This window comes from Corynebacterium sp. HMSC06G04 (genome assembly GCF_001807365.1).
GTDB classification, from domain to species: Bacteria; Actinomycetota; Actinomycetes; order Mycobacteriales; family Mycobacteriaceae; genus Corynebacterium; species Corynebacterium simulans.
The window spans coordinates 146,850-193,757 of the sequence record NZ_KV788627.1 but is presented as its reverse complement, the minus strand read 5'-3'; the positions used below and the strand labels follow the sequence as shown (position 1 = coordinate 193,757).

Sequence of the window (46,908 nt, the reverse complement as noted above, 5' to 3'; positions counted from 1 at the left end):
GATATCAGGTGTCTACCAAACAGGGGTCAGGTCCTTGTTCCACCGCTGCTGCTGGGGCCGATTGGCATCATCGTCTCCATCGTCGCATTGCTAAAAGGCAAGAAGCGACCAAAAGAGCTACGCCGCGCCTGGATGTCCATCGCCGGCTTGATTACCTCAATTATCGCATTAATCTTGTCCGTTGCTTTCTCGGTTTACTTGTATACGCACATTGGTTGGACGATGACGCCTGACCCTGAAATGTGCATGACCATCGATGACCCAGTGCAAAAGCAAGCCTGCATGGAAGATTCTTTGAATGGCGCTACTTAAAACTAGGTTGCCAGTGATTTCACAGGTTCCGTCAGTAACGTGGCCGGAAGCGATTACAAACGCATAAGCTATTTAACGCACATATTCGATAAAGAGCACGCTATTAGGGCTGCCCCAAGGAGGCCAATCACATGACTGCCCCGAACAACCCAGAGAACCCGTACAACGCAGAGAACCCGGACAACGCAAAGAGCCCATTTAGCAGCGACAGCACCAGCAAGCTGCCCTCCTACGGCGAGGCAACCTCCAAGGCTAACGAGGAGCGCGCTCACGACGCTGCACACGATATCGACTCTGCTAACAGCCACGGCGCCGTAAACGACCACACCGCGCACGACGCATACGCCACGGACGCTAACGCAACCGCCGCTGGCACCGGCTACCCGGCCTACGCCGGTGCCGACAGCCAGCCGGCAAAGAAGAACGCCGTTGCTATCTGGGCGATGGTCATTGGCATCATCGCGCTGCTGTCCCTGCTGCTGATTGTTCCGCCGCTGCTGCTTGGCCCAATCGGCATCATCGTCTCCATCATCGCGCTGGTCGTTGGCGGCAAGCGCCCGAAGGAGCTGCGACGCACCTGGATGTCCATCGTCGGCCTGATTACTTCCATTCTGGCTCTCGGTGGCACCATCGCCGTCATGGCCCTCGGCGTGAAGGTCCTCGGCGACACTGGCGCCGACAAGTGCCTGGAGCTGCAGGACCCTGCCCAGCAGCAGGCCTGCATGGAGGATACCCTGGGCACCGCAGCGCAGCAGTAAGGGAAATACCCACACACTGCACTAAGTAACCCCCACGAGCCCCGACCACAAACGTGGTTGGAAGGCACGTGGGGGTTCTTAATGTCTCGTGGAAGTCGCAGTCGCACCGTCACTTGGCGTCGGTAAGTGCGTTTCCGAGCGGAACTAGGAGAGGGGATTAACCCTGTTTCGATAAATATTGAACGGTGTTCAAGATGCTGGGCTACGATACCTGCATGGCAGAAACCTCGACTGTGCTGATGAGTATCAAGATGCGTGCAAGCCTTGAAGGTAGGCATATCTCGGGTGCAGAACGCATCGTAGAACCGCACCTTGTTCCTCGCGTGAGCTCAGAGCTTGCCACTCGTGCGTTGCGGCACGAGAAGGGCGTGCCGGATTCCATCAACATTGCTACGAAGGCGGTTGCAGCAAGCGACATTGCTCATGTCAGTGCCTTGAAGGTTTGTACACGGGACTGCGAGAACCCGGAGTCTGCACAAACAGCGATGATAGCCGTGCTCGCTAAGGACAACCGAGTTTCCGAGAGCGCAGCCCGCCGAGGTATCGAGCTTCTGTACCGCACCCGCGATATGCGTGGTGCGAGCATCGTCTGTGCTGAAACCGGTGAGCGTCTAGACACTCATGGGCAACGTGGTGTTCGGGTGGGAACATTTGATTGGGCTGATTTCCTTTGTGCCGAGTCGAAGAACCATCGGGCTGATGCCGTTGCTTTAGCGTCCAAGGCTCTTGCTGCGCCGGGCATAGTCGCGGAAGTCTGTATTTCCGATGACCCGAGCTACACCACGGGTTATGTAGCGGTCGAAGGTTCCTATACGGCTTTGCACAACGTCAAGGCTGAAGGCGGGAAGCAAGGTGGACGTGTCTTGTTCTATTCAGGCGCACTTAGTGCGCTTCCGGCGACAGAGCAGTGGCTGCGTGAAAAGCCTGTCCTTGTGGAAGGTTCTTGGCAATGAGCCTGGAAGACTGGGCATTTAGTTCCAATGCTTCGTGGTGTGAGCGTGGTCTGGAAAGAACCGAAAAGGTCATTAGCGGTAGTCAAAGTCCGCGCACCGTGGTCGATGGGCGTGAAACGCTGCTTGCGGGATCGTCTGATTACCTGGGACTCGGGGCGAATCGCGCGCTTGCCGACGCGGCCTACGAAGCTACGCTGCGCGCCGGGGTGGGGTCAGGAGGATCGCGACTGACTACGGGTACGAGTGACTATCACGTCGCGCTCGAGCGTGATCTGGCTGGGTTTGTCGGTGCGCCGGCAGCGCTCGTGTTTGGTTCGGGTTACCACGCCAACATGGGAGTAATCCCTGCGCTTGCTGCAGCTGCGCGAGATTGTGGCGAGAGACTTTCTATTTTCTCTGACGCTGATAATCATGCGAGCATCATCGACGGCATCCGGCTGGCCAAGTCGAGCTACCAAGGGGTCCGGTCATCTGTTTATCCGCACCTCGACGTGAAAACCTTAGAAGAGCAGCTTGCTGCCGATGCATCGGAGCGCCGATTGATTGTCAGTGACAGCGTATTTTCCATGTCCGGCGAGCTTGCGAATCTCCATGCGCTTCAGGAACTTGCTCAGGATTACAACGCCTGGCTGATGATCGATGACGCGCACGGGATCGGCACACTTGGCAGAAATGGACGCGGCGTTTGTGAGCATTTCGATTTACCTTTGCCGGATATCTATATCGGTACCGCTAGCAAAGCCCTAGGTGTGGCGGGCGCTTTCGTCGTGGGCAGTGAGCCACTTATCGAGCTATGCCGCCAACGCTGCCGCAGCTATATCTTCTCAACGTCCATGCCGCCATCGCAGGCAGCCACCATCAGCGCGGCGTTAGCTCTCGTTCCTTCGCATGTGCCACGGCTTGCCCGCGTCGTGCACAACCTTCGGCAGCGTCTGCGGGCGAACGGATGGAAAGTGGCGGACTCGCCCGCACCTATTATCGTCTTGCCAGTAGGCGCTGAGGACGCAGCTATGGAGTGTGCGGCACAGGCGGCTGAAAGGGGAGTAATTGTTTCTCCGATCCGCTATCCGTCGGTACCGCTCGGACAAGCTTTGCTAAGACTTACAGCTCATGCCGACTACTCCGAGGAAGATATTGCGCTCATTGTCGATGCAGTAGGCCCCGCGCCTCAATAACGAGACCGCGACGCTCACCACAAAGTAACCATCACGATGAGCGCCGAAACCACAACGAGCGGCATCTCCCACATTCCGATGCGCTTGGCAGTCCAAGTCTGGCCATGGGCGGCGGTGAAGGGAATCCACCAGGCACGAAGCGAGGCCACGATGAGAGTTAGTTCCATCAGTGCTGCCTGCCAGATGATGTGATTGCCGTTAGCGCTAAAACCTGTGGCGCTAAAGATGTTGAGAAACTCTTTGGTTAGCAGCGCTACGACTATTGCGGCAAAAGCGATGGCGCAGGCGGCGTGGAAGAGGATGGAGAACTGCGTGAAACCTGGCGTCTTGCGCTCACGCACCATGGATTTCACGAGCGGGACGGTGCCCGAAAAGTACAACGCTAGGAACGCAAAGCTGAGCCAGGCCCTGTTATCGATGTCGCTGAAACGGGTTGCATAAGTCGCCATCGTGATGACGGGAACTAGAAGAGCGGAGGCCACCGTCGTGGCAATGCCACTCGCCATTGAACGCGGCCGGCCATGGAAGGTCTCCCAGAGTGCGATGGTCATAAGCGGCGTAAAGAACAGCGCCCAAACAACCAAGGCTGGCTGTAGGAAGAGTGCGGCCAGCATTGCCAGGCCGGCGATTGGCCCATAAACATAAAGCGGCTTGGTGTAGCCGCGACGCCGCTGAGGTGTGCGGGCCTTGGCCACTAGGGACAGCGCAAAGAAACAGAAGTATCCGAAGAACCATGCAATGAGGATTGCGAATACGGTCAGCGCCGCACGCCAGCCTGGACTGGGCGAAGAGCTGAGCGTGGAGCCGAAGGAAGAAGCGGAAGCTGCGTTAGCGAAGTGGTGCAGCGCTGGCACGGTTACTGCCACGGCTGGTGCGATGAGCATCGCCCACGCACCATGTTGGTTGGGACGCCACGGAGTAATGCCGTGCTTTGGGGACACAGGAACCCTTTCGTCATATCAAACTTTTGGATGATAAGGCGAATATAGCACTACTGCGTGTACTGGCGGTCCCTGCCGTGAAGTCAGTCGTCGAAGGTGCGCACGGCGAGAAGTCCTATCACCACGCCGGTAACTGGTGCGATGCCCGCGAGTAATTGGGTGGCGTGGTCTGGCGTCGCAACACTAATGGGGAGGTCTTCAATAATAAAGACAATGAAGGAGGTGAGTGGGAGTCCCAGAAGTAGAGTGATGAGTCGGTTGACTTTTATACCCTTTATGCTTTCTCCTCTTTGCTTTAGTCTTCGGTGTCTGAGTCAAGCCGAGTTGCGTATTGGCCATTCCTTACCTTGGGGCCCAAGCTTCGAGATTTCTAGCGCTAATAGGGGGGCGCTATTTAACTATTGTCACCGCCCATTCTTGCTCAGCTTTCTACTGCTTCTGGTTATTTAACTGCGCCTATTCATAACGGATGCCGCGGCCTGTGGGATGTAGTAGCATTTCCCACAATTGTCTAAAAATGTGACATTGAAACTAGCCTGCGCCAATGAAGGAGCTGGCTAAAACCGTGACTATCTAAGGAGTAGAAAGTGGTGGCAAATCATTCAATCGTTATCGGCGCGGGCATGGTGGGTTTGTCCACCGCCTGGTTCCTGCGTAAAGCCGGACACGAGGTCACGGTCATTGACCGCGACGGTGTGGCAGCCGGCTCCTCGTGGGGCAACGCCGGTTGGTTGAGCCCGGGCAAGACCATCCCGCTGGCAAACCGTGAGCTGTGGCGCTACACCCCTCAGGCATTCCTCGACCCGGACGCAGCACTGCACGTGCCGCTGGTTCCGGACCCCAAGGTCGTGGACTTCGGTGTGCGGTTCATGGCGAACGCGAACCAGCGCGCCTGGGACCGCACCATGAAGGCGCTTACTCCCATCAACCTGAAGGCGCTGGGCGCATACGACGAGCTCGTTGAGGGCGGCGTGGAATCGTGGACCAAGGACAGTCCATTTATCATCGCCTTCAAGAATGAGGCAGAGGCCGCCGGCTTCATCGAAGAGGTCGAAGGCGCCGTACGCCACGGCCAGGAAGTGCCTTTCGAGGAAATTTCCAATCCTCGCGACTTTGTCCCGCACCTGTCTGACTCGGTGAACCTCGTATTCAAGCTGGGCAATCAGCGCTACTTTGAGCCGGGTCCCTTCTGCCACAAGCTTGCCGACGCCCTCCGCTCCCGCGGCGTCGAAATTCGCACCGGCGCTTCCGTGGTGGATGTCCAGTCCACCCGCAAGCCAGTAGTTGAGCTCTCCACGGGTGAGCGCCTGCAGGCGGACAACGTGGTTATCGCAACCGGTGCATGGCTGCCGAAGCTCGCTCGCCGCCTTGGCGTGCGTACCCGCGTACAAGCAGGCCGCGGCTATTCCTTCAGCGTCGACACCGGCGAGAATTCCATCGACTATCCGGTCTACCTGCCAGCCCAGCGTCTTGCCTGCACCCCGTACCAGGGGCGTTTCCGCATCGCCGGAACCATGGAGTTCCGCGACGCGGATGCGCCATTCGACCCCAAGCGCGTGCAGTCCATGATCAAGCACGCGAGTGAGATGTTCACTGGCATTAACTTCGATGACCGCCAGGACGAATGGGTGGGCAGTCGCCCAGTCACCCCTGACGGCCTGCCCCTCATCGGCGCAACCAAGGCGCCGAACGTTTACGTCGCAGGCGGCCACGGCATGTGGGGCGTTGTCCTCGGCCCAGCTTCCGGCCGCGCACTGGCACACCTCATTGAGACAGGGGAGACGCTGCCGGAGATAAGGGATTTTGATCCGTTGCGTTAGCCAATGGGGATAGTGAAGTGCCCCAGGTTTTGTTCCGTTTGAGTAGATGGGAAACCTTCGAACATGCCGAGAAAACTTGATCAAGATGCGAAGGGCCGTGTGGTCCGCCTTGTGGGAGAGCGTGCATAGCGATCTCGGGGCGCGGTGATCCGAACGAACTGCGCCAAGTCACCGTTAATACCGGCACACACCGCTACGACATCCCATCCGACATCAACGAAGAAACCACGAACCTCATCTCCACAATCCTTGAAGACTAAGCCGAAACTCGCGGACTAAAACCAAATTGTGAAAATCAGGTCCGAGGAGCAGATCGCCACGTGGGCGCACGATAACGGCAAGGACGCGACGCTCTACGCCAAGCGCACCGGCCACGTCGTCCTGCACGAGACGGCGCGCACGCTCGAGGCTGCCGATGCCCTCGATACCGGGGACTTCGACACCTTCCGGCGTTTCATGGCCGATAGCCATGCGTCGCTGCGCGATGACCTCGAGGTCACCACGCCGGAGCTCGACTCCGCCGCGGAGGTCGCCGGCACCCTCGGCGCACGCATGACCGGCGGCGGCTTTGGCGGCGCCGTCATCGCGCTCGTCGCGAAGGCTCGCGTCGCCGACACCGTCGCTGCCATCGCAGGCGCCGCGGAGGAGAAGGGCTTTGCGGAACCCACGTTCTTCATCGCGACGCCGGGTGACGGCGCGCGGCGGCTCGTCTAGTTCAGCCGAACACGAAAGGCCGAGGGGTTCTCCCTCGGCCTTTCATTTATGACAGGTCGACGATTACTTCAGCTCTGCAAGCAACATGTCGAGCGTTGCAATAGAACCCTTCTCATGGAGCAATCGCAGCACGCGGGCGTATTCCTTGGTGAATTCGGGGGAGTCGACGAGGTCGCCAAAGACCTCACGGTCGCGCAGGAAGGCGAGGATGTCCTCGTGGTTGTGCGCGGCGGCCTCCTTCAAACGGTCGGCCATGCGGTCGTTGATGGCGATGGGATCACCCTGTTCGTCGATGCCCTCGGCGTAGCGGGCCCAAGAAGCGACGATGGCTGCGGACAAGGTGACGGGGGCGTTGCCGGAAGCGAGGTTTTCGCGGACGACAGGCAGCAGCCACTTCGGAATGCGGTCTGAGGACTCAGCGCATAGGCGTGGGACGGTGTCCTTGACGGCGACGTTGCCGAAGCGAGCGATGAGTTCCTTGCGGTAGGCATCCAGGTCCACTCCCGGTAGCGGCCGCAAGGATGGGGTTCCTTCGCGTTCCATGTAGGCCAGCAGGAAGTCGGCGAAACGCTGATCCGCCATGACATCGTGGACGAGGCGGTGGCCGGCCAGGTAGCCGAAGTAGCACAGGCCCTGGTGAGAGGCGTTGAGCAGGCGCAGCTTCATCAACTCGTACGGAACGACGTCCTCGACGACCTGGACGCCGACGTCCTCGTAGCGCGGGCGGCCATTGACGAAGTTCTCTTCGAGCACCCACTGGGTGAAGTCCTCACACACGACCGGCCACTCGTCGACGTAGCCGTGCTTGTCCGTGATGTCCTTGCGGTCATCATCGGTGGTTTCTGGTGTGATGCGGTCAACCATGGAGTTGGGGAAGGAGACGTTCGCTTCGATCCACTCGGCAAGCTGCGGGTCGATGGCACCTGCGAAGGCAAGGAACATCTTGTGGGCCATTTCGCCGTTGCCTTGGATGTTATCGCAGGACATCACAGTAAACGGCGTGGTCCCTGCCTCGCGACGAGCAAGCAATCCGGCCGTGATAAGACCGTAGAATGTACGCAGGGCATCGGTCTTGCCGGCCTTGAGAACCTCAATGTCGGCGGAGACGTGCGGGCTGGTGAGATCGAACTCGCCCTTGACGTGGTCGAAGTTGTAACCGCCCTCCGTCACAGTGAGCGAGACAATCTTGATCTCAGGAGAAGCGAGAACCTCGACGGCGTGCGCGGGGTCATCGGGAGCGAAGATGTAATCAATGATGGATCCCACGACGCGGGCGTTCTCGGAGCCGTCAGGAGACTTCTCCGTGAGTGTGTAGAGGCAATCCTGGGAGTGTAGTGCGTCACGCATACGGGCATCGGAAGGCATAACGCCCATGCCCACGATGCCGAAGTCGAGTGCCTTGCCCCGGCGCATGAGCTTATCCAGGTAGAGCGCCTGGTGGGCGCGGTGGAAGCCGCCCACACCGAAGTGGATGATGCCCGGGGTGATCGCGGAGCGGTCATACTCCGGAACCGCGACGGAGGTAGTTGCGGCAATCTGGGGTAGAGCGTCGTTGGACAGATGAAGGGCGGACATGGAATTTTCCTTTGCGTGGGATTAGTGAGGTTTAGCGAGATTCGGTGAGCGGCTCAGATAGCGCGGGCGTGGTCTCAGCTTTGCGGGGCACACCGTCGAAGCCTGGCTGCGTGCCGTAGAGCGAGCGGTTCATGAGCATGGCGAGTGCAAACAAGCCGACGAAGATGAGGACGAGACCAGTAGCGCCCACGAGCGGGTAGAAGATGGCGACGAGCGCGGGGCCTGCGGCAACCGCGCCGCCGACGCCTAGGTTGTAGGCCGCCATGGCCGCGCCGGGACGCTCCGGATTGAGCGAGACTGCGATGGGGGACAGCGGGACGAAGCCGGCGAGCGAGACACCGAAGAGCGCGCCGCAGACAAGAGTCAGGGCGAAGCCGAGGCCGTCGGGGAGTCCGAGGTCGACGCTGATCATGGGCACGAAGTACACGAGCAACAGCGTGACACCACAGGAGATGCAGCCGGCCCACTTAACGGTGCGTGCCCAACCGGCTTTATCGCCGACGCGACCGTAGAGGAGGTTGAATGGCAGGTTGACCGCGTAAATGACGGTGGTGAGGATAAGGAACCAACCTAGCGGCCAGTCGAGGCGCTCCGTGAAGTACGCGGGGAAGAAGACGGCCATCGCATATGTAGGGATGGAGTTGATCGTGCGGATGTAGGAGACAAATCGTGCGCGGCGGTCGTGGAGGAGATGTTTGAAGGATGCCGAGAGGGTCTCGGCGACATCGTCTGCATTGGCCACGAGCGGTGCACGACCGATGCGTTCTTTGACGCCGATAAGGGCGCAGGCCGCTCCGATGAGGACCAGGGTGAGCGAGACCCATAGGGTTTGGTAGAAGTCCAGGTTGAATACGGACATCGAGATCGTCGCGGTGAGTGCACCAAGCGTGGGCAGACCTGCGGAAAAGCCGACATAGAACCAGCCCGTGCCCGTACCAAGCTTCTCAGCAGGGGAGACAGCTGTAATCCAGACCAAGAAACCGTAGGCGAAAAGCGGGTAGCCAAAGCCACGCAGGCCGTAGGAGATGAAGATGAGCGCAGTGTTGCTGGTGGTCAGAGCGAGCAACAGGAAGATGAGCTCGAACACGACCCAGATTCCGGCACCGAGCATCATCACCTTGCGCGGGCCCCAGAGATCCGAAAGCGCAGCAGCGAAGAACGCGGCGATGGCAACGGCCACGCCGTAAATGGTGACGAGGGTGCCAGCCGTCGAAACGGTGAAGCCGTGTTCCGAGGATAAGAAAGGTTCCAGGATATTCGTTTCGACGCCGTCGCCAATCATGAAGATGGCGAGACCGATGAAACCCCAGAGCAGTGGACGGGGGATCCCCAGCTTGTCTGCGAGGGATGTCTCTTGGACTTTAGATTCCATAGAGAACTCCATTTCGTGTCAGCACTCCATCCGCCTTCGACGCAGAATGTTCGTTGTGAGGTGTTTGGAGCATGAAAACTTGTGTGAGCTATGTTTCATAAAATAACACCCCTATGTTAGAAGTCAACAAATCCTGTTAAAAAATGTGAAATACTGTGAAACTTTTCATCATTTAGGGGTGGATGGCGGTCATAGTGTGGTAAATCTGTTAAAAAGTCATGTAATGAAACACCGAAAGTGTGAAAACTTCGGTGTGGACCGTGAGAATGCCCGCTGACTGTGTGAAAAGGCCACGCTAGGAAGGACTGATGCGTTGTTGTCGCAATCTGAAATGCGCTGGGGCGTGGAGTCCCGCCGTTCGGAGATCCTGGAGAAAGTCCGCCTCGAGCGTCAGGTGCGCACCGAGGACCTTGCTGAGTTCTTCGGCGTAAGCGTCATGACCATCCACCGGGATCTGGACTTCCTCGCAGGAATTGGCAAGGTGGAGAAGTTCCGCGGCGGCGCTCGCGCCAATGACGGCGGCTTCGGGGAGCGCGATGTCTCCGTGCGCCGTGCAACGAACACCGCAATCAAGCGCGCACTTGCCGGCGAAGTGGGTACCCTTATCCGCCATGGGGACGTTGTCGCGCTTGATGACTCGACGACGGTCGAGGCGTGTCTCGGCGACGTTATCGGGGCCGGTGCTGCGGGCATCATCACGCATTCCCTGCCGTTGATGACCCAAATCAGCAAGTCCGCACCTCATATTGCGCTGACTGGAGTAGGCGGGCGTTACGTTGCCGCCACGGATTCGTTCCTGGGCTCTGCCACGTGCCGCGCCGTGAACAAGCTCTTCGCTTCGGTCTCGGTTGTCTCTACCACGTGCATTACTGCGGGCGCCATCTATCACCCAGATGAAGATGCCGCTATTACCAAGGCGTCGTTTACCAAGCTGGGGGAGCGCCGCGTCCTGGTCGCGGACTCATCCAAGTTCGACAACGTCGGCATGCACTTCGTGGCACATCTCAAAGACTTTGATGACATCATCATCGACTCCAATCTCACCGAAGAACAGCGCGCGATGTTGGAGGACTCCGGTGCTAGCCTGCACCTCGTCGACACCACAGAACCTGAACCTACCCACCCGACTCCGTCAGTTCTCAAGTAGCTTGGTCCACTGGAAACACCACTAGAAAAGGCACCACCATGACATATGTCCTCGGAATCGACTCGTCTACGCAATCGTGTAAAGCTCTGCTCGTCGACGCCCACACCGGTCGCGTAGTGGACGAGGGGCGCAGCACCCATCCTTCCGGAACCCAGGTCGATCCCCAGGCATGGGTAAAAGCCATGGAGCATGCCACTGCCGGGTTGCTTGAGCATGCCGATGCCGTCTCAGTCGCCGGCCAGCAGCACGGCATGGTGGCCTTGGACAAGGCCGGAGACGTGGTGCGCCCCGCGATGCTGTGGAACGACACGTCCTCGGCGCCGCAGGCCGAAGCCCTCGTCAAGGAACTCGGCGGCCCGGCTGAAAGCGCGAGCCTCACCGGCTCCGTCCTAGTTGCTTCGTTTACCGGCACCAAGCTGCGGTGGCTGCGCGACAATGAGCCGGACAACGCCGCGCGCGTCGCCTCCGTCGCCCTGCCGCACGACTACCTGACTTGGCACCTAGGCGGGCGCAAGGAGCTGACCACCGACCACGGCGATGCCTCCGGCACCGGTTACTACTCCACGTGGCAGCGAAAATTCGTCCCCGACCTGGCAGAGCGCTACCTCGGCCACGCCGTAACTCTTCCGCGCATTGCAGCCCCGAATGAGATCGTGGGCACGACCGCGACCGGCGCCGCCATTGCCGCTGGCACCGGCGACAACATGGCCGCCGCGTTGGGGCTCAACCTTCAGCCGGGTGACGTGTGCGTGTCCATCGGTACATCCGGCGTTGCCAGCGCTGTGAGCGACCGCAGCGTCCACGATCCCTCAGGCCTCGTTACCGGCTTTGCCGATGCCACCGGCAACTACCTTCCACTTGCCTGCACCCTCAACGGCGCCAAGATCCTTGACTTTGCCGCCATGCTCCTCGGCGTTGACCACTCGGGCCTTTCGGAACTGGCCCTTGCCGGCGCACCCGGCGCCCACGGCGTGACCCTCTTGCCCTACTTCGATGGCGAGCGCACCCCCAACCGCCCCTCGGCGACAGGCCTGTTTTCTGGCATTCGCACGACCACCACTCGCGAAGACATCGCCCGCGCCGTCGTCGAGGGGCTGCTGTGTTCCATGCTCGATGCCGTCGAGGCCGTCGAAAACGCCATGGAGTCGCGCGCTCGCCGCGTCCTCATGATCGGCGGCGGCGCCCGCAGTGAGGCCATGCGCGTCATTGCCCCGCAGATCTTCGAGGTCAACGTAGCCGTGCCGGACCCCAGCGAATACGTCGCCCTCGGCGCCGCACGCCAAGCCGCCTGGGCGCTGAGCGGCGCCGACACCCCACCGCAGTGGGACATGGCTGGCACCACCACTTACACCGGCGACCACGACGCTGAAACCGTCGCCCGCTACAAGAAGATCCGGGATTTGACCGAGGAGTTCTAGACGAGTTGTTGGGAATTGCTTGATTCGGCTACTTCCGAACTGAGCCGAAGACGTATTTTTCGACTCGAAGCATGTCGATCAAACTGATGCATTTCACACCGAGGAATTCTGCCGCATCCGGGATTTTTACTCTTGTAATTTTTCTTGGGCTAGGTGTCTCATTAGTGAGAATAGTCATTGCATGTTCCCGTGCATGTGCAACGAGCCAGGGGTCTGCATTCGTTCGCCGGGCAAAATCGCGAAGTGCTGATTCTTCGAAAGCAGGGGTCCGTCTCTCGGCCCACTGCATCGCGCTTACGTAGTATGGCGTGGTGGTGGGCTGGACATTGATGATTGAAGCACGAGGAAAAATACGGTGGACCCACCGCGATGCGTCATCGTCTCGGCCGTCGATTTCGTCGAAGGCAGCACGGCACAGATGCAAGCGTTGTGCTTTCTGCAGCGCCTCGAGCGCATCCCAGTAGCCAGGAAATACGTCTCGTGGATAAGTTTTGATTCCGTTGATGATGATGTTCGAGTCAATGAGATAGCGAACCGACATTTACACTCCCTGCGGATGAAGACCGAGAGCATTCTCGAGGGAGTCGACTTTCTTGTAGCCAGTAAAACGCGCAGCATCGCGGTAGGATATTGCGCCGCTTTCGTATGCTTCGGCAATTGCGGAAAGAAAGTTAGTCCCTAACTTTGCTCGAGCGTTGATATGCGGCGGTAGGCCACCAGTGTTCTTGCGGTCCTTGTCATTGTTGTGGTGAATGATTGCGTTCCATTCTCTGATGAGTGCTCCTGCTTGCGCACGCTCGAGCATGCCTGTATCGGTAAGCCGCCACGCCATCATTTCAACGCTGACTCCGAACTTTGCAGCTAGCCCGCGCACAGTATCGAGAGCGACTGCATGGTCAGCTGGCATCAGCTTAATGAGCAGTTCCTGAGGTACAAGGAATTGTGCGGCGAAAGTATTGCACCAGCGCTCTACCGAATTGTGCTCTTCGGAGGAACTTACTCCTTGCTTTCCCAACAACACATGGCCGAATTCGTGAGCAAGGCTAAAAAGATTGGCGGTGGCTGTTTCACGAGTATTGATAAAAATCAGCGCAAATCCTGCCTTGATTAAGGTGAATCCGCTGAACTCGGCAGAATCGAGACGTGCGTTAGTTCTGTTCCCAACATAGGAACTCTTCATTACAAGTACACCGCAGTCCTCAAGTGCGTCAGCGAGAACATTAATATGTGTTCGCGTTCCGACCGGTCTGCCTGGCTCCCATCCAACCGTCGCCCGCATTATGTCTGCGAGTTCTCTCGGAGTGTTGCCGGTCGTGGCAGAGGCTACATCCTTAAAACCAGGGGCTCCAAACTCTGCCACATTGTCGATGTACCAATCGAGGCGTTCCTGACAAAGCGCGATTTGCTCTTCAAGCTCGGGGGAAACGTTTTTGATTCGAGAATTCTTGCGGGTGCGAAAATCGGGGAGATCCGGAGTCGTGTCGACAGGAGCCGGGAGGACCAGATATCCGAAAGGGATACCTGCTTTCTTCGCAAGAGTATCGGCCTGATTCAGCGTCGGCTGAGTCGTTCCATCAAGCCATTCCTCAATCTTTCGAAGATCAGAGACCTCTGCGAGTTCTTTGAGAGACTTTTGGGTGCGCTGGATGGCCCATACGAGGACATCATGAGAGACAGGAACTCGAACGGTTGTCATGTGCGCACCTCCTTGTATGAAGCGGCGGTCGATGTGCCTATTAGCTTAGCTAAAACCGTCGATTCAGCGGTAGACCAACTTTTACGTCGATCGCCGATCCATATACGTGGGTCTCCGCTGTCGGGTGCGAAGGCGGCGGAGCCCGTTGCGTCTACGTGTTGTCATAAGCGTTGACTTCCTTGAGACTCAACCCGAAACCCGAAATCAAGTTCCCGAGGAGATTTCGTCTTCATCGTCGCTTTCAAGTCGCTTGAGGAGGCTGACCAAGTCATCAGTTCTAAGCCGCTGTTCCTGTACAGCACGACCTCGAACGTCGAAATGAATTCCATCCTGTTTGAGGGCTTCATCTGGGGTAAGAGTAGTTTCTTCGTCGAGCCAGCGGAAGCTATTTGAGACCTCCCCGGACGATCGCAACACACGGTAGGCGTTGGGAACAGGGTTCGCTGCAAGGAAGTTGCCTACTGGCTGCGCTGCCGTGCCGATCGCAGCGGCGAGGTCGCCGTAGGACGTCCAACTTCCATAGGGAAGAATGGATAATACAGCGCGCAATCTCCGCCACGTAGGGGAAATGTTGGTATCTCTGTCCTGTGAATCTGGCCCCGGCCACTCTCGGATGATGACATCAGCGAGCATATTGCCTCGTTCCTCGATCTCGTTTGGCCCCCAAGTCTCGTGTTGGGTAATTGATTGGCTGAGGCGTAATCCCGAACGCGACATTTCCTCCCGCTTCCAGCTGAAGGACTTGTTACTGAGTTGGGCGTTGTAACCAGTGAGCGTGAGATTTCCAAGTGTGTGGACAGTAGCGGTATAGCGCTCAGCGTAGTCTTCGTCTTGCTCACGGAGCTGTGATTCCCAATCTGGAGATAGCGTTTGCGGCATGACATGTTCGATCGTGAGACTTGAGGTATCGATCGGTTCACGGGAGTTGAAAGTTTCCTCCAACCATTCCAAAAAGGTTCGACGTTGAGTCGCACGACCGACCTGGTAGTAGGCACTGTGCAGGATTGCCGTGCGGAGTGAGTCATCATCGATGAACTTGCGGTTTGTCGAGAGCCATCGTTGTACTTCAATATCTATTGGTTCCTCGGCTTTGACCGCCCCGACTAAAGACCGGAATGAGCGATTGAGACCAGTTGTTGGGATCGCGCTGAGGAAGCGACGGACAACGTAGGACTCGATGATATGAAGCGCATCGGCGAGTTCATCGTCCGTGGCTTTGCTTTGGTCACGAACTTCCAAGAGCCTCAGCATGATGGGGTGGGTTACGCGCATTCCCCATTGATTGAGCCGCAGGAGGCGTTTACGCACTTTCTCAGACCGTTCTGATTCAGGGCGCAAAATGAGGTCATAAAGGCGTGCACTTGCTACGAGACGATTGAGTTCGCTGAGGATGTCCTCTTCGGTCTGTAGCTGCGAAAGCTCTCGTTGCTGGACGAGGTAGGTGTCGGTGAGTTTAGTTTCTGGGTGAGATCGAGCCGTGTCGATCCAAAAGAGTTGCTCGATCTCTTCATTGCTTAGGGTGTTTTGTAGTGGGCGCCAGTAGTGCTCGTACGCATATTCGCTCTTGTTTGGCAGCCGCATGAAAATGTAGTTTCTAAGTAGGTCACCCTGGGTGAGCTTAAGCCCTGTGTTGTTTAGCGACTGGAATATTCTGTGCACGTTATCGTCTGGTCCAGTACTAATCGAGACTAGCGCCAACCCGTTAATGACAGCGTCGAGAAGGCCACCCAATGTAGTCTGCTCGTGCTTGTCGAGTAGATTCAGCTTTCCACGGAAGAACTTGTACGTCGACTCGATCTGCCCCGCTGAAGGTTCATGAGGTAAGCGTTCGATGACGGTGTTATAGGCATCCCGGTCAGACTGCGTCGGGACCAGCTTGATGTGGTCCTTGCCCTTTTTGTACTGATTGACGAGGTAAGAATTGTGAAGCTCTTCAGGTGAGGCTTCCTCTTCGCTGGTCTCGCCGAGTGAATCTCGAATTGCAGCAAGAAGTAGAGATAGCGTCGTGAGGCGCTGCTGTCCGTCAACAACAAGATATTGCGTCACCGTTCCTGCAACTTGCTGTGGTGGCGGAACAAGGACGACGGAACCGATGAAATGCGTTGTGGGCGTTCCGTCGCTACGAATTTCGGCGAGCTCAAGGAGATCAGACCAGAGTTGCTTGAGCTGTTTGTCACCCCACTGGTAGGGGCGCTGATAAAGAGGAACGAGATATTGTTTGTTTCCTTCAAGTAGCTCGCGGAGCGTTGTTTCACCAGCAGCAACCATTTTGACTTCCTAGGTATTGGGGCTATGTTCTGCGGTAATAATAACAACTTGTTGTTATATGGGCCTTAAATTTAGACCATGGATGTGTATTGCTGCAGCCGAGGTGAGAGTGTCGGAAGCTTTGTGTATGAGGTTTAATCCTCAATCACGAAGGAGAGTGCGCAACAATGACTGTTGTGTCCCCGAAGAAACATGGTCGGTTTTCATCACAGCCTTTGGCTGTGAGTATATATCCAGAGCAAAGGTTCCACCCCGCCAGCAAGAGCCCTCGGGCTTTACCACCAACGTGGCCAGGCGGGGCGGTCGTTCTTAATCCTCTTCTCGAATCCCCTCAACAATCCTCACCGTCTCCACCGCCACACGCGTGATCTTCGCAATGAGCTCCACGATGTACCGCGGATTCCCCACCTCGTCGGCCCAATCGTTGGGGTCGTTGACGATTCCCGATGCCTTGTCCTTCTTTACCTGGTACCGGTCAATAATCCACGCCAGCGCGGACCGCGAGCCGAGCATGTACTCGTCCGCCTCCGCCGGGATATCGCGTATGGTCACGGACTTGTTGTAGACGAGAGTCGTAACGTCGTTGACGTTCTTACCCGTCTCCGAGTCCTTCTTCTTCGCCCACTTCATCTTTTGCACGCGCCACGTCTCGCGGTCGTTCTCGTCCGCCGATGCCTTCACATCCACCGTGACCGGCCACGGCTCCACGTCCTCGTAGTTCACGTGCAGGTCCATCAGCTCTCGGCCGGCGGCAGCCAGCTGGTCGAACCGCGTCTGCGACGTAGGCGTCTCGATATGCGGCAACATCTTCTTCAGGTCCGCGGCGTACTTCTCCCGGTATCCGGGGTCGTGCAGCTGCCCGTAGACGAAGTAGAAGATGTCATCCTTCGTCACATCCGAGCCCAGCGCCTCGCGGTAAATCCCAAGAATCTCGTCCGTGATGTTGTCCACGCGCCGGTACCCATCGAGGATTTCTCCTTCGGTACCAGGCTTCGAGCCTTCCGATGCCCCCATCCCAAAGGCCAGCTCACCCTCCGGCGCCTTGACCGTTTCCCAAGTCCAGCGGGGGAAGAATTGGCCGGCATTCGAGCCCCACATAGCAAGATCCGGGATTAGATCTGTAGCAATTGATGCGAACGGCTTTGCACTACCAGGATTTACGACGTAATACCCGAAGTTGGCATGTAATGGGGTGGGGAACATGCGGGGTAATTGGCTTCGTTCGTGGTTAAGGTAGCTGTCGAAATATACGCGTTGTTTGTTAAATGGTCTGTACAAACCAGTCGTGAATCCATCGCTGTGGATTACTGCGGGCTCGCCTTTTGCAACATGTTGACGGAGACTGCGTGACCATTTAATGAAATGAGGGTCGGAGAGCTCGGGATACTCTGTGAGGAACTGAGCCACAGTTGACTCGTTGGCCTTAGTTATCTTTGTATTCGTGGCCCACTTATTCCAGCTCTCGGTAGCCACCGCAACGTTACTGGTAAGTGTTTCAATCAGACTGCCAAGTTCGTTTTTGCTCGAAGAATATACCCACGAATCGCGGTTGGTCTGCAGCCCAGCACCGAAGGCGTTAAATATTTTGGCGCTAGCGGTTTTCTTTTTGTCGCCGATAGCTGGCCAACTTTCAAAATCTTCGTCTCTCTGGTCAAGCCAGTCACCGTAAATATTGGGGTCAATAATTTGCCACTCGACATTATCGAGCGTGGAGCGATCAACAATCGCAAGTTTTTCGTCTGCACTGAGGAAGTCGCCAATATCGCGGTAGTGGATACAGACATCGTCTGGGATTTCGCGTTTTACGGCGATGATGATGGCTATTGTGGATTGACTACCACCGCCGAAAACTTGCCCGCCTTCTCGTTTCCAGTCTGCTTTGCGCATGTTGCCTTTGAGATTAAAGACGTAAATGTCGCTGAGTTCATCGTCTAGCGAAAGACGCACGCCGTCGGCGGTGTTGCCATCGATCCATCCGCCGTTGGATACAAAAGCCATGACACCGTGGGTACCGAGTCGGTCTATGGACCAGCGGAATGCACGAAGATAGGAGTCGTAGAGGGAGTTCTTGTTTGTGGCGGACGAGTTGGCGACGAAGGTTTCCTCGATGCGCTTGTCGAGCGTCGGGTACTTCAGGTTCGCGTTGTTGTCGTTCGCGCTCGTCTGCCCCACGGAATAGGGCGGGTTACCGATGATGATATTGATAGGAGCGTCGATTTGCCGTTGGATGGCGGCGTTGTTTTCTTTGAAGACCTTGAGGTCGAGGATGTCGCCTTCTTCGTGGATCTGGAAAGTGTCCGCGAGTGCGATGCCGTCGAAGGGGACGTAGTCGGGTTCAGGCTCATTGTTGCGCTGGGCGCGCTCTGCTTGGAGTGCGTTATACGTCGTTTCGATGTTGACTGCGGCGACGTAGTAGGCGAGCAGCATGATCTCGGTGGCGTGGAGCTCGGTCGCGTACTTGCGCGCGAGGTCGTCGGGCTCGATGAGACCGGACTGGAGGAGTCGGACCATGAACGTGCCGGTGCCCGTAAACGGATCGAGAATGTGGACGCCTTCGTCGGTAAGGCCCTTGCCGAAGTGCCAGCGGGAGATTTGGTCCGCGGAGCGCAGGATGAAGTCGACGATCTCAACCGGGGTGTAAACGATGCCGAGGGCCTCGGACTGCTTCTTGAAGGCTTTGCGGAAGAAGCGCTCGTAGAGGTCTTTGATCACTTGCTGCTTGCCGGAAGCGGAGGAGACCTCGGAGGCGCGGATGCGGACCGACTCGTAGAACTTCGTCAGAGACTCGGTCTCCGACTCGAGCTTGGCGTCGGACAATGCGTCGACCATGCGCTGCATGACGCGGGCGACCGGGTTGTGTGCGGCAAAGTCATGCTCGGTGAAGAGAGCGTTGAAGACCGGGGCAGTGATCAGGTGCTGCGAGAGCATGCTGATGGCTTCGTCCTCGGTAATCGAGTCGTTGAGGTTCCCGCGAAGGCCCTCGATGAAAACCTCGAATTCCTTGCGGATCGTGTCATCCGCGGCATTGATGAGCGCCTTGATGCGGGCGATCTGTGCTTCGGCGATCGTGGCGACATCGTCAGCCCAGTCTTCCCAATAAGTACGCGTACCGACCTTGTCGACCAGCTTGACGTACATGGCCTCTTGCCAGGCTTCGAGGGAGAACAGAGTCATCTGCTCCGCGGTGAGTTCTTGCTCGCCGGAAGCTTCGGACTGGCCGGTTGGGGAGGCATCGGAAGCATTGAGTTTTGTCTGCGCGTCCTTGGCCTTCTCTTCGAGGCTCTGCTCCTCGTCTCGCTTTGTCCTCTTCACGCGCTCGATGTCGATGGGAAGCTCGACCTTCTCGTTGAGCGCAATCGAGTTGACCTTCGCGTTGAAGCGGTCATCGTGGGCGCGCAGGGCGTTGAGAATCTGCCAGACCACGCGGAAGCGCGTGTTGTCGTTGAGCGCCTGGGACGGGGATACTCCCGGCGGGATAGCGACGGGCAGGATGATATAGCCGTAGTCCTTGCCCTCGGCTTTGCGCATGACGCGGCCGACGGACTGGACGACGTCGACCATGGAATTGCGCGGGTGGAAGAAGATGACGCTATCGAGGGCAGGGACGTCCACGCCCTCGGACAGACAGCGGGCGTTGGTGAGGATGCGGGTTTCATCTTCGGGGATGGAGGACTCGAGCCAAGAGATTTTATTGCCGCGCTCTAGGGCGTTCATGGTGCCATCGACGTGCTCGACGGCGACCTGGAGATCGATGTTGAGCAGGCTGACGTCGTTGGTGGCGGCGTGGTCCTTGAGCTGCTCTTGGTACTGGCGGATGAGCGTGGGGAAGGTCTCTTGGATGGTCTTGGAGGCCTTGATGTCCTTGGCGAAGGCAACGGTGCGGCGCATCGGTTGTGCATTGGCCTCGAAGCCGGACTTCGTGTCCTGCTCGGCACCCGAACGCTTCGCGAGTCCGTTCCACGCGCCGATCATGGCGGAGGCAGTGGTGAGGTTGATTTCGTTGGTGGGGTTGGCGGCGAGGACGTCGGCAGCGATATCTTCCTCGACGGTCATGACGAGAACCTTGTAGTCGGTGAGTAGACCCTTGTCCACAGCCTCACCGAAGCCGAGGCGGTAGAACTCGGGGCCATAGATGGCCTCGTCATCCATGGAGGCAAGCTCCGCGGAATGTTCCTCGGCTTTGCCCTTTACGTTGTCATCGAACAGGCGGGGAGTAGCGGTCATGTAGAGACGCTTGCTGGCCTTGATGTATTTTTCGTCGTGAATCTTCACGAAGTTGGAGGCGTCCTCCCCGGCGAGGGTGACGCCGGTGGTGCGGTGGGCCTCGTCGCAGATCACGAGATCGAAGTCGTCCATGCCGAGTTCCTGGGCCTCGTGGATGGCCTCGATGGACTGGTAGGTGGAGAAGATGACGTTGAGACCCTGGCGGCGCTTGCCTTGCTCCGTACGACGCTTGATGTCGTGTCCGTCGGTGGAGACGGGGACATCGAGATCATAGGAAGCGATGTCTTCGGCCTTTTTGGAAACCTTGATATCTGAGCACACTGCATATGGCTTGAGCGGCAGGTGCTGCTGGGACTGGGCGGTCCACTCTTTGAGTGTTTGGGAGAGCAGCGAGATGGAGGGAACGAGGAAGAGGACGCGGGCCTTGTTGCCGTTGAGCTCCGCGAAGCGCTCCGCCAGACGCAGGGCGGTAAACGTCTTTCCCGTACCGCACGCCATGATGAGCTTTCCACGGTCGTGTGTTTCAAAGCCTGCGATAGCCTTCGAGATCGCTTCTTGCTGGTGCGGGCGCGGGGAGAAAACCTCGCGCCGGGTGAGGTTAATTTCGATCTCAGAACCCGGGAAGGTCACATCCCAGTCGATAGGGGATTCTGCAATCGCTGCCGTGCCGATACGGTTGGTTGGGATGAGCTGGTGCTTCAGCATCTCCTCAGCATTCTTTGACCATCGCTCCGACGTGGAGATGATGATCCGCTGTGCGAAGGATTCTGTGCCCTTGTCTGTAGTAAACGAGTGTCCGGATGCCTCAAAGAAGGAATCAAGGTGACGCTTCTGGATATAGGTATCCGGCTTGTAGAACTTGCACTGGATGGCAACCCACGCGTCGTCATCGGCGCGCCGGGCAACGAGGTCGATGCCGGTGTCTTGCTTACCGCCGTTGAACTCCCAATCGCTCCAACGGCTGACTTCCGAGAACTGCTCCTGGAGGACGGGATCGGTTCGGAAGTAGTTGACCATTAACTTTTCGAACTTAATGCCGTACGAGCCTTGAGGCTGATTTTCACGGAGCTGGGCTAGGACTTCACCGAAAGCAGACATGGTGTCCATTATGGACTACACATGAGTTCTCCACTTCCAAATGGTGGCGATGTTGTGCAGCCGGGGTGGATGACTTGAGCCATTAGTCCGGGGTGGATGACTTGAGCCATTAGTAGAGCCCTGCATTCCTCATCATGCTCTGTCGTGTTTGAGAGATGAGGTAGCCGCTCAAGGGGCGGCCGGAGTGGATGGCGGCATCGTAAAGATAGTTGTGGAGGGTATCGGCACGCGAGCGGGGGCTGGTGCGTAAATCGAAGTCACGTTGGATCTGGGCGACTACGAATGGCACGGCGTTGATCTCGGAGACCGCGATTAGAAGTGCGGCGACGCTGCGCTCCACTGTGGCGTTGGTCGAGCTAAATTGCTTCGGCTTGTCGTGGGCTAGGGCGCTCAGGAGCCGGCGAGTGGATGTTAGCAGTTCCGGATCGATCTCTGGGTGATCGTTAAACCACTCGGTGATAAGTGCGTCCCATTGCTTTACACCAGCGATAACGTCTGGGGCTAGGGCGCTGAGTTTGGTGTCCTCGGAGGGGAGAGGGGAATCGTCGAGCTGTGCGTCGAAGCGGGAGGTCTCGGGGTCGGGCATGCCAGGGCCGAGGCCGATGGCATCTGGGCCGTAGCCATAGGAACCGAAGTCGGATTGTGCTTGGAGTTCCCTGCGGAAGCGCTTTCCTTCTTCCTTTAGTGCTGAGTCGAGCTGCCTTTGGATGTGGGCGGGGCGTCCTGCGACTTCGCCGGTCCAGGTGACGAACTTGGTGAGGACGCGTGGGAAGCACCGGAGGAACGAGTCACGGGCTATGACTTTGCGGGCTACGAGGGTCAGAGCTATTTCCACACGTAGTGGGGACCAGTGGTAGAGGTCGGCCATGGTGTAATTGGCTGTGATGCTGAGTAGCGTCTCGGTAGCATCGGCCTCCTCCTTCTTAAGCGGAACGGCATCCAGGAAGGCGGCCAATGTTTCTTCAGTTTCGGAATTATCGCCTTCTTCAAGACGAATACGGCGGCCGATGATACCGGGACTGGAGACAGTAGCAGGGACATTATCTAGTAGCGAGAGCACCCAGCGCAGCAGCGGACGGGTGGTAGGCCAGCTTTCACCAGGGCCGTCGTCGACTGTGATCTCATCTAGCCAGATGGCGTTGCTGAGGAAATCGGCCAGGCCCTCCTGGCTCGTAGGGCCGAAGCTCTCCATGGACTCATCCTTGGACATGATCTCCATAACCTGCTGTGCATTGGCCTCGGTGAGGAAACAGTCATAAATCGAGCCATTGCCGCCTGCTAGGTCAATGGAGACATTCACCGTCAGGGGCGCAGAGTGCGGGACGGATAGCTCGAGAGTGTAGTAATGGACATCCCCGTAGTACTGCGTAGCCTCGATGACGTTGACTACGCTGGCTTGCTCAAGGTGAGCAAGCCAGGTCGGTTCCTGCGGTAAGTCATCGCGCCGGGCGAGCTCAGCGCGATGGAGCTTTACGCGCTCTTTATCTTCATCCAGCAGGGCGGCGGCCCAGAGTACCGCGGTCGTCTCTGGGGCGGGGTTATCCCACATGGCTTCAAAGAACTCGGCAGGCTTTTGCGAGAAATCGTCATCCAGGGACAGGATCGCAGAGACCCACTGAAGCAGATCGATGGGGCTTGAACTGTCCAGGAAGGCCGCAAGGGCGGGCGTGAAGGCATTCATGACACCAGAGTCTATCCATGCATCCGCGGCAGCGGGGCTGTGTACTCTCGAGTGTTATGTCGAAATTCGACGTAGTGAGCTGGGAATATTTTTTGATTTGTAGACGGGTATTTTCGGCGTCTCCATTTTCTTAAATCTGCGTTCATCTATGCGGATCCGCGTGTAGGCTCGGCACTGTTATAACCAGTGAAATTGGGTTAATTCGACATCCCAAGGAGATACGTGATGAAAAAGCTCATCAACTCACCGGAGAACGTAGTGGCGGAGTCTGTGGAGGGCTTCGCGCTGGCACACGGAGACATCGTCAAGCGCTTTACTGAGCCGCTGTTTGTGGCGCGTGCGCAGAAGAAGGACCAGGGCAAGGTTGCGATTGTCTCTGGTGGTGGCTCGGGTCATGAGCCGCTCCACGCCGGCTTCGTGGGCCACGGCATGTTGGATGCGGCGGTGCCGGGCGCGATGTTTACGTCGCCGACGCCGGATGCGATCCAGGCGGCGACCGATGAGGTAAATGCTGGCGCTGGTGTGCTTTACATCGTGAAGAACTACACCGGCGATGTTCTTAACTTCGATACTGCCGCTGAGCTGGCTGAGTTTGACGACATCGAGGTCAGCCAGGTCATCGTTGATGATGACGTGGCGGTGGAGGATTCCACCTACACTGCGGGCCGTCGCGGTGTGGCAGGTACGCTGCTCGTGGAGAAGCTGGCAGGTGCAGCCGCTGAGCGCGGTGATGATCTAGCTGCTGTCACGGCAGTGGCGAAGAAGGTCGTGGAGAACACCGCGACCATGGGCGCAGCACTGAGCGCTTGCACCGTGCCGCACGTGGGCAAGCCTTCCTTTGACCTCGCAGATGATGAGGTGGAGCTCGGCGTCGGTATCCACGGCGAGCCGGGCCGCAAGGAGATCCCGTTGGTCTCCGCGGACGATGTCACTGATCATCTCATGGAGCCGATTCTTGCCGACCTGAAGTTGGCAGAAGGCGAGCGAACCATCGTCGTCGTCAATGGCATGGGTGCCACCCCGGCATCGGAGCTCTACGTGGTCTACCGCCGAGTAGCTCAGCGCCTAGAAGAAGCGGGCGTGAGCATTGAACGCTCCCTCGTAGGTAACTTCGTCACCAGCCTCGACATGGCGGGCTGCTCTGTCACGGTCATGCGCGCCGACGATGAAGACATCGAGCTGTTCGACGCACCATGCCATACCGCCGCACTACGCCAAGGAGAATAAAGTGACTTCTGTTGAAACTTTGAACACCGAATGGGCCCTGGCTTGGATGAAAGGTTGTGCCGAACAAGCCCACGAGCACCGGGAGGAGCTTATTGAGCTCGACCGCGTCATCGGCGATAGTGACCATGGTGAAAACGTGGACCGTGGTTTCCGTGCGGTCGTGGAAAAGCTCGAAGCAGATGCCTCGGAAAGCATCGTGGATGTGCTGAAGCTGACGGCCAAGACCTTGATGTCCACCGTCGGCGGCGCATCTGGTCCGCTTTTGGGAACTGCATTCCTGCGCGCTGCTAAGTCAGTCGGCGGTGAAGCGCTTGATGGCGCTGGCGCGGCCGCGCTCATTGAGGCGGCACTCGAGGGCATCACCACCCGTGGTAAGGCCGCCGATGGGGAGAAGACCATGGTTGATGCGTGGGCGCCGGCGGCGCGTGCTGCCCGCGAGCAGGCTGATGCCGGGGCGGGAGTTGCCGACGTTCTGCGCGCGGCAGCCGATGCCGCAGCCGAAGGCGCCGAGGCAACCATTCCACTCGTTGCTACCAAGGGCCGTGCTTCCTACTTGGGTGAGCGCTCTGTTGGCCATAAGGATCCAGGTGCTGCTTCGACCGCGCTGTTTATTGCTGCAGCTGCTGACGCTGCTTCTGCTGTAAAGGAGGGTTAGGGCATGGCAGAACCGAAAGTGGGCTTGGTCCTAGTTTCGCACTCAGCCAAGCTGGCCGAAGGCCTTGCTGAGCTGGCTGGGCAGATGGCCGCTGACGTGCGTATCGCAGCCGCGGGTGGTCTGGAGTCCGGTGAAATCGGAACCTCGTATGACCTCATCGAGTCGGCTATTAATGACCTGCTCGGGGAAGGCCTCGCAGTTGTTGTTCTCACCGACTTGGGCTCGGCAACAATGACCGTTGAGTCGGTGCTGGAGTTCCTTGACGATGAGCCGGTGAAGTTCGTGGACGCACCGCTCGTGGAGGCTGCTATCGCTGCGGCTACTGCGGCGCAGCAAGGTGATGACCTTGACGAAGTTGCTGTTGCTGCCGAGCGCGCCATCGAGGTGTTCGTGCCAAAGAAAGTGGCGGAACGCAAGGCAGACGTCGCAGACGGCGATGCATACTCACGGTCGGCAACCGTGGCTGATGCTGCTGGTCTCCATGCACGCCCTGCAGCGAAGGTGGCTGAGATGGCCGCGGAGGCAAGTGGCGACATTGTCATTGCATTCGATGACGACCGAGCTGATGCCGATTCCGCCATGATGCTGATGTCCTTGGGCGCCGCGCAAGGCGACACCGTGACGATCATCGGTGATTCAGCGGATAAGCCGATTGTCGACAAAATCGCTGATGCTATTGCGGATGGTCTCGATAACTAGGTTGACAGCACCTGGTAGATGACCTTGGCTACGCGGTCGGGCACCATGTTGCGGGCTACGCGGGCTGCCTTGTCTTGGGCGCCGACGCCCCAGTGGAGGCGGCCTTTGTCCCAGCGGTTCTTGGGGTTGGCGGCGCGCCAGATGGCTTGCGCGACGTCGTCTGGCGTGAGGTTTACGCCGAGGCGTGTGACCGTCTTGGACTTGACGTCGGAGATGGGCGTCTTTGCCCATAGGGGGTTGATGTCGAGCACGCGGATCTTGTCGCGTCGCCACTCGAGGTCGAGGGTTTCGGTCATGGACTGGACGTAGGCCTTGGTGGCGGCGTAGACGCCGACGTCGGGAATGCCGTAGCAGCCGGCGATGGAGGCGATGTTGATCAGCTGTGAGCCGGGGGTCTTCTTCAGATAGGGGTAAGCAGCGCGTGCGCCGAGGGTGACGCCTAGTGCGTTGACGTCGATGACGGCGCAGATGCGGTTGGGGTCGCTTTCCGCGATGGTGGCGGAGTCGATGATGCCGGCGTTGTTGTCGAGGATGTCGAGCCTGCCGCCGGTGAGTTTGGTGAACTCGGAAAGGGCAGCGTCCCAGGACTACGGTTTGGTTACGTCAAGCTCGTAGAAGGTGATGCCGTCACCGAGGAACGAATCGTCGGCTGGTGGACGGAGATCGCCCAGTCCAACGATGTAGCCTTCATTGCGGAAAATACGGGCTACGGCGAGACCGAAGCCGCCGCAGCCGCCGGAGATAAAAATCGACTTCATTCCGCAATGCTAACTGTTTCCTAAGTCACAAGAAAGAGTTTTATAGGCCGATGTCTTTGTTTTCTTTTGTGGCTTTGGCTCGCTAGAAGGCGAATACTAGCATCATGATTGTGATGGCCACCAGCATGATGATTGCGGCGGGGTTTCCGCTGAAGTTCTCGACGAGGACTGGCCAGCCGATGGCAGCGGTCATGATGGGGAAGGCGGCGAAGGAGGTCTATTTAGGCCCGGCCTAGGAAAGAAATGACCGACGGAATCGTACTCAGGCATGACTACTTAACTCGTCTAACCGGATAGCGTAGAGGCGTGGAAGTCTTTTCTGATAGGCGAATGATTCGTGACCTTGCGGCGTCGCTTTTGTGCGGAGCGGCGTCTCTCATCGGTAGGGACCTGATGTCTCGGCCGCTCTTTGACTACCTGATTATCGCCTTGGTCGTGCTAGTGCCAATTACTGGCAGGCGGTGGCCGCGCCTAGTGGTCTTCGTTGCATCAGTGGTGCTCTTCGCCAGCCTGTTCCAAGTGGAACTCACCGTAGGCATCATAATCCTTGCGGGGCAGGTCGCCTACATTATTCGCCGCAGGCTGGAAGAGCCCCTACGTCGAATAATGACTATTGGGATGCTTGCTGCGGACTTTATCGGCGTATTTTGGGTGAGCCAAACGGTACAGGAAGCAGCACAGGATATTGCGCGGAGCCTTTTCGTCGTGGGCTGGAGCCTACTGGTCCTTGCGGTATGCATGCTTGTGGGTGAACTGCGTAGGAGAGCAGAGGAAGAACGCACACGGGAGATTTCGCGTGCTCTAGAGAAACAACGCCTGGAATTCGAGAAAAGCTCGACGGAACAACGGGCGTTCATCGCACGTGAGATCCATGACGTCGTCACGCACTCGCTATCGGTCATAGTTGCCCAGGCCGATGGGGCGCTCTACACCAAAGACACGGAAGCGCAAGAAGAAGCTTTGAAGTCTATTTCCCGCGTGGGAAGGACCTCTTTGCGGGAGATGCGGGGAGTCGTGGGCTTGCTGCGCACAGGGGAAAAGCGCGGCACTCAACCGATGGCGGGATTCGGTGATCTTTCAGAACTCATTAACAGCGTTAGAAGCGCTGGCATTGCTGTGGGATATCGCTGCACAGGAACGCCACCTGAAGAGCTTTCCGCCGCGACGTCGCTAAGTCTGTACCGAATTGTCCAAGAGGCTTTGACCAATGCGAACAAACATGGTGGCGGGCAAGCAGACGTACTAGTCGAATGGCTTGAAGGTATCGTCCGCCTTGAGGTGCGCAATGGATATATGGGTGATGCCCGAGGCGAGGGACATGGCATTGCTGGCATGAAGGAACGAGCGGAATTGGTTGGAGGCACCTTCCAACAGCGCAGTGACGCTGGCACATGGATAGTAGAAACAGAGTTGCCCACCGTAGGAGGAAGTAAGCAATGAAAGTCGGATTGGTAGATGACCAGATTCTCTTCCTGCACGGGATTGCCCAGATCATTGGCTCGCAGCCAGACATGGATGTTATCTGGCAAGCAAACGATGGCGAAGATGCGCTGACCCAATGCGCGGCCACGCCTGCTGATGTGGTGCTCATGGATGTACAGATGCCTGTCCGCGATGGAATTAGCGCCACTGCTGAAATCGCATCCACTTTTCCGGAGACGAAGGTCATCATTCTGACAACCTTCGATGACGAAGACTACGTAGTAGCTGGGCTGCGAGCAGGAGCGAGTGGCTTCGTGCTCAAGGACGCAGAGCCAGAGGAGCTACTAAGCGCGTTGCGCACTGTCTATCGCGGAGACGCGGTAATCTCACCCCGCGCCACTAAGCGCCTTGTCCACAGTATGAGGGATGATTCCACGGACACGCTGAGTATTAGCGGCGTAGACCGTCGGGTACTTGAGTCGCTGACTGCCCGTGAACAAGAAATCCTTGAAGCAATCGGGATGGGATGGTCCAACACAGAGATATGTGAGCGGATGTTCATCTCTATGCCGACCGTCAAGACGCACGTTGGACGAGTACTCGCCAAGACGAGTTCTAGGGACCGTGTACACGCAGCCCTTTTCGCCTATCGCACAGGAGTTGTCTCCCGTGCTGACCTGCTTAGCTCCTAATACCCCGGTATGACTCGCAAAATCGTGCCTCGCGGCGATGTGCGGCGTAGGCGCGCCGGGCAACGATTGAGTTATGAGCACAGAATATGTTGTCGAAACTCAGGGTTTGACCAAGGAATATAAGGGATTCAAGGCCGTCGACGGCCTTGATATGGCAATCGGCCACGGTGTCGTTCACGGATTGTTGGGGCCAAATGGTTCGGGCAAGTCCACGACCATGAAAATGCTTTTGGGTCTGGCAAAGCCGACCGAGGGAAGCATCAGCTTGTTCGGTGAGCCTTTCGGGCCTAAGACGCGCAGCCGGGCCTTGGCCCGCACCGGCTCGCTCATCGAGCAGCCTTCGGCCTATTTGCACCTCACCGGGCGAGAGAACCTGCGCATCGCTGCGCGGCTTCTACGCGCTGAAGCAGAAGACGTGGATCGCGCAGTGCACCTCGTGCGGCTGGAAAAGCAGCTGGACAAGCAAGTAGCGAACTATTCCTTGGGCATGAAGCAGCGCCTCGGCATCGCAATGGCTATGATTCGTAACCCGCAGCTTCTGATCCTTGATGAACCAACGAACGGTCTTGACCCTGCCGGTATCGAAGAGATTCGCAATCTCATCGTCAGCCTCGCTGCCGATGAGGGGCGAACGGTATTGGTTTCGAGCCACCTTCTCTCGGAAATCGAAAAGATGGCTAGTGAGCTGACCATTATTAATCGCGGGCAGTTGCTCTTCCAAGGTACAAAGCAGGAGCTTTTCCATTCCCAGCCGCCTGAAGTCTTTATTGAAACTCCGAACCCCAAGGAAGCGGCGCAAGCACTCGCGGGTATCTCAGTGCGCTTTGTAGAAGGTGGCATTCGGGTTCCGAACTTAAGCGAGCGCGACGTCGCGGGGGCTTGCGCGCAGCTCGTCAACCATGGCGTGCCCATCTACCAGGTGCTAAGAACGCACCGCAGTCTCGAAGAGATCTTCATTTCGATTACGGGACGAGGTGGCTTGCAATGATGCTGCAGAATGAATATGCCAAGATGCGGCATACCCGGATGCTGCCGCTTGCCCTTGCTGTCACGCTCGCCATCGTTGCTTTTTCCAGTATGAATCTGGTGGGTGAGCACACCGCCGAACAATTTCAGCAAGATCCGCATAGTCAATGGGGCGGGCATCTCCTTGGCTACATCATGGCGACGGCCTTCCTCACTCCGGTGCAGGTGGCATTGTTAGCCAGCCGCGCAGCCGATGTAGAGCATCTCCACGGCGGCTGGCGGCTCAATTCCATCGCCGGGTACCGCCGCGGTGGTCTGCTCCGCGCGAAGTTCGCAGCTTTAGCCCTTGTCCTAGCCGCAGTAAAGGTAGTTGAATTGCTCGCGGTCTTGACCACTCCATTCCTCTTTGGCGCACAGTCGATTGATTCACTCGGCACATGGGTTCTCACAGCAGCTGGTCTATATGGAACCTCGTGCGCACTGATGGCGATTTTCTTGTGGCAGGCAGCACGCGTGGAATCCCAGCTCGTGGTGCTCAGCACTGGGGTAGTAGGCGGCTTCCTCGGTGTGGCAGGAATGCTTTCCCCAACCGCGGTCACGCTCATTAATCCCTTCGGCTACTACGCAGTCTTATCCCCATTTACCTTCCGCCCCGAAGGCCTAGCGAGCATCGAACCACTGTGGATTCCATGGGCACTTTTCATCGCCGTTGTAACCGTCATCTTCACCGTGCTTTGTCGCACGCTTGATTCCCAGGAGGAATAAGTTCATGTTTGCTATCGACCTGCTGAAATTTCGACGCTCTTACGTATGGGCTGTCACCTTCCTCGTGCCGTGTATAGCAGTCGGCATTGGTGCCGCGAATTATCACGCCAACTTGGCGCTACTTAATGCCGGATGGGCAAGCTATCTTTCCCAAGCAACGCTGTTCTACGGCCTAATCTTTATGACTGTGGGAGTGGCCATCATCGCTGCAGCTGCCTGGCGCCTGGAACACCGCAATCACAATTGGAACACTATTTTGACCTCACCGCGCTCGGCGGGAGAAGTAGTCGCGTCCAAGTTTTTCTCCATCATGGTCCTCATCGCGCTAATGCAGGCGGTGTTTATTGCGCTGGCATTAGGCATTGGACGCGGCTTAGGAATACAGGGAGAGATTTCGCCGCTCAACGTGAGCGCGCTGTTCTTAGCAATCATCCCGGCGTTCGCAGTCGGGGCCTGGCAATCCTTCTTCTCGATGATCTTTCGCAGCTTTGCCACGCCCGTGGCGATTTCACTTGTGGGCGCGATTGCCTCAGTTGGAATTCTCTACAGCGGTATTCGGCTCATCCCGATGCTGCTGCCACCGGCTATGGTTACGTCGACGATTTCGCTCGGCAGTACTGCCTTCAGCGCAGATGACACTCCTGATGTGTACGGTATCGCGTTCAGGATGGCTGTTTCTATCTGTTTCGTCATCGGAGCTTGGATTGCATCTGTTGTCTGGCTGCGAACCCATGATGTTGAGGCTTAGAACTCATCCCTAGGACTCATCCTTGGGACTCTTGCTTGTGCCACAGATGCAAAATGCCCTCGCGTCCCTCCGCAGCTTAGTGCTAACGGGGGGAGGAGAGGGCGGCGTCGGCAAGCGTGTGCGTCTTGTTGCTTGCCTTGGCTAGCTTGGTCTCTTAGTCGAGGTAATCGCGCAGCACCTGAGAGCGCGATGGGTGGCGCAGCTTGGACATGGTCTTGGACTCGATCTGGCGGATGCGCTCGCGGGTGACGCCGTAGACTTGGCCGATTTCGTCTAAAGTGCGCGGCATGCCGTCGGTCAGGCCGAAGCGCAGGCGGACAACGCCGGCCTCACGCTCAGACAGGGTGGTGAGCACGTCCTGGAGCTGGTCCTGCAGCAAGGTGAAGGATACGGCGTCGACAGCGATGACTGCCTCGGAATCCTCGATGAAGTCACCCAGCTGGGAATCGCCCTCATCACCAATGGTCTGGTCCAGGGAAATAGGCTCACGAGCATACTGCTGGATCTCCAGCACCTTTTCCTCGGTGATATCCATTTCCTTCGCCAGTTCCTGCGGGGTGGGCTCGCGGCCCAGATCCTGCAGCAGCTCACGCTGGATGCGGCCCAGCTTGTTGATGACCTCAACCATGTGGACCGGGATACGAATGGTGCGGGCCTGGTCCGCCATAGCGCGGGTAATGGCCTGGCGGATCCACCACGTGGCGTAGGTGGAGAACTTGTAGCCCTTGGTGTAGTCGAACTTCTCAACCGCACGGATAAGGCCCAGGTTGCCTTCCTGGATGAGGTCCAAGAAAGCCATGCCGCGGCCGGTGTAGCGTTTCGCAAGCGAAACGACGAGTCGGAGGTTCGCCTCCAGCAGATGGTTCTTTGCCTTGCGGCCATCACGGGCGATGGAACGCAGGTCGCGCTTTTCCATAGGGGAGAGCTTGGCGGCCTTATCGCCCTCAGCGCGTGCCTTTTCCATCTCATCCATGCGGTACTGCGCGTAGAGGCCAGCCTCAATGCGCTTTGCCAGGGAGACCTCCTGCTCAGCGTTAAGGAGGGCGACCTTACCGATCTGCTTGAGGTAAGCGCGGACGGAGTCAGCAGAAGCGGTCAGCTGTGCATCCTTGCGCGCCTGGCGCAGGGTAGCGGACTCTTCCTCGTCCCAGACAGAGGAAGAATCCTCTTCGTCGTCTTCATCGTCCTCATCCGCATCGAGTTCGTCATCAGAATCGCCGAACTCGTCATCGTCCATGTCCGCGTTATCTGGATCGAAGTCAGCGTCATCCTGGTCCGCGTCATCTACCAGCTCGTCCTCGAGCTCGTCAGAAGCGGTCTCGAGCTGTTCCTGCTTCTCCTCAGGAGCGGCCGCGGCCTTCTGCGCAGACTTGCGGACGGTCTTTTTAGCAGATTTCTTCGCAGTCTTGCGAGTAGTCTTCTTGGCCGTCTTCTTAGCAGTCTTTTTGGCCGTTTTCTTCGCGGTCTTTTTGGCGGTCTTCTTCGCGGCCTTCTTTGCGGTTTTCTTGGCCGTCTTTTTGGCGGTCTTCTTGACAGGGGCAGATGCCTCGGCGGCATCAGTGCCCTCGCCGAGAACCTGGTCTGAAGAATCAGTGGCTGCCACGTACGCCCTTTCGACTTGCTTGTGATTGAAAACAGCAAGGTTAGACAAGGTCCAACCTTTGGGGCCATGCTACGAGCTCGCCACATCAGGGCGGGTTAGGCACGCCGCGTGCTGTTTAGATTAAGGATCGACGGCCCAGTATAGATGATCTTGCCTTTAAGGCGGTTAACTGGGGCCGATTAGCTATGTGATTGCTGTTACGGCTTAAGGCCCTGCTGGGCTGCCATAGCCGCACCCACGATGCCCGCACGATTGCGTAACTGCGCTGGGGCAACGGGAGTAGAAGTGGTGAGTTTATCGCCCCACTTTTCCCACTTGCGGGAAATGCCGCCGCCAATGATGAAAGCGTGGGGATTGAAAAGCTTTTTGTATTCTTCCAATACTCGGTCAAGGCGCTTGACCCATTCCTTGTACTTCAGTCCCTCGCGCTCCTTTACAGCAGAGGACGCCTGGTGCTCAGCCTCGGCATCGCCGACCATCATGTGGCCCAACTCCGTATTAGGGAAGAGCTTGCCGTCCAGCAGGAACGCGGAGCCGATACCAGTGCCGAGGGTCAGGAAGATGACCGAGCCCGTGCGCGCCACCGCGTCGCCGTAGGCAACCTCGGCGAGGCCGGCAGCGTCGGCGTCGTTAAGCACCACGAAAGGCTGATCCAGGTACTGGGCGAAAAGCTCCTGCGCATCCACGCCAATCCAGGACTTGTCGATGTTGGCGGCACTGAGCACCTTCTGATCTTTCACCACGGAAGGCAGAGTGATACCCACCGGGCCCTCCCAGTTCTTTTCCGCCACAATCTGCGCGACGATCGTCGCCACGGCCTCCGGGGTGGACTTTTCCGGGGTAGCAATCTTTAGACGCTCGCCCACGAACTCGCCGTTTGCTAGGTCTACTTCCGCGCCCTTGATGCCGGAACCTCCGATGTCGATGCCAAAAGAGTGCTCGGCCTGGGCTGGGGCGGCGTGCTTTTCGGTGCTGGTTTCAGCTGTAGTGCCAGTCATAGGCATCAAGTCTAGGCAAATGCATAATTGTTGGCATGGCTAGCTTTGATAGGGATGTAATTAGCGTCGAAGAGCTGCGCGATTTTGCCGCGGCTACTGCCCGTGCCGCCGCCGAACGTATTCGCGCGCAAAGAGCGGCGCTTATCGACGCCGACGGTCTTGCCGCGCACACGCAGACGAAGTCGAGTGCGGTGGACCCCGTCACCGAGGTGGATCAAGCAACTGAGCATTTCATCACCGAGCAGATCGTCTCCGCGCGTCCTGGCGACGGCATCTTGGGTGAGGAAGGCGCGGACGTTTTAGGTAGCACCGGCATTACCTGGATTGTCGATCCCATCGATGGCACCGTGAACTTCCTCTATGGCCTCAATGAGTATGCGGTGTCCATCGGCGCCGCCGTGGATGGCGAGATCGTCGCTGGCGCCGTCATCAACGTGGTGCGCGGCGATCTCTACTCGGCGGCCCTGGGGCACGGCGCCACGTTAGAAACGTCCGATGGCACTGTACGAAAGCTTCACTGCCGCACCGAAACCGATCCTGCGCTAGCCCTGGTGGCAACGGGCTTCGGGTACGCAGCGGGGCGTCGCCAAGCGCAGGCGGAATTGCTCACCCGTCTGCTTCCGCAGGTACGTGATATTCGTCGCATGGGCGCGGCCGCGCTCGACCTGTGCCGCGTGGCGGAGGGAAGCGTCGACGCCTACTACGAGCACGGAATTAACGCCTGGGACTGCGCCGCCGGTGCCATCATCGCAGCTGAAGCCGGAGCTGTAGTTAATCGCCCAGGATTGAATAAAGGCGCAAAAGACGGCGAATTAACCTGGGCCTGCGGGGGTAGCCTGGCCTCGGCATTTTCCCAGCTTCTCGAAGAAAATGGTGCCCTAGAGCCACTGCGGGGGTAGGAATCTGACGCGCCTGCGGCGGGGCGAGTATGACATCGCAGCAAATGTGTTTTAGGATGCGCACGATAAATACCTATCCCAACCACATGACTAATAGGGGCGTACACTATGGCCACCGATTATGACGCACCGCGTCGCCGTGTAGAAGACGAGCTGGAAGCCGACTCTCTCGAAGGTCTGAAGGCTGCCGAAACCGACAACAACGGCATGGACGACGATGGAGAAATCGTCGAGGCTTTCCAGCCACCGACAGTGGATCTCACCGGTGAGGAACTCAACGTCACCGTCATCCCGCGTCAGGAAGACGAGTTCACCTGCTCTTCCTGCTTCCTGGTGCAATCCAACAAGCGCTTGTCCCACGAGGAAGATGGTCAGCCGATCTGCCTCGACTGCGCATAGGCGAGAAATCAAATTCCCCTCTGCGGGCGACTTACCCTTTGGAGCAATAGTTCCTTTCGGAGCAATAACTTGGGTAAGCGGCGCAGAAGGGAATTTTTATGTCTTGCTGCCTTTAGGGAGCTTGCGGCTCTTAAGTGTTAGGGCGATCTGCCGGATCTAAGAAGGCATTTAGCACCTGCTGTGGGTTCTTGGTGGCAACGAGCCAGTACGGAGTTGGATCCTCTGGATCATCCAGAACCAGCATCACGTGCTCATCGATCCAGCCATGCGTGACCAGGAAGGCGGCTGGGTCGAACTGCGGTCCAAGGGCGCTGCGGCGCGCCGACTTTGGCACCACCATGGAGCGCTGCACGACATCGTGGGGAAGCTGCGCGTCTTTGACCACGAGCCAGCGGGTGCCATCAGCATCCTTTTCCACGCGCAGGACGGTGCCGGACCAAGAAACCATGACCCAAATTGCGATGGCGCTTAAGACCACGGCCGGGATGATGATCCACCAAATATTGCGGTTCAGGCTGACCGTCGCGGTGGTAATCGCCACGACGAAGGCTGCCATGAACCAGAAATACCACGGCACCCATTGGCGCTCGCTGTAGAGGACCTCCGGCGCGGGGCTGCCTGCTACGTCGGCTGCGGTTTGGGAAGCGGAAGCAGAATTCTTAGACACGGGAAGTAAGTGTAGTCACTTAGGCCCTGCTTTAGCGAAGCCGTTGTGGCGCCACGGTAGGCTAGTGCGGGTGAATGAGACGAACCCATTAATCGATCCTGCAAGCCCATTTGGCCCTGTCAAGGTACGCCGTCTGGATAAGGAGCTGCCGCTGCCGCAACGCGCACACCGTGGCGACGCCGGCGCTGACCTCTGCGCGGCAGAATCGGTCGACATCGCCCCGGGCGAGCGCGTCCTCGTGGGAACCGGCATCGCGGTCGCACTTCCGCTGGGCACCGTTGGCCTTGTCCACCCGCGCTCCGGCCTGGGCGCCAAGCACGGTGTTTCGGTGATCAACACGCCGGGCACCATCGACGCCGACTACCGCGGCGAAATTAAGGTCTGCTTGATTAACCACGACCTGCACGAGACTTTCCACGTGGAGCGCGGCATGCGCATCGCGCAGCTGCTCATCCAGCGCGTGGAGCTGGTCGATTTCGAGGAAGTCGAAGAACTCGACGAGACCGTGCGCGGCACCGGCGGCTATGGCTCCACTGGTGTTTAGGTAGCGCGCGAGAAAAGTTTGGAGAACAATTATGCCTATGTGGCCTTTTTCTAAGAAGAAATCTGACTCCCAAAGCGATGAAGCCCAGGACCTTGAAACCCGTAATAAGGCCGAGGATCTCAGCGCGGCCGATGAAACTTCGGCGGCAGATGATGCTGCGCAAAGTGACGCTTCAGCTGCGCTTAGCGACGCCCCGTCCGGCCCAGAGGGCTTCAAAGCCTACAGCGTCGAGCACGACGCCGTGGGCGGCGAGATGGGTCCTTTTGACGGCGACCAAGTAAATATCCAGGACTTCGACTTCGAGGACTTCTCGGTAGGCCTTTTGGATTTGGGCTCCATGCGCATCCCGCTGCCAAAGGGCACCCAGGTCCAGGTGGAGATGGGCGAGCAGGGCCCGAAGATGCTCCACATCGTTAGCCAACATGGCCGCATGACGCCGGTTGCTTTTGCGGCGCCGCGAAAGCCGGGTCAGTGGGCTGAATCCGCGACGGACATCATTAATGGTCTCACCCGCGATGGCTTTGAGGCCCACGGCGAGGATGGCCCATGGGGCACCGAGATCGTCGGCACCAACCCGAATGGTGAAATCCGCATCATCGGCGTCGACGGCCCGCGCTGGATGTACCGCCTGACCCTTGCCGCACCGGCGGGCAAGCAGGAACAACTCGCAGAGCTTGGCCGTGAGGTCTTCGCCCGTACCTTTATCTATCGCGGCGAGGATCCGATCCTGGCTGGCAACTCTTTGCCGGTGACCTTGCCACAGCAGCTGGCCGAGCAGGTGCAGCAGGCAATGAAGCAGCGTGCCGAGGGCACCAGCGCCGATGGCGCAGACGCCCAGCGCACTGATTCTGCAGCAGCTGAAGCGGAGGCTGAGGCCAAGGCACAGCTGGATGAGTTGAACAAAGAAGAAAGCTAACGTGACGAAACCCGATAGTTCTAACGGCGCATCCGCGTCCAACGCGTCCAACGACGGAACCGCAACTACTGAGCAAGAGCCCACCCTTCTGGAGCAGATGGGCGGGCTTTCCGGTCTGGTATCTGCGACACTGCCCGTGGTGGTTCTCATTCCGGTCAACAACGTGTGGGGCTTGGGTCCTGCCTTGTTGGCCGCGCTTGGTGTTGCCCTCCTTATCGCCGTCTGGCGCATTGCCCGCAAGGAAACCCTGCAGCCTGCTATCTCCGGCCTGGTGGGCGTGGGCATTTGCGCCGCCATCGCGTGGTTCACGGGCGATGCAAAGGGCTACTTCCTCTACGGCATCTGGATGTCGCTGCTGTTTTTCATCGTGGCTGCCATCTCAATCGTGGTGCGCTGGCCGCTGGTCGGCGTCATCTGGAAAGGCATTAACGGCGAGGACATGCGCTGGCGCACCGTGGCGCCAGCCCGCCGCGCCTACGCCATCGCAACTGCCGGCTGGGCAGTGATCTTCCTGGCGCGTTTTATCGTGCAAAACGCCATTTACAACGCCGACAACACCACCGCGCTCGGCGTCGTGCGCATCCTGATGGGCTGGCCTCTTGCGGGCCTGGTTACCTTGTTGACCATCTGGATGGTCCGCCGTGCCAACGCCGCTGTCGAGGAAGCAACTGCTGAGGAGGCTATTCGTGACTAGCCCGGAGGTAACGATTACTAAGGGCGAGACTTTCGATGTCACCGTCGAGCGCATGGCACACGGTGGCGTGGGTATCGCGCATGCTCCCGACGGCCGCATCGTCTTCGTCCACGGCGCATTCCCCGGCGACGCCGTGAGCGTTATCGCACGTAAGGTCAAGAAGTCCTTCATTGAGGCTGACCTCGTGGACGTGAATACCGCTGGCTCCCTGCGCGTGGAGTCCGCCTGCCCGGCGGCTGCACAGGGTGCTGGCTGCTGTGATTTTCACGAGCTGGATCCGAATAAGGAATCAGAGATCAAGACCGAAGTCTTGACTGAGCAGCTGCGCCGCGTGGCCAAGCTGGAAGCAGATGAGCTCGAGCGCCTCAACATTGAGACCCGCGAGCTTGCCCCACAGCGCGGCTGGCGCACGCGCGTGCGGCTCGGCGTGGACCAGGAGGGCCGTGCTGGCTTGCGCAAGCGTGGCTCCACTGAGCTTGTCACCGATGTTGCCTGCACCCAGCTGGTGCCGGGCCTCGTCGACGGAATCGTAGGGGAGAACGCCCGTCGGTTCACCCCGGGTGCTGAAGTCATCGTCGTGATGGACAGCGAGGGAAACCGCCACGTCGTGGAATCCCGCCGTGCCCCGCGCGGGCGCCGCGTCGAAACCGTCCGCGAAGTTATTGAAGGCACCGGCACCGTGGTCGAGCGAGTAGGCGAGCACGCCTTTACCTTCCCGGCTACCGCCTTCTGGCAAGCTCACCGCGCCGCACCCGAGGCCTATACCTCGCTCGTGCGCGAGTGGCTCTCTGCTTCGTCAGCACCGGCGGATTCTTCTGGAGAATCCGCTGTGGCCTGGGACCTCTATGGAGGCGTGGGCCTTTTCGTGCCCGCGCTGCACGACGCCCTGGTAAGCAGCGGAGCGGCCGAGAAACCTGTAGACTTTGCCTCCCCGCAAATTTACTCCGTGGACTACTCGCCGGCAGCAGCTGCCACTAAGCAGGATTGCCTGGCGCCGTACTCCGTGGAGTTCCGCAGCGCCAAGGTGGAATCATCTGCGGCGCAGCTGCCCGCACCGCGCTTCGTGGTCCTTGACCCACCGCGCACCGGTGCTGGAGACGACGTCGTAAGTTCCGTCGCTAGCGCCGCACCGCGCAGCGTCGTCCATGTGGGCTGCGATCCAGCAACCTTCGCTCGCGACATCAAGGCGTGGAAGCAGGCCGGCTATGAACTCAAACGCTTGACCATGCTCAACGCCTTCCCCGGAACGCATCATTTCGAGACAATGGCGTTGCTACAGCCGCATAAATAGCCCTGTCCCCGCCGCCGCGGCTAACACCCAAGCTAATTCGAGGATTGCCGCCCTTAGCGCAGGAACGGGTACGGTAGAAAAGAAAAAGAACTGACAAGAAGGAGAAGAAGGCCGCTCCATGACCATTCTGGATACCATTGCGTCGCCTCGCGATTTGAAGGCTCTCTCCCCAGCACAACTGCGCCAGTTGGCTGATGAAATTCGTCAACGTCTGATTGAGAAGGTCTCCGTCACCGGCGGCCACCTAGGGCCTAACCTGGGCGTCGTGGAGCTGACCGTGGCCATCCACCGCGTGTTTGACTCCCCGCGGGATGCCATCGTTTTCGATACCTCCCACCAGTCCTACGTGCACAAGATGTTAACGGGGCGCACCGATCAGTTCGATACCCTGCGCCAGAAGGACGGCCTTTCCGGTTACACCGACCGCAGCGAGTCTGAGCATGACTGGACCGAGTCCTCCCACGCTTCTGCCGCGCTTTCTACCGTCGATGGTTTGTCCAAGGCCTTCAAGATCAAGGGTGAGAACCACCGCAACGCCGTGGCCGTCGTGGGCGATGGCGCGTTGACCGGTGGCATGTGCTGGGAAGCGCTCAACAACATCTCGGCCGATAAAGAACGCAACGCCGTCATCATCGTCAACGACAACGGCCGTTCCTATTCGCCGACCATCGGCGGTCTATCCGAGAACCTGGGTCGTATCCGTGCCCAGCATGGCTACGATGAGATCATGGAACAGGGCAAGAAGCGCCTGAAGTCCATGGGCTGGGTAGGCGAGCGCACCTTCGATGCGCTGCATGCCATCAAGGACGGCGTGAAGTCCACCGTCATGCCTACCGAGATGTTCCCAGAGCTTGGCATTAAGTATGTTGGCCCCATTAACGGCCACGACATCGACGCCGTGGTGCGCGCGCTTTCCTACGCCCGCGACTACGACGGCCCAATCATCGTCCACACCGTAACGGAAAAGGGCCACGGCTTTGCCCCAGCCGTCAACGAGCCGAAGGATCAGATGCACTCCACCGGTGCCATCGACCCAGTCACCGGCGTGCCAAAGGGCCAGAAGCAGCCGGGTTGGACCGCAGCTTTTTCCGAGGAGCTCATTAAGGCGGCAGAGAACCGCAAGGACATCGTGGCGATTACCGCTGCCATGGCAGGTCCTACCGGCCTCGCGCCTTTTGAGGAGCGCTTCCCAGAGCGCTTCTTCGACGTCGGCATCGCAGAGCAGCACGCCATGGCTTCGGCCTCTGGCTTGGCGCTAGCCGGCATGCACCCGGTGGTTGCTATCTACTCGACCTTCCTGAACCGTGCCGTGGACCAGGTCATCATGGACATCGCGTTGCTGAAGCTGCCGGTGACCATCGTCCTGGACCGCGCTGGTGTCACCGGCTCCGACGGCCCTTCCCACAACGGTGTGTGGGATATGGCCCTGATGAGCATCGTCCCAGGCATGCGCATTGCCGCTCCTCGCGACGGCGCCCGCCTGCGCGAGCTGTTCAACGAGGCCCTCGAGGTCAACGACGGGCCAACCGTCGTGCGTTTCCCCAAGGGCAACCTGCTTGATGACATCGAAGCAGTGGACCAGCTTTCCGACGGCGTGGACATCATCTACTACAACGATGCTGAGGAAGCTGCTTCCGATGTCCCAGACATCCTGCTCGTTGCCATCGGCGCGATGAGCACCCGTTCCCGCAACGCCGCGAAGCTGCTCGAAGAGCGCGGCTACAACGTCACCGTCGCCGACCCGCGCTGGGCGGTTCCGGTACCGCAGTCCCTGGTTGGCCTCGCGGCAGACCACGACCTCGTGGTCACCGTCGAGGACGGCATCATCCGTGGCGGCATTGGCTCCATGATCGCAGAGGCGCTGAATGCCGCTGAGGTGGATACGCCGCTGCGCCGCATGGGCGTGGCCAACTACTTCCCACGCCACGCAAGCCGCGGCGAAGTGCTGGAGGAAAACAGCCTCACCCCGGAGGAAATCGCCGCAGCCGTCGAGGACTGGCTGGGTACCATCACCGAAGGCTAGGGCCTAGCTGCCGGAATAATCGAGCCCTTCTTCCAGAATCGGTTGAAGGAGCTCGATTTGCCATTCTCTGGTTCCTTCATCCCGTAGGAAAGGCGCGATATCGCTTTCGTCTGTGACGAGTCCGCCCACGGAACCCTCGCGTCGTGCCTGCGGCGGGCAGCCAGCGGCCCACACCACCGCACGCAACGTGGCGGGCTTGATGATGATTTCCCACGGCATGCCCAATTCCTCACCGAGCTCTTCGCAATCGGTGCGCAGGTCCTGGAACACTCGCCACAGATGCGGGTGGTCCTTGTTCCACACCGTCTTGGAAGGAACGCGGGAAGGCTCCCGCTTCTTGCTCGGCCACTCGCGCCGATCTATCTCGTGCGCCTGTTGGACTACCGCCAGCCACTGCAGGCCCGCCCCGTGGCGCTTGCGCGGCACGCCCTTGATGCGGGCAAAATCGCGGGGAGAATCGGGCAGCTGGCGTGCGATGTCCACGAGCACGCGGTGCGGCAAGACGCGGTTTGGTGCGGTGTCAGTCTCACGGGCAATCTTCTCCCGCTTGGTCCACAGCAGCTTCGCCACGATGAGCTGTTCCGACTTGTGAAGGGCCTTGAGCCCCTTGAGCCCGCGCCAGGTACGTGGCGCCGGCTCCTTGATGCCGGCATGCTCGGCCACGATTGCCGCGAATTCTTCATAGGCCCAGTCGAGTTTGTCTTGCTCAGCCAAGATATCGCGCAAGGCCTCCGCGAGCTCTAAGAGCAACTCGACGTCGAGGGCCGCATAGGCACGCAAGTCCAGGCTCAAGTTCGGCTCAGACCAGTCAGCATCGCCGTAGCCTTTTTCTAGCTCGACGTCGAAAAGCTCTGCAACCATGGAGCCTAAATTCGCATGCTCAAACCCTGCCATGCGGGCGGCGAGTTCAGTATCAAAAAGAGTGCCTGGATATAGCCCCAACCAGGCCAGGCACGGCAAATCTGAGGGCGCGGCGTGGACTACCCACGCGGAATCATTAAGCACCGGCGCAAGCGCTGCCGTGAGCTGTTTGCGTTTACCCTCCGGTGCAAAGAGGAAGGTTCCGGCGCCTTTGCGGCGCACCTGAACCAAAAATGCGCGGTCATCATATCGATACGAGGACGCACGCTCAGTATCGATAGCGAAAGGGCCCTCGCCAGCTGCCAGCGCACTAGCCGCGGCTTTAAACTCCGCCGCGGTGCGCAAAACCTCTGGAGTGCCTTCCGCTGGTCTGGTCCGCAATTCAGTCATAGTAGCCAGCCTACAAGTCTGGTGTGACACGGAGCGGTAGTTAACGTCCGAGCTCTGTAACGCCCTCCGGTGGCAGGCCGGCGACGTTCGCGAGAACCTGGGCAAAGGCCTCAACGTGCGGGGTTAGGTTCAGATCCGCAGCAGTCCAGGAGGCGCGCATCTCCAACTGGTAGGCGCGCGGCGGGCCGCCGATCTCGCCGTAACGGACAGAGGCGGTCGAGGTAACCGTGCCGCCCAAGTTGGTGTGCGTTGCGCCGTTGGCCTCCATGGCCTCGTTGAGCCACTGCCAAGCGACGTCGGGAAGCAGCGGGTCACCCGCGACCGCATCGTCCATATCTGCCTGGATATAGGCCACCAGACGCATAGCACCTTCCCATGCCTCTTCGGCGCCGGGATCGTGCAGGAGGATAAGGCGGCCGAAGGCATCGCCCTCGGCGTCCGTTGGAACCACGTCGGTGCCTTCCGCGGGGTCGCCAATTTCCAGGCCAACAGCGTGGCTATACGGCGCCAGGCGCTGCGGCGGGCGAATGGTGCCCCAAGTGATTTCGGGGCGCAGCTGTGCCGCGTGCATGGAATCTACAGCGGCATTGAAGACGGTGGGCGTCGTTGCCTCTTCCTGTGCGGAAGTGGCCTTGGCTGCGGCGTGCTCGTGCAGGCTCATTGGGGTGCCTGCCGGGGTGCTCGAAGTTGCGTCGGAATTGCTCACGAGGTTCAAGCTATAGTTTTCGGCTCGGAATAGGGCGAAGGCGCGCCGGAACTCGGTGAGCTGCCCGACAAATGAGGCAGGGCGGTGGCAGGGGAAATGGAAATGGCCGCCTATCCAACTTATGATGGATAGGTATTTCAAAATGAATCCGCTTTTCAAGGAGACGGTCCATTATGGCGAAGGTTAACTTCCAAGAGCTCAACGCAGTACAGCAGTATTCCCAACACGCGGTGTTCAAGGTCATCCCGGGTGCCCTGGGAACCGAGCGCGCGGACATCGTGACCCAGGCGCAGGAGTTCTTCAAGGCTCTCGAAGCTGCAGGGAAGGTAACCGTCCGTGGAATCTATGATCTTTCGGGCATGCGCGATTCTGCCGATTTCATGATCTGGTGGCACGCCGAGCAGTTTGAGGACATCCAGAAGGCATTTGCGGACTTCCGCCGAGAGACCGTTCTCGGCCAGGTCTCTGAGGTGACCTGGGTAGGCAACGCCCTGCACCGTCCGGCAGAGTTCAACAAATCCCACCTGCCTTCTTTCATCATGGGTGAGGAACCAGGGGATTGGATTGCGGTCTACCCGTTCGTGCGTTCCTACGACTGGTACACCATGGATGAGGAAAAGCGCCGCCGCATCCTGATGGAGCACGGCATGCAGGCCCGCGACTACCCAGACGTGCGTGCGAACACCGTGCCATCCTTCGCGCTCGGCGACTACGAGTGGATCCTCGCCTTCGAGGCTCCAGAGCTACACCGCATCGTCGACCTGATGTACCTGATGCGCTACACCGAGGCCCGCCACTACGTGCGCGAGGAGATTCCTTTCCACACCGGCCGTCGTGTCAAGGACGTCGCCGAGCTCATCGCGGTGCTGCCTTAAGAAGGCTGCCTTAGGTTGCTGCCTAAAGCAACCTACTTAGGTATTTGGCAAACGCGGCCTAATCCTCGATGGGTTTTTCCTCGAGGTTGAGGCAGATCGAGTTGATGCAGTAGCGCTGATCCGTCGGGGTGTTATAACCCTCGCCAGTAAATACGTGGCCCAAGTGGGACTCACAGTTGGCGCACAACACCTCGGTGCGGGTCATGCCGTGTGAGGTATCAACTCTTTCGATGACGGCCTCTCCAGCCAATGGGGAAAAGAAGGAAGGCCAGCCACAGTGGGACTCGAACTTTTCCGTAGAGCGGAAAAGTTCGGCTCCGCAGGCCTTGCAGGAGTACACGCCCTCGGTGGTGGTGTTGGTGTACTCACCAACGTGAGGCGCCTCAGTGCCAGCTTGACGCAGCACACGGTATTCCTCGGCGCTTAGCCGGTTGCGCCATTCAGTATCGGCAATGAGCTTGAAATCAGTCATGCCGGGAAGTCTAGACCTTGGTCTCGTCCTGCCGCCACCATCCGGCAACCGATGCGGCGATCAAGACAATCAGCAGGCCCCAGCCAATTGTTGCGCTGAACACGGCCATCCAGTATCCCGCGGTGGGCCAGGGCACCGAAGTCCACTTGACTGGCGCGAGGAATAAAAATGCCACGCACCACGCCGGGACGGTATGGAATACCGAACGTGGCAGAAAAACGGTAAAGACCAGCGGGATAAGCCACATGGAGTAGTACTGCTGGCCCAGCGAGGACAGGAAGAAGATTCCCGCCATAATTGCGCCTGAGGTGGTCAAAGCCCAGAACACCGGCTCCGTATCGCGCCATTTGAGTAGGCCCAGGATGCTAAACGCGCACGCCGCGGCGGCGGCGAGCCAAACGGCGTAGAACGGGGCGTCGCCAACCCCAAAATAAGCCTGCACGCCCGGCCACGAGCTGTTGGCGAAGTCGCGCGTTTGCCCGAGATAAGGCACGAGCTTGTCCAGGTAGCCGCTGGCGCCCGGGGTAAGTGGCCAAGCGACGGCGTTGAAGCTGACCGGCACCGCGACGCTTAAGGCGGCGCTTAGCCACCGTTTCTTTACCAGCGTTAGGAAGAGTAACGGCCCAAACTGGGGTTTGATGAGGATGGCCAAGCCCAACACCAGCCCCGCGATGATGTGGCTGCGGCGGTGCGAATCCAAAATGCCCCAGAGGAATACCGCCATGGCCAAGAAGAGAATTCCGTTGATGTTGGTGAAGGCAAGGGTATTGGTTACTGCCTCCGTGGCAAAAGCCAAGATGATGGAGGCAGGAAATACCGGGCTACGTAGGTTGCGTCCGACGAGTTTGATGAGGACGGCGAGGGCGCCGATGATGGCCAATGCATTGACCACAATGAAGCCGCAGCGCGCCACCGTGAGATCCATCCACCCTAAGGGCGAAAGTAGAAGCGTGGCGCCTGGATTGTAGAGATAGAGCGGATCGACATGCGTGTAGTCCTGCTCGTAGACGGGAATGCCTTGCAGGAAGCGGCGCATGGCCGAATGCACGGTAGTAAAGTCGTCGGTGGTGGTGCCGTTTAACGCGACGATGACAACGCGATGGAACACCAACAACAGTGCAATCGGCCAAGCCGCGGTTTTAAAAACCTTGATGCTTCGCGAGCCATACGAAGATTTTGTGTCCAATGGCAACGCGTCAGCAGTTGGAGAGAGACTCGGAGATTTCACGATGTGCAGTTTACGGGGCACCTACTACGGCGTAGCGCAGAAACACCGTGCCGTCAGCGTCCGGGATTACGCTTTCAAGCGACAGGCTCAACGGCTGTGCATTAGCCGTTTCCTCATCCGGCGCGTGGACCAGCGGCTGGGAAACCGTGGGCGAAAGATGCGGGTCCAGGGTCAAATAGAGCTTGTCCACCATGCCTGCGGCAATGAAAAGGGAATAGATGCCTGGGCCGCCCTCGCAGCTGATGCGGGACCAGCCCTTCGCGCGAAGTGCCTCCACGACGGAAGGGATCGTGCCGTCACCAGTGCCTAGCAACGTGGCGCCGGCTTCCTCTAACCGCTTCGCCGCGGTGGTGCCTAGGTTCTCGTCTGGGGTCAAAATGATGGGCGGAGTTCCAACATTAAAAAGCTTCGACTCCACGTCCAAGTCAAGCGAGTTACTCATCACCGCAATGCGGGCCTTGCCAGGGGAGGAGCCCTCATAATCCTCGGCCTTGACCGTGCCTGAACCCACTACTGCAACGTCGGCCCACTCGCGCAGTGCTGCAAACAACGCGGCGTCGTTATCGTTGCCCATGGCATCCGAGGTGCCATCTATAGTGGCCGAACCAGAAAGGGTAGAGACCTCAATCAGACGGATTCCCGGCTCGTCAGGGCCGACCAACGTGGATACATCAATGCTTTCGCTCATGCCGGCCAGCCTAGTGGAGAAACAGCGCAGGAGATACAACGAGGAGATACAACAAAGCCGGCATCCTTCAATAAAAGATGCCGACTTTAAGAAAGCGGTGGTCCTAGCTGGGATTGAACCAGCGACCTTTCCGGTGTGAACGGAACGCTCTCCCACTGAGCTATAGGACCGCGGTGCGGTGTTGAATCTACACCTAGGGCGGCGGCAACTCCTAATCGGTCTATTGAAGAGAATTCTAAAATGACATTGGTGTAATTCGTTCGGTGAAAAGCGGTATCGAGCAGCGCTGTAAAAACAGCTAATTATCCTGCGGATTTGGAAACTTCGAAAGTGCGCGATAATGTTTCTACTCGCACCACGGCAGACGGTTGTTGCACACAGCAGTTTGTATGATGCAATGCGGATGTAGCGCAGTTGGTAGCGCATCACCTTGCCAAGGTGAGGGTCGCGAGTTCGAGTCTCGTCATCCGCTCCAAGACGTTAATCGGTAGCTATTCTGGTTAGCGTGTTGACAACAAAATATCGGCGCGATTAGCTCAGTGGGAGAGCGCTTCCCTGACACGGAAGAGG

40 protein-coding genes, 3 tRNA genes and 4 pseudogenes (1 of these 47 cut by a window edge) are annotated in these 46,908 nt (G+C 58.6%); 27 read left to right on the top strand and 20 right to left on the bottom strand.

Annotation, left to right across the window (positions count from 1 at the left end):
* The 4 genes and pseudogenes from HMPREF3158_RS12990 to HMPREF3158_RS11710 all read left to right on the top strand — a co-directional run.
* A pseudogene (locus HMPREF3158_RS12990) lies at positions 1-312 on the top strand (DUF4190 domain-containing protein); the annotation flags it as partial.
* Positions 313-443: 131 nt separating this feature from the next.
* Positions 444-1,070 carry a hypothetical protein gene (locus tag HMPREF3158_RS11720; RefSeq protein ID WP_070498628.1) on the top strand — a complete coding sequence of 209 codons (627 nt, stop codon included), beginning with the start codon at positions 444-446 and terminating at the stop codon, positions 1,068-1,070.
* Positions 1,071-1,264: 194 nt separating this feature from the next.
* Positions 1,265-2,023, top strand: coding sequence for a 6-carboxyhexanoate--CoA ligase (locus HMPREF3158_RS11715; RefSeq protein ID WP_070498648.1), 759 nt, complete (start codon positions 1,265-1,267; stop codon positions 2,021-2,023).
* The gene (locus tag HMPREF3158_RS11710) at positions 2,020-3,198 is read left to right on the top strand and encodes an aminotransferase class I/II-fold pyridoxal phosphate-dependent enzyme (RefSeq protein WP_070498626.1); all 1,179 of its coding nucleotides are present in this window, start codon (positions 2,020-2,022) and stop codon (positions 3,196-3,198) included. The genes HMPREF3158_RS11715 and HMPREF3158_RS11710 overlap by 4 nt, the downstream gene beginning before the upstream one ends.
* Positions 3,199-3,212: 14 nt before the next feature.
* On the opposite strand, the gene HMPREF3158_RS11705 is transcribed toward HMPREF3158_RS11710, so the two are convergent.
* Positions 3,213-4,139, bottom strand: a complete 927-nt coding sequence (locus HMPREF3158_RS11705) for a YwiC-like family protein (RefSeq protein WP_070498624.1) — start codon at positions 4,137-4,139, stop codon at positions 3,213-3,215.
* 26 nt (positions 4,140-4,165) lie between these two features.
* On the opposite strand from HMPREF3158_RS11705, the gene HMPREF3158_RS13295 reads away from it, so the two are divergent.
* From HMPREF3158_RS13295 to HMPREF3158_RS11695, 3 genes and pseudogenes are all read left to right on the top strand, one after another.
* The gene (locus HMPREF3158_RS13295) at positions 4,166-4,294 is read left to right on the top strand and encodes a hypothetical protein (RefSeq protein ID WP_256374599.1); all 129 of its coding nucleotides are present in this window, start codon (positions 4,166-4,168) and stop codon (positions 4,292-4,294) included.
* 435 nt (positions 4,295-4,729) lie between these two features.
* On the top strand, positions 4,730-5,959 hold the full coding sequence (locus HMPREF3158_RS11700; protein ID WP_083291090.1) for an NAD(P)/FAD-dependent oxidoreductase: 1,230 nt from the start codon (positions 4,730-4,732) through the stop codon (positions 5,957-5,959).
* Between the two features lie 321 nt (positions 5,960-6,280).
* Positions 6,281-6,673, top strand: a pseudogene (locus tag HMPREF3158_RS11695) (galactokinase); the annotation flags it as partial.
* A 63-nt stretch (positions 6,674-6,736) separates the two neighbouring features.
* Here the strand turns inward: HMPREF3158_RS11695 and HMPREF3158_RS11690 are convergent.
* Complete coding sequence (locus tag HMPREF3158_RS11690) at positions 6,737-8,248, bottom strand: mannitol dehydrogenase family protein (protein WP_070498621.1); 1,512 nt, start codon at positions 8,246-8,248, stop codon at positions 6,737-6,739.
* Positions 8,249-8,279: 31 nt separating this feature from the next.
* Positions 8,280-9,620 (bottom strand): RbtT/DalT/CsbX family MFS transporter, encoded by a 1,341-nt coding sequence (locus tag HMPREF3158_RS11685; protein ID WP_070498644.1) that lies wholly within the window; start codon positions 9,618-9,620, stop codon positions 8,280-8,282.
* Positions 9,621-9,936: 316 nt separating this feature from the next.
* Between HMPREF3158_RS11685 and HMPREF3158_RS11680 the strand changes: the two genes are divergently transcribed.
* Both HMPREF3158_RS11680 and xylB read left to right on the top strand, forming a co-directional pair.
* Positions 9,937-10,767 carry a DeoR/GlpR family DNA-binding transcription regulator gene (locus HMPREF3158_RS11680; protein WP_239238590.1) on the top strand — a complete coding sequence of 277 codons (831 nt, stop codon included), beginning with the start codon at positions 9,937-9,939 and terminating at the stop codon, positions 10,765-10,767.
* Positions 10,768-10,805: 38 nt separating this feature from the next.
* Positions 10,806-12,185, top strand: coding sequence for a xylulokinase (gene xylB, locus HMPREF3158_RS11675; RefSeq protein ID WP_070498618.1), 1,380 nt, complete (start codon positions 10,806-10,808; stop codon positions 12,183-12,185).
* Between the two features lie 28 nt (positions 12,186-12,213).
* On the opposite strand, the gene HMPREF3158_RS11670 is transcribed toward xylB, so the two are convergent.
* The 5 genes from HMPREF3158_RS11670 to HMPREF3158_RS11650 form a co-directional block, all read right to left on the bottom strand.
* Positions 12,214-12,726 carry a DUF4411 family protein gene (locus tag HMPREF3158_RS11670; protein ID WP_070498616.1) on the bottom strand — a complete coding sequence of 171 codons (513 nt, stop codon included), beginning with the start codon at positions 12,724-12,726 and terminating at the stop codon, positions 12,214-12,216.
* Complete coding sequence (locus tag HMPREF3158_RS11665) at positions 12,727-13,881, bottom strand: ImmA/IrrE family metallo-endopeptidase (protein WP_070498614.1); 1,155 nt, start codon at positions 13,879-13,881, stop codon at positions 12,727-12,729.
* Between the two features lie 204 nt (positions 13,882-14,085).
* A complete protein-coding gene (locus HMPREF3158_RS11660) occupies positions 14,086-16,149 on the bottom strand; it encodes a GmrSD restriction endonuclease domain-containing protein (RefSeq protein WP_070498612.1) in 2,064 nt (687 codons plus the stop codon).
* A gap of 309 nt (positions 16,150-16,458) precedes the next feature.
* Positions 16,459-21,471, bottom strand: coding sequence for a DEAD/DEAH box helicase (locus tag HMPREF3158_RS11655; RefSeq protein ID WP_070498642.1), 5,013 nt, complete (start codon positions 21,469-21,471; stop codon positions 16,459-16,461).
* A 109-nt stretch (positions 21,472-21,580) separates the two neighbouring features.
* Entirely contained in the window at positions 21,581-23,152 is a 1,572-nt protein-coding gene (locus HMPREF3158_RS11650) for a hypothetical protein (protein WP_062038726.1), read from the bottom strand.
* A 225-nt stretch (positions 23,153-23,377) separates the two neighbouring features.
* On the opposite strand from HMPREF3158_RS11650, the gene dhaK reads away from it, so the two are divergent.
* Genes dhaK through dhaM form a run of 3 tightly spaced genes read left to right on the top strand, consistent with a single transcriptional unit; the run spans position 23,378 to position 25,733 of the window.
* On the top strand, positions 23,378-24,379 hold the full coding sequence (dhaK, locus tag HMPREF3158_RS11645; protein WP_070498610.1) for a dihydroxyacetone kinase subunit DhaK: 1,002 nt from the start codon (positions 23,378-23,380) through the stop codon (positions 24,377-24,379).
* Positions 24,380-24,425: 46 nt separating this feature from the next.
* The gene (gene dhaL, locus HMPREF3158_RS11640; protein WP_070498641.1) at positions 24,426-25,034 is read left to right on the top strand and encodes a dihydroxyacetone kinase subunit DhaL; all 609 of its coding nucleotides are present in this window, start codon (positions 24,426-24,428) and stop codon (positions 25,032-25,034) included.
* A gap of 3 nt (positions 25,035-25,037) precedes the next feature.
* Entirely contained in the window at positions 25,038-25,733 is a 696-nt protein-coding gene (gene dhaM / locus HMPREF3158_RS11635; protein WP_061922923.1) for a dihydroxyacetone kinase phosphoryl donor subunit DhaM, read from the top strand.
* Here the strand turns inward: dhaM and HMPREF3158_RS11630 are convergent.
* From HMPREF3158_RS11630 to HMPREF3158_RS12825, 3 genes and pseudogenes are all read right to left on the bottom strand, one after another.
* A pseudogene (locus tag HMPREF3158_RS11630) lies at positions 25,730-26,296 on the bottom strand (SDR family NAD(P)-dependent oxidoreductase); the annotation flags it as partial. The gene dhaM and the pseudogene HMPREF3158_RS11630 sit on opposite strands and share 4 nt — an antisense overlap.
* Before the next feature lie 24 nt (positions 26,297-26,320).
* A complete protein-coding gene (locus HMPREF3158_RS13230; RefSeq protein ID WP_223197499.1) occupies positions 26,321-26,491 on the bottom strand; it encodes an SDR family oxidoreductase in 171 nt (56 codons plus the stop codon).
* An 82-nt stretch (positions 26,492-26,573) separates the two neighbouring features.
* Positions 26,574-26,693: pseudogene (locus tag HMPREF3158_RS12825) on the bottom strand (hypothetical protein); the annotation flags it as partial.
* 104 nt (positions 26,694-26,797) lie between these two features.
* On the opposite strand from HMPREF3158_RS12825, the gene HMPREF3158_RS11625 reads away from it, so the two are divergent.
* The 5 genes from HMPREF3158_RS11625 to HMPREF3158_RS11605 all read left to right on the top strand — a co-directional run bounded on the left by HMPREF3158_RS11625 (position 26,798) and on the right by HMPREF3158_RS11605 (position 31,084).
* Positions 26,798-27,931, top strand: a complete 1,134-nt coding sequence (locus HMPREF3158_RS11625; RefSeq protein WP_246816215.1) for a sensor histidine kinase — start codon at positions 26,798-26,800, stop codon at positions 27,929-27,931.
* On the top strand, positions 27,928-28,605 hold the full coding sequence (locus HMPREF3158_RS11620) for a response regulator (RefSeq protein WP_070498607.1): 678 nt from the start codon (positions 27,928-27,930) through the stop codon (positions 28,603-28,605). Before HMPREF3158_RS11625 ends, HMPREF3158_RS11620 begins: the two co-directional genes overlap by 4 nt.
* 73 nt (positions 28,606-28,678) lie before the next feature.
* Positions 28,679-29,593, top strand: a complete 915-nt coding sequence (locus HMPREF3158_RS11615; RefSeq protein ID WP_062040427.1) for an ABC transporter ATP-binding protein — start codon at positions 28,679-28,681, stop codon at positions 29,591-29,593.
* Positions 29,590-30,336, top strand: coding sequence for an ABC transporter permease (locus HMPREF3158_RS11610; RefSeq protein WP_061922892.1), 747 nt, complete (start codon positions 29,590-29,592; stop codon positions 30,334-30,336). Before HMPREF3158_RS11615 ends, HMPREF3158_RS11610 begins: the two co-directional genes overlap by 4 nt.
* A 4-nt stretch (positions 30,337-30,340) precedes the next feature.
* Complete coding sequence (locus tag HMPREF3158_RS11605; RefSeq protein ID WP_061922889.1) at positions 30,341-31,084, top strand: ABC transporter permease; 744 nt, start codon at positions 30,341-30,343, stop codon at positions 31,082-31,084.
* A 154-nt stretch (positions 31,085-31,238) separates the two neighbouring features.
* Here HMPREF3158_RS11605 and HMPREF3158_RS11600 read toward each other — a convergent pair whose 3' ends face one another.
* Together HMPREF3158_RS11600 and ppgK are read right to left on the bottom strand one after the other, a co-directional pair.
* Complete coding sequence (locus HMPREF3158_RS11600; protein ID WP_062039495.1) at positions 31,239-32,687, bottom strand: RNA polymerase sigma factor; 1,449 nt, start codon at positions 32,685-32,687, stop codon at positions 31,239-31,241.
* Between the two features lie 197 nt (positions 32,688-32,884).
* The gene (ppgK, locus tag HMPREF3158_RS11595) at positions 32,885-33,685 is read right to left on the bottom strand and encodes a polyphosphate--glucose phosphotransferase (protein WP_070498605.1); all 801 of its coding nucleotides are present in this window, start codon (positions 33,683-33,685) and stop codon (positions 32,885-32,887) included.
* 35 nt (positions 33,686-33,720) lie between these two features.
* Here ppgK and HMPREF3158_RS11590 point away from each other — a divergent pair, with 35 nt between their 5' ends.
* Both HMPREF3158_RS11590 and HMPREF3158_RS11585 read left to right on the top strand, forming a co-directional pair.
* Complete coding sequence (locus tag HMPREF3158_RS11590; protein WP_070498603.1) at positions 33,721-34,584, top strand: inositol monophosphatase family protein; 864 nt, start codon at positions 33,721-33,723, stop codon at positions 34,582-34,584.
* Positions 34,585-34,692: 108 nt separating this feature from the next.
* Positions 34,693-34,983 (top strand): DUF4193 domain-containing protein, encoded by a 291-nt coding sequence (locus tag HMPREF3158_RS11585; RefSeq protein ID WP_061922875.1) that lies wholly within the window; start codon positions 34,693-34,695, stop codon positions 34,981-34,983.
* Between the two features lie 130 nt (positions 34,984-35,113).
* Here the strand turns inward: HMPREF3158_RS11585 and HMPREF3158_RS11580 are convergent, their stop codons facing one another.
* The gene (locus HMPREF3158_RS11580; RefSeq protein ID WP_082787704.1) at positions 35,114-35,650 is read right to left on the bottom strand and encodes a DUF3093 domain-containing protein; all 537 of its coding nucleotides are present in this window, start codon (positions 35,648-35,650) and stop codon (positions 35,114-35,116) included.
* 70 nt (positions 35,651-35,720) lie between these two features.
* Between HMPREF3158_RS11580 and dut the strand changes: the two genes are divergently transcribed.
* The 5 genes from dut to dxs all read left to right on the top strand — a co-directional run bounded on the left by dut (position 35,721) and on the right by dxs (position 41,118).
* Positions 35,721-36,194, top strand: coding sequence for a dUTP diphosphatase (dut, locus tag HMPREF3158_RS11575; protein ID WP_062038749.1), 474 nt, complete (start codon positions 35,721-35,723; stop codon positions 36,192-36,194).
* Positions 36,195-36,231: 37 nt separating this feature from the next.
* Positions 36,232-37,110 (top strand): DUF3710 domain-containing protein, encoded by an 879-nt coding sequence (locus HMPREF3158_RS11570; RefSeq protein ID WP_371326211.1) that lies wholly within the window; start codon positions 36,232-36,234, stop codon positions 37,108-37,110.
* A 97-nt stretch (positions 37,111-37,207) separates the two neighbouring features.
* Positions 37,208-37,804, top strand: a complete 597-nt coding sequence (locus tag HMPREF3158_RS11565) for a DUF3159 domain-containing protein (RefSeq protein WP_141741053.1) — start codon at positions 37,208-37,210, stop codon at positions 37,802-37,804.
* Positions 37,797-39,095, top strand: a complete 1,299-nt coding sequence (locus HMPREF3158_RS11560; protein ID WP_256374597.1) for a class I SAM-dependent RNA methyltransferase — start codon at positions 37,797-37,799, stop codon at positions 39,093-39,095. The genes HMPREF3158_RS11565 and HMPREF3158_RS11560 overlap by 8 nt, the downstream gene beginning before the upstream one ends.
* Before the next feature lie 118 nt (positions 39,096-39,213).
* Entirely contained in the window at positions 39,214-41,118 is a 1,905-nt protein-coding gene (gene dxs, locus HMPREF3158_RS11555; protein WP_062038758.1) for a 1-deoxy-D-xylulose-5-phosphate synthase, read from the top strand.
* Between the two features lie 3 nt (positions 41,119-41,121).
* On the opposite strand, the gene HMPREF3158_RS11550 is transcribed toward dxs, so the two are convergent.
* Both HMPREF3158_RS11550 and HMPREF3158_RS11545 read right to left on the bottom strand, forming a co-directional pair.
* Complete coding sequence (locus tag HMPREF3158_RS11550) at positions 41,122-42,369, bottom strand: HRDC domain-containing protein (RefSeq protein ID WP_061922861.1); 1,248 nt, start codon at positions 42,367-42,369, stop codon at positions 41,122-41,124.
* A 40-nt stretch (positions 42,370-42,409) separates the two neighbouring features.
* Positions 42,410-43,030 (bottom strand): DUF3000 domain-containing protein, encoded by a 621-nt coding sequence (locus HMPREF3158_RS11545; protein ID WP_070498599.1) that lies wholly within the window; start codon positions 43,028-43,030, stop codon positions 42,410-42,412.
* Between the two features lie 218 nt (positions 43,031-43,248).
* Here HMPREF3158_RS11545 and hemQ point away from each other — a divergent pair, with 218 nt between their 5' ends.
* The gene (hemQ, locus tag HMPREF3158_RS11540; RefSeq protein WP_061922855.1) at positions 43,249-43,950 is read left to right on the top strand and encodes a hydrogen peroxide-dependent heme synthase; all 702 of its coding nucleotides are present in this window, start codon (positions 43,249-43,251) and stop codon (positions 43,948-43,950) included.
* A gap of 58 nt (positions 43,951-44,008) precedes the next feature.
* Here the strand turns inward: hemQ and msrB are convergent, their stop codons facing one another.
* The 4 genes from msrB to HMPREF3158_RS11520 all read right to left on the bottom strand — a co-directional run bounded on the left by msrB (position 44,009) and on the right by HMPREF3158_RS11520 (position 46,508).
* Positions 44,009-44,422: a peptide-methionine (R)-S-oxide reductase MsrB gene (gene msrB / locus HMPREF3158_RS11535; RefSeq protein ID WP_061922852.1), complete on the bottom strand. Its 414-nt coding sequence runs from the start codon at positions 44,420-44,422 to the stop codon at positions 44,009-44,011.
* Between the two features lie 10 nt (positions 44,423-44,432).
* Positions 44,433-45,650 (bottom strand): glycosyltransferase family 87 protein, encoded by a 1,218-nt coding sequence (locus HMPREF3158_RS11530; protein ID WP_246816214.1) that lies wholly within the window; start codon positions 45,648-45,650, stop codon positions 44,433-44,435.
* 10 nt (positions 45,651-45,660) lie between these two features.
* The gene (locus tag HMPREF3158_RS11525) at positions 45,661-46,338 is read right to left on the bottom strand and encodes a dihydrofolate reductase family protein (protein ID WP_070498597.1); all 678 of its coding nucleotides are present in this window, start codon (positions 46,336-46,338) and stop codon (positions 45,661-45,663) included.
* 98 nt (positions 46,339-46,436) lie between these two features.
* Positions 46,437-46,508, bottom strand: a tRNA-Val gene (locus tag HMPREF3158_RS11520).
* A 229-nt stretch (positions 46,509-46,737) separates the two neighbouring features.
* Between HMPREF3158_RS11520 and HMPREF3158_RS11515 the strand changes: the two genes are divergently transcribed.
* Positions 46,738-46,813, top strand: a tRNA-Gly gene (locus HMPREF3158_RS11515).
* Between the two features lie 50 nt (positions 46,814-46,863).
* Positions 46,864-46,908 (top strand) — tRNA-Val (locus HMPREF3158_RS11510); it runs 53 nt beyond the window's last position.

What these genes read in the sequence shown, in the direction of transcription:
- HMPREF3158_RS11620 (WP_070498607.1), top strand. Translation starts at nt 27,928, where the DNA reads ATGAAAGTCGGATTGGTAGATGACCAGATTCTCTTCCTGCACGGGATT.
- HMPREF3158_RS11605 (WP_061922889.1), top strand. Translation starts at nt 30,341, where the DNA reads ATGTTTGCTATCGACCTGCTGAAATTTCGACGCTCTTACGTATGGGCT.
- HMPREF3158_RS11685 (WP_070498644.1), bottom strand. Translation starts at nt 9,620, where the DNA reads ATGGAATCTAAAGTCCAAGAGACATCCCTCGCAGACAAGCTGGGGATC.
- HMPREF3158_RS11585 (WP_061922875.1), top strand. Translation starts at nt 34,693, where the DNA reads ATGGCCACCGATTATGACGCACCGCGTCGCCGTGTAGAAGACGAGCTG.
- HMPREF3158_RS11590 (WP_070498603.1), top strand. Translation starts at nt 33,721, where the DNA reads ATGGCTAGCTTTGATAGGGATGTAATTAGCGTCGAAGAGCTGCGCGAT.
- HMPREF3158_RS11655 (WP_070498642.1), bottom strand. Translation starts at nt 21,471, where the DNA reads ATGTCTGCTTTCGGTGAAGTCCTAGCCCAGCTCCGTGAAAATCAGCCT.
- HMPREF3158_RS11650 (WP_062038726.1), bottom strand. Translation starts at nt 23,152, where the DNA reads ATGAATGCCTTCACGCCCGCCCTTGCGGCCTTCCTGGACAGTTCAAGC.
- dhaK (WP_070498610.1), top strand. Translation starts at nt 23,378, where the DNA reads ATGAAAAAGCTCATCAACTCACCGGAGAACGTAGTGGCGGAGTCTGTG.
- dhaM (WP_061922923.1), top strand. Translation starts at nt 25,038, where the DNA reads ATGGCAGAACCGAAAGTGGGCTTGGTCCTAGTTTCGCACTCAGCCAAG.
- HMPREF3158_RS11610 (WP_061922892.1), top strand. Translation starts at nt 29,590, where the DNA reads ATGATGCTGCAGAATGAATATGCCAAGATGCGGCATACCCGGATGCTG.
- HMPREF3158_RS11525 (WP_070498597.1), bottom strand. Translation starts at nt 46,338, where the DNA reads ATGAGCGAAAGCATTGATGTATCCACGTTGGTCGGCCCTGACGAGCCG.
- HMPREF3158_RS11550 (WP_061922861.1), bottom strand. Translation starts at nt 42,369, where the DNA reads ATGACTGAATTGCGGACCAGACCAGCGGAAGGCACTCCAGAGGTTTTG.
- msrB (WP_061922852.1), bottom strand. Translation starts at nt 44,422, where the DNA reads ATGACTGATTTCAAGCTCATTGCCGATACTGAATGGCGCAACCGGCTA.
- dxs (WP_062038758.1), top strand. Translation starts at nt 39,214, where the DNA reads ATGACCATTCTGGATACCATTGCGTCGCCTCGCGATTTGAAGGCTCTC.
- HMPREF3158_RS11715 (WP_070498648.1), top strand. Translation starts at nt 1,265, where the DNA reads ATGCTGGGCTACGATACCTGCATGGCAGAAACCTCGACTGTGCTGATG.
- HMPREF3158_RS11570 (WP_371326211.1), top strand. Translation starts at nt 36,232, where the DNA reads ATGTGGCCTTTTTCTAAGAAGAAATCTGACTCCCAAAGCGATGAAGCC.
- xylB (WP_070498618.1), top strand. Translation starts at nt 10,806, where the DNA reads ATGACATATGTCCTCGGAATCGACTCGTCTACGCAATCGTGTAAAGCT.
- HMPREF3158_RS11565 (WP_141741053.1), top strand. Translation starts at nt 37,208, where the DNA reads ATGGGCGGGCTTTCCGGTCTGGTATCTGCGACACTGCCCGTGGTGGTT.
- HMPREF3158_RS11665 (WP_070498614.1), bottom strand. Translation starts at nt 13,881, where the DNA reads ATGACAACCGTTCGAGTTCCTGTCTCTCATGATGTCCTCGTATGGGCC.
- HMPREF3158_RS11690 (WP_070498621.1), bottom strand. Translation starts at nt 8,248, where the DNA reads ATGTCCGCCCTTCATCTGTCCAACGACGCTCTACCCCAGATTGCCGCA.
- HMPREF3158_RS13230 (WP_223197499.1), bottom strand. Translation starts at nt 26,491, where the DNA reads ATGAAGTCGATTTTTATCTCCGGCGGCTGCGGCGGCTTCGGTCTCGCC.
- HMPREF3158_RS11720 (WP_070498628.1), top strand. Translation starts at nt 444, where the DNA reads ATGACTGCCCCGAACAACCCAGAGAACCCGTACAACGCAGAGAACCCG.
- dhaL (WP_070498641.1), top strand. Translation starts at nt 24,426, where the DNA reads ATGAAAGGTTGTGCCGAACAAGCCCACGAGCACCGGGAGGAGCTTATT.
- HMPREF3158_RS11670 (WP_070498616.1), bottom strand. Translation starts at nt 12,726, where the DNA reads ATGTCGGTTCGCTATCTCATTGACTCGAACATCATCATCAACGGAATC.
- HMPREF3158_RS11615 (WP_062040427.1), top strand. Translation starts at nt 28,679, where the DNA reads ATGAGCACAGAATATGTTGTCGAAACTCAGGGTTTGACCAAGGAATAT.
- ppgK (WP_070498605.1), bottom strand. Translation starts at nt 33,685, where the DNA reads ATGACTGGCACTACAGCTGAAACCAGCACCGAAAAGCACGCCGCCCCA.
- HMPREF3158_RS11710 (WP_070498626.1), top strand. Translation starts at nt 2,020, where the DNA reads ATGAGCCTGGAAGACTGGGCATTTAGTTCCAATGCTTCGTGGTGTGAG.
- HMPREF3158_RS11660 (WP_070498612.1), bottom strand. Translation starts at nt 16,149, where the DNA reads ATGGTTGCTGCTGGTGAAACAACGCTCCGCGAGCTACTTGAAGGAAAC.
- HMPREF3158_RS11545 (WP_070498599.1), bottom strand. Translation starts at nt 43,030, where the DNA reads ATGAGCCTGCACGAGCACGCCGCAGCCAAGGCCACTTCCGCACAGGAA.
- hemQ (WP_061922855.1), top strand. Translation starts at nt 43,249, where the DNA reads ATGGCGAAGGTTAACTTCCAAGAGCTCAACGCAGTACAGCAGTATTCC.